The sequence below is a fragment of the Deefgea piscis genome, from assembly GCF_019665785.1.
Classification (GTDB): domain Bacteria; phylum Pseudomonadota; class Gammaproteobacteria; order Burkholderiales; family Chitinibacteraceae; genus Deefgea.
In genome coordinates this window covers 2757472-2815142 of record NZ_CP081149.1, presented here as the reverse complement: position 1 = coordinate 2815142, position 57671 = coordinate 2757472, and the positions used below count along the sequence as shown (strand labels likewise).

52 protein-coding genes, 8 tRNA genes and 1 pseudogene (2 of these 61 only partly in view) are annotated in these 57671 nt (G+C 47.7%); 38 read left to right on the top strand and 23 right to left on the bottom strand.

What is annotated here, in order from left to right:
* A protein-coding gene (locus K4H25_RS13135; protein ID WP_221020911.1) for a mechanosensitive ion channel family protein crosses the window boundary here: on the bottom strand, positions 1 to 120 show its start. The gene continues 747 nt to the left of window position 1, outside the view; the window shows 120 of its 867 coding nt (coding positions 1-120); the start codon lies at positions 118 to 120; its stop codon lies beyond the left edge, outside the window.
* Positions 121 to 484: 364 nt separating this feature from the next.
* Here K4H25_RS13135 and K4H25_RS16985 point away from each other — a divergent pair.
* A pseudogene (locus K4H25_RS16985) lies at positions 485 to 634 on the top strand (hypothetical protein); the annotation flags it as partial.
* A 46-nt stretch (positions 635 to 680) separates the two neighbouring features.
* Entirely contained in the window at positions 681 to 1217 is a 537-nt protein-coding gene (aqpZ, locus tag K4H25_RS13130) for an aquaporin Z (RefSeq protein WP_255587652.1), read from the top strand.
* A gap of 133 nt (positions 1218 to 1350) precedes the next feature.
* Here the strand turns inward: aqpZ and gspE are convergent, their stop codons facing one another.
* Genes gspE through K4H25_RS13115 form a run of 3 tightly spaced genes read right to left on the bottom strand, consistent with a single transcriptional unit; the run spans position 1351 to position 5911 of the window.
* Positions 1351 to 2817 carry a type II secretion system ATPase GspE gene (gspE, locus tag K4H25_RS13125; RefSeq protein ID WP_221020910.1) on the bottom strand — a complete coding sequence of 489 codons (1467 nt, stop codon included), beginning with the start codon at positions 2815 to 2817 and terminating at the stop codon, positions 1351 to 1353.
* On the bottom strand, positions 2817 to 5144 hold the full coding sequence (gspD, locus tag K4H25_RS13120) for a type II secretion system secretin GspD (protein ID WP_221020909.1): 2328 nt from the start codon (positions 5142 to 5144) through the stop codon (positions 2817 to 2819). The genes gspE and gspD overlap by 1 nt, the downstream gene beginning before the upstream one ends.
* Entirely contained in the window at positions 5141 to 5911 is a 771-nt protein-coding gene (locus tag K4H25_RS13115; protein ID WP_221020908.1) for a hypothetical protein, read from the bottom strand. Before K4H25_RS13115 ends, gspD begins: the two co-directional genes overlap by 4 nt.
* Positions 5912 to 6359: 448 nt before the next feature.
* On the opposite strand from K4H25_RS13115, the gene gspF reads away from it, so the two are divergent.
* The 8 genes from gspF to K4H25_RS13075 all read left to right on the top strand — a co-directional run bounded on the left by gspF (position 6360) and on the right by K4H25_RS13075 (position 12810).
* The gene (gene gspF / locus K4H25_RS13110; protein WP_221020907.1) at positions 6360 to 7562 is read left to right on the top strand and encodes a type II secretion system inner membrane protein GspF; all 1203 of its coding nucleotides are present in this window, start codon (positions 6360 to 6362) and stop codon (positions 7560 to 7562) included.
* Positions 7563 to 7691: 129 nt separating this feature from the next.
* Entirely contained in the window at positions 7692 to 8111 is a 420-nt protein-coding gene (gene gspG / locus K4H25_RS13105; RefSeq protein ID WP_182076688.1) for a type II secretion system major pseudopilin GspG, read from the top strand.
* A 173-nt stretch (positions 8112 to 8284) separates the two neighbouring features.
* Entirely contained in the window at positions 8285 to 8782 is a 498-nt protein-coding gene (locus K4H25_RS13100) for a GspH/FimT family pseudopilin (protein WP_221022948.1), read from the top strand.
* Positions 8782 to 9153, top strand: a complete 372-nt coding sequence (gene gspI, locus K4H25_RS13095; RefSeq protein ID WP_221020906.1) for a type II secretion system minor pseudopilin GspI — start codon at positions 8782 to 8784, stop codon at positions 9151 to 9153. The genes K4H25_RS13100 and gspI overlap by 1 nt, the downstream gene beginning before the upstream one ends.
* A 4-nt stretch (positions 9154 to 9157) precedes the next feature.
* Positions 9158 to 9718: a type II secretion system minor pseudopilin GspJ gene (gene gspJ / locus K4H25_RS13090; protein ID WP_221020905.1), complete on the top strand. Its 561-nt coding sequence runs from the start codon at positions 9158 to 9160 to the stop codon at positions 9716 to 9718.
* A complete protein-coding gene (gspK, locus tag K4H25_RS13085) occupies positions 9715 to 10623 on the top strand; it encodes a type II secretion system minor pseudopilin GspK (RefSeq protein WP_221020904.1) in 909 nt (302 codons plus the stop codon). The genes gspJ and gspK overlap by 4 nt, the downstream gene beginning before the upstream one ends.
* 149 nt (positions 10624 to 10772) lie before the next feature.
* Positions 10773 to 11405, top strand: coding sequence for a uracil phosphoribosyltransferase (gene upp, locus K4H25_RS13080; protein WP_221020903.1), 633 nt, complete (start codon positions 10773 to 10775; stop codon positions 11403 to 11405).
* A 163-nt stretch (positions 11406 to 11568) separates the two neighbouring features.
* The gene (locus K4H25_RS13075; protein ID WP_182076699.1) at positions 11569 to 12810 is read left to right on the top strand and encodes a uracil-xanthine permease family protein; all 1242 of its coding nucleotides are present in this window, start codon (positions 11569 to 11571) and stop codon (positions 12808 to 12810) included.
* Positions 12811 to 13213: 403 nt separating this feature from the next.
* On the opposite strand, the gene K4H25_RS13070 is transcribed toward K4H25_RS13075, so the two are convergent.
* Positions 13214 to 13543: a DHCW motif cupin fold protein gene (locus K4H25_RS13070; RefSeq protein WP_221020902.1), complete on the bottom strand. Its 330-nt coding sequence runs from the start codon at positions 13541 to 13543 to the stop codon at positions 13214 to 13216.
* Positions 13544 to 13663: 120 nt separating this feature from the next.
* On the opposite strand from K4H25_RS13070, the gene K4H25_RS13065 reads away from it, so the two are divergent.
* The 5 genes from K4H25_RS13065 (at position 13664) to K4H25_RS13045 (ending at position 21319) form a co-directional block, all read left to right on the top strand.
* Complete coding sequence (locus K4H25_RS13065; protein WP_255587650.1) at positions 13664 to 15370, top strand: glutamine--tRNA ligase/YqeY domain fusion protein; 1707 nt, start codon at positions 13664 to 13666, stop codon at positions 15368 to 15370.
* A gap of 92 nt (positions 15371 to 15462) precedes the next feature.
* Positions 15463 to 15855: a hypothetical protein gene (locus K4H25_RS13060; RefSeq protein ID WP_221020901.1), complete on the top strand. Its 393-nt coding sequence runs from the start codon at positions 15463 to 15465 to the stop codon at positions 15853 to 15855.
* Between the two features lie 102 nt (positions 15856 to 15957).
* Positions 15958 to 17685: an ABC transporter ATP-binding protein/permease gene (locus K4H25_RS13055; protein ID WP_221020900.1), complete on the top strand. Its 1728-nt coding sequence runs from the start codon at positions 15958 to 15960 to the stop codon at positions 17683 to 17685.
* A 78-nt stretch (positions 17686 to 17763) separates the two neighbouring features.
* Positions 17764 to 18816: a uroporphyrinogen decarboxylase gene (hemE, locus tag K4H25_RS13050; protein WP_221020899.1), complete on the top strand. Its 1053-nt coding sequence runs from the start codon at positions 17764 to 17766 to the stop codon at positions 18814 to 18816.
* Between the two features lie 340 nt (positions 18817 to 19156).
* Positions 19157 to 21319, top strand: coding sequence for a primosomal protein N' (locus K4H25_RS13045; protein WP_221020898.1), 2163 nt, complete (start codon positions 19157 to 19159; stop codon positions 21317 to 21319).
* Positions 21320 to 21480: 161 nt separating this feature from the next.
* Here K4H25_RS13045 and K4H25_RS13040 read toward each other — a convergent pair whose 3' ends face one another.
* A complete protein-coding gene (locus K4H25_RS13040; RefSeq protein WP_173531941.1) occupies positions 21481 to 21819 on the bottom strand; it encodes a P-II family nitrogen regulator in 339 nt (112 codons plus the stop codon).
* Between the two features lie 540 nt (positions 21820 to 22359).
* Here K4H25_RS13040 and K4H25_RS13035 point away from each other — a divergent pair.
* From K4H25_RS13035 to K4H25_RS12995, 9 genes are all read left to right on the top strand, one after another.
* A tRNA-Leu gene (locus tag K4H25_RS13035) sits at positions 22360 to 22444 on the top strand.
* Between the two features lie 361 nt (positions 22445 to 22805).
* On the top strand, positions 22806 to 24116 hold the full coding sequence (tig, locus tag K4H25_RS13030) for a trigger factor (RefSeq protein WP_221020897.1): 1311 nt from the start codon (positions 22806 to 22808) through the stop codon (positions 24114 to 24116).
* Positions 24117 to 24135: 19 nt separating this feature from the next.
* Positions 24136 to 24765 (top strand): ATP-dependent Clp endopeptidase proteolytic subunit ClpP, encoded by a 630-nt coding sequence (gene clpP, locus K4H25_RS13025; RefSeq protein WP_173531939.1) that lies wholly within the window; start codon positions 24136 to 24138, stop codon positions 24763 to 24765.
* An 81-nt stretch (positions 24766 to 24846) separates the two neighbouring features.
* A complete protein-coding gene (clpX, locus tag K4H25_RS13020) occupies positions 24847 to 26115 on the top strand; it encodes an ATP-dependent Clp protease ATP-binding subunit ClpX (protein WP_221020896.1) in 1269 nt (422 codons plus the stop codon).
* 134 nt (positions 26116 to 26249) lie between these two features.
* Positions 26250 to 28658: an endopeptidase La gene (gene lon / locus K4H25_RS13015; protein ID WP_221020895.1), complete on the top strand. Its 2409-nt coding sequence runs from the start codon at positions 26250 to 26252 to the stop codon at positions 28656 to 28658.
* A gap of 152 nt (positions 28659 to 28810) precedes the next feature.
* Positions 28811 to 29083 carry an HU family DNA-binding protein gene (locus K4H25_RS13010; RefSeq protein WP_173531936.1) on the top strand — a complete coding sequence of 91 codons (273 nt, stop codon included), beginning with the start codon at positions 28811 to 28813 and terminating at the stop codon, positions 29081 to 29083.
* A gap of 70 nt (positions 29084 to 29153) precedes the next feature.
* A tRNA-Asp gene (locus tag K4H25_RS13005) sits at positions 29154 to 29230 on the top strand.
* Positions 29231 to 29357: 127 nt separating this feature from the next.
* Positions 29358 to 31193: a peptidylprolyl isomerase gene (locus tag K4H25_RS13000; protein WP_221020894.1), complete on the top strand. Its 1836-nt coding sequence runs from the start codon at positions 29358 to 29360 to the stop codon at positions 31191 to 31193.
* A gap of 151 nt (positions 31194 to 31344) precedes the next feature.
* Positions 31345 to 31527: a hypothetical protein gene (locus K4H25_RS12995; RefSeq protein ID WP_221020893.1), complete on the top strand. Its 183-nt coding sequence runs from the start codon at positions 31345 to 31347 to the stop codon at positions 31525 to 31527.
* Here K4H25_RS12995 and K4H25_RS12990 read toward each other — a convergent pair.
* Positions 31514 to 32317 (bottom strand): enoyl-CoA hydratase-related protein, encoded by an 804-nt coding sequence (locus tag K4H25_RS12990; RefSeq protein WP_221020892.1) that lies wholly within the window; start codon positions 32315 to 32317, stop codon positions 31514 to 31516. The two genes, K4H25_RS12995 and K4H25_RS12990, sit on opposite strands and share 14 nt — an antisense overlap.
* Positions 32318 to 32426: 109 nt before the next feature.
* On the opposite strand from K4H25_RS12990, the gene K4H25_RS12985 reads away from it, so the two are divergent.
* The 7 genes from K4H25_RS12985 to K4H25_RS12955 all read left to right on the top strand — a co-directional run bounded on the left by K4H25_RS12985 (position 32427) and on the right by K4H25_RS12955 (position 38144).
* Positions 32427 to 32870, top strand: coding sequence for a DUF4870 domain-containing protein (locus K4H25_RS12985; protein ID WP_255587644.1), 444 nt, complete (start codon positions 32427 to 32429; stop codon positions 32868 to 32870).
* A complete protein-coding gene (locus K4H25_RS12980; protein WP_221020891.1) occupies positions 32871 to 33695 on the top strand; it encodes a dienelactone hydrolase family protein in 825 nt (274 codons plus the stop codon). It begins immediately after the preceding gene.
* A gap of 94 nt (positions 33696 to 33789) precedes the next feature.
* Positions 33790 to 34206, top strand: a complete 417-nt coding sequence (locus tag K4H25_RS12975; protein ID WP_221020890.1) for a MaoC family dehydratase — start codon at positions 33790 to 33792, stop codon at positions 34204 to 34206.
* Between the two features lie 58 nt (positions 34207 to 34264).
* Positions 34265 to 35155 carry a D-hexose-6-phosphate mutarotase gene (locus tag K4H25_RS12970; protein WP_221020889.1) on the top strand — a complete coding sequence of 297 codons (891 nt, stop codon included), beginning with the start codon at positions 34265 to 34267 and terminating at the stop codon, positions 35153 to 35155.
* A 61-nt stretch (positions 35156 to 35216) separates the two neighbouring features.
* Positions 35217 to 36743, top strand: a complete 1527-nt coding sequence (ubiD, locus tag K4H25_RS12965; RefSeq protein ID WP_221020888.1) for a 4-hydroxy-3-polyprenylbenzoate decarboxylase — start codon at positions 35217 to 35219, stop codon at positions 36741 to 36743.
* 123 nt (positions 36744 to 36866) lie between these two features.
* Positions 36867 to 37745, top strand: a complete 879-nt coding sequence (locus K4H25_RS12960) for a CheR family methyltransferase (protein WP_308443213.1) — start codon at positions 36867 to 36869, stop codon at positions 37743 to 37745.
* Positions 37746 to 38144, top strand: coding sequence for a VOC family protein (locus K4H25_RS12955; protein ID WP_221020887.1), 399 nt, complete (start codon positions 37746 to 37748; stop codon positions 38142 to 38144).
* Positions 38145 to 38218: 74 nt separating this feature from the next.
* Here K4H25_RS12955 and K4H25_RS12950 read toward each other — a convergent pair whose 3' ends face one another.
* The 3 genes from K4H25_RS12950 to bfr (K4H25_RS12940) all read right to left on the bottom strand — a co-directional run bounded on the left by K4H25_RS12950 (position 38219) and on the right by bfr (K4H25_RS12940) (position 40182).
* On the bottom strand, positions 38219 to 38968 hold the full coding sequence (locus K4H25_RS12950; RefSeq protein WP_221020886.1) for a YdcF family protein: 750 nt from the start codon (positions 38966 to 38968) through the stop codon (positions 38219 to 38221).
* A gap of 261 nt (positions 38969 to 39229) precedes the next feature.
* Positions 39230 to 39697, bottom strand: coding sequence for a bacterioferritin (bfr, locus tag K4H25_RS12945; protein ID WP_221020885.1), 468 nt, complete (start codon positions 39695 to 39697; stop codon positions 39230 to 39232).
* Between the two features lie 11 nt (positions 39698 to 39708).
* Positions 39709 to 40182, bottom strand: coding sequence for a bacterioferritin (gene bfr / locus K4H25_RS12940; protein ID WP_221020884.1), 474 nt, complete (start codon positions 40180 to 40182; stop codon positions 39709 to 39711).
* A 378-nt stretch (positions 40183 to 40560) separates the two neighbouring features.
* Here bfr (K4H25_RS12940) and hisN point away from each other — a divergent pair, with 378 nt between their 5' ends.
* The gene (gene hisN / locus K4H25_RS12935; protein ID WP_255587639.1) at positions 40561 to 41337 is read left to right on the top strand and encodes a histidinol-phosphatase; all 777 of its coding nucleotides are present in this window, start codon (positions 40561 to 40563) and stop codon (positions 41335 to 41337) included.
* A gap of 45 nt (positions 41338 to 41382) precedes the next feature.
* Here hisN and K4H25_RS12930 read toward each other — a convergent pair whose 3' ends face one another.
* Both K4H25_RS12930 and K4H25_RS12925 read right to left on the bottom strand, forming a co-directional pair.
* Entirely contained in the window at positions 41383 to 42720 is a 1338-nt protein-coding gene (locus K4H25_RS12930; protein WP_221020882.1) for a lytic polysaccharide monooxygenase, read from the bottom strand.
* A 122-nt stretch (positions 42721 to 42842) separates the two neighbouring features.
* Complete coding sequence (locus K4H25_RS12925) at positions 42843 to 43040, bottom strand: hypothetical protein (protein WP_221020881.1); 198 nt, start codon at positions 43038 to 43040, stop codon at positions 42843 to 42845.
* A gap of 35 nt (positions 43041 to 43075) precedes the next feature.
* Between K4H25_RS12925 and K4H25_RS12920 the strand changes: the two genes are divergently transcribed.
* From K4H25_RS12920 to K4H25_RS12910, 3 genes are all read left to right on the top strand, one after another.
* Positions 43076 to 45148 (top strand): carbon starvation CstA family protein, encoded by a 2073-nt coding sequence (locus K4H25_RS12920; protein WP_221020880.1) that lies wholly within the window; start codon positions 43076 to 43078, stop codon positions 45146 to 45148.
* Positions 45141 to 45350 carry a YbdD/YjiX family protein gene (locus tag K4H25_RS12915; protein WP_255587638.1) on the top strand — a complete coding sequence of 70 codons (210 nt, stop codon included), beginning with the start codon at positions 45141 to 45143 and terminating at the stop codon, positions 45348 to 45350. Before K4H25_RS12920 ends, K4H25_RS12915 begins: the two co-directional genes overlap by 8 nt.
* A 160-nt stretch (positions 45351 to 45510) precedes the next feature.
* On the top strand, positions 45511 to 46362 hold the full coding sequence (locus K4H25_RS12910) for a sulfurtransferase (protein WP_221020879.1): 852 nt from the start codon (positions 45511 to 45513) through the stop codon (positions 46360 to 46362).
* 10 nt (positions 46363 to 46372) lie between these two features.
* Here the strand turns inward: K4H25_RS12910 and K4H25_RS12905 are convergent, their stop codons facing one another.
* On the bottom strand, positions 46373 to 47686 hold the full coding sequence (locus K4H25_RS12905; protein WP_221020878.1) for an anaerobic C4-dicarboxylate transporter family protein: 1314 nt from the start codon (positions 47684 to 47686) through the stop codon (positions 46373 to 46375).
* Positions 47687 to 47977: 291 nt separating this feature from the next.
* On the opposite strand from K4H25_RS12905, the gene K4H25_RS12900 reads away from it, so the two are divergent.
* Positions 47978 to 48118, top strand: a complete 141-nt coding sequence (locus tag K4H25_RS12900; RefSeq protein WP_221020877.1) for a hypothetical protein — start codon at positions 47978 to 47980, stop codon at positions 48116 to 48118.
* A gap of 178 nt (positions 48119 to 48296) precedes the next feature.
* Here K4H25_RS12900 and hrpA read toward each other — a convergent pair whose 3' ends face one another.
* The 8 genes from hrpA to K4H25_RS12860 form a co-directional block, all read right to left on the bottom strand.
* Positions 48297 to 52244, bottom strand: coding sequence for an ATP-dependent RNA helicase HrpA (gene hrpA / locus K4H25_RS12895; RefSeq protein WP_221020876.1), 3948 nt, complete (start codon positions 52242 to 52244; stop codon positions 48297 to 48299).
* A 245-nt stretch (positions 52245 to 52489) separates the two neighbouring features.
* Positions 52490 to 53728: a PAS domain-containing protein gene (locus tag K4H25_RS12890; protein WP_221020875.1), complete on the bottom strand. Its 1239-nt coding sequence runs from the start codon at positions 53726 to 53728 to the stop codon at positions 52490 to 52492.
* A 121-nt stretch (positions 53729 to 53849) separates the two neighbouring features.
* Positions 53850 to 53926: transfer RNA gene (locus K4H25_RS12885), tRNA-Asp, on the bottom strand.
* A gap of 156 nt (positions 53927 to 54082) precedes the next feature.
* A tRNA-Val gene (locus K4H25_RS12880) sits at positions 54083 to 54158 on the bottom strand.
* 13 nt (positions 54159 to 54171) lie between these two features.
* Positions 54172 to 54248, bottom strand: a tRNA-Asp gene (locus K4H25_RS12875).
* Between the two features lie 128 nt (positions 54249 to 54376).
* Positions 54377 to 54452 (bottom strand) — tRNA-Val (locus tag K4H25_RS12870).
* Between the two features lie 13 nt (positions 54453 to 54465).
* Positions 54466 to 54542 (bottom strand) — tRNA-Asp (locus tag K4H25_RS12865).
* Positions 54543 to 54671: 129 nt separating this feature from the next.
* Positions 54672 to 54747: transfer RNA gene (locus tag K4H25_RS12860), tRNA-Val, on the bottom strand.
* Between the two features lie 383 nt (positions 54748 to 55130).
* Here K4H25_RS12860 and K4H25_RS12855 point away from each other — a divergent pair.
* Complete coding sequence (locus tag K4H25_RS12855; protein WP_221020874.1) at positions 55131 to 55448, top strand: PilZ domain-containing protein; 318 nt, start codon at positions 55131 to 55133, stop codon at positions 55446 to 55448.
* Between the two features lie 143 nt (positions 55449 to 55591).
* Positions 55592 to 56479: a polysaccharide deacetylase family protein gene (locus K4H25_RS12850; protein WP_221020873.1), complete on the top strand. Its 888-nt coding sequence runs from the start codon at positions 55592 to 55594 to the stop codon at positions 56477 to 56479.
* Between the two features lie 47 nt (positions 56480 to 56526).
* On the opposite strand, the gene K4H25_RS12845 is transcribed toward K4H25_RS12850, so the two are convergent.
* Positions 56527 to 57459 (bottom strand): exopolyphosphatase, encoded by a 933-nt coding sequence (locus tag K4H25_RS12845; protein WP_221020872.1) that lies wholly within the window; start codon positions 57457 to 57459, stop codon positions 56527 to 56529.
* A 29-nt stretch (positions 57460 to 57488) separates the two neighbouring features.
* Positions 57489 to 57671: the 3' portion of an SPFH domain-containing protein gene (locus K4H25_RS12840; protein WP_173531912.1), read on the bottom strand. Its footprint extends 777 nt past the window's final position; only the last 183 of its 960 coding nucleotides appear in the window; the start codon falls outside the window, past its right edge — the gene reads right to left on this strand; the stop codon is at positions 57489 to 57491.

Genomic DNA, 57671 nt, shown 5'->3' with positions numbered 1-57671 from the left:
AGCAAAAATAATCAATGCAAACAAAAAAAGCCGAAAACAAAAAATGATCGCATCATGAAACAGTAGATGAAATAAAGACTCTTCTTGGTTGATATTCAGTACGTTGAGATAGTGATTCATAGTCTGTTTACCTGCATCAGTCAGTGTTGATTGCCAATCAATCAGTAAGCGGTAATGCAACTTGCTGACTAATATTACCCATTATTTTGACAGAATAAGCATTACTAAAGACAGTGAGTGTAACATTACCGCTGGGCTGTTGATGTAACTTACAAACGGCATGAAATCGACTCGGGTCTGCGCAGCAAATGAGTAATAAACGTCATAAACTGCTTAAAAATAGAATATTTACCATAGGAGACGGTATTTTTTTGGTTTTGTGGTCATAAAAATGTTCTATCATGTGCGCCGTTTCATATTTTTGGTTCATAGTAAGCAAGTAAATAGTAAATCCAATTAATTTGTTACTTTCTTAGTCAGCAATATGAGCAAAAACAAAAAGGATATCACCATGTATACATTAAATCAGCGTTTAGCTGCTGAATTCATCGGCACATTTTGGCTTGTTTTGGGCGGTTGCGGCAGTGCGGTTTTGGCGGCGGCTTTTCCGGAATTAGGCATTGGTTTTGCCGGTGTGGCTTTGGCATTTGGCTTGACGGTGTTAACAATGGCTTTTGCTATTGGCCATATTTCATGGCTGCCATTTAAACCCAGCGGTGTCATTTGGTTTGGTCGTTGGCGGTCGTTTCCCCGCCAAAGATTTACTCCCCTACGTTGCTGCGCAAGTGATCGGCGGGATTTTGGGTGCGACGGTGTTGTACTTTATTGCGACGGGTAAGCCCGGTTTTGTTGCGGGCGGTTTTGCCAGCAATGGTTATGATTTATTGTCGCCAGGGCATTACGCAATCACTGCGGTATTTTTATGTGAAGTGGTGATGACGTTTATGTTTTTATTCATCATCTTGGGCGCAACCGATGCGCGCTCGCCAGCGGGTTTTGCACCGATTGCCATTGGCTTGGGCTTGACCTTGATTCACTTGATCTCTATTCCTGTGAGCAATACGTCGGTGAATCCGGCACGTAGTTTGGCGGTGGCTTTATTTGCTGATACCGCCGCATTGAGTCAAGTTTGGTTGTTCTGGGTCGCCCCATTGATTGGTGCCGCAATTGCGGGCGTAGTGTACAAAATGGTAGGCGGTGACGGTAAACAGAAGTAAAACTGAACTAGATTCATGTTAAGGGTATTGCCATTGGGGCTTTGTTTAAAAAGCTCTGATGGCAATACCCTTTTATTTTGGATAAAAATCAACTGCCCCTAAATGTTGCAATCATCATGTACCTGTTGCGGGGTTAATTGCTGCGGGTGATTCGGAGCATTTCTTCAAAGCTACTCACGCCTTCAAGCACTCGCGCTGAAGCGTCGCTGCGCAAACTAGTCATGCCGAGACTTTCGGCATAGTTGCGAATATCTTGCTCGTTGACCGAGTTATGAATTTGCGTTCGCATCGCTTCATCTACAACGAGTAATTCATGAATCCCGCTACGGCCACGATAGCCGGTTTGGGCGCAATGCGGGCAGCCTACGGCGCGATACAAAGTGATTTTTTCTTGGGTATTGACCCCGAGCTCAATTAATTCGTCATGGCTAGCCAGATACGGTGCTTTGCAGTCGGTGCATAAGGTGCGAACCAAGCGCTGCGCCAAGACACCGATGGTCGATGAGGCGAGTAAAAATGGCTCAATGCCCATATCCACCAAGCGGGTAATGGCGCTGGCGGCATCGTTGGTGTGCAAGGTGGCGAGCACTAAATGACCGGTAAGCGAGGCTTGAACGGCGATTTGTGCGGTTTCTAAATCGCGAATTTCACCAATCATAATAATGTCGGGGTCTTGCCGCAAAATTGCCCGCAGCGCACGGGCAAAACTCATCTCGATGCGGGTATTGACTTGGGTTTGGCCAATGCCGTCTAAGTCGTATTCAATCGGGTCTTCCACCGTCATGATATTGCTGTTTTTGGCATCCATACTGCCCAGCGCAGCGTACAGCGTGGTGGTTTTACCCGAACCGGTTGGGCCGGTCACCAGCACAATGCCATGTGGTGCGGCGAGTAATTGATTTAATGGTTTAAGCGTGGCATCGCGCATGCCGAGTTTCGCCAGCTCTAAGCGGCCGGCTGATTTATCCAGTAAACGCAGCACGGCGCGCTCGCCGTGACCGGTGGGCAGCGTTGATACGCGAATATCGACTGGACGACCGGCAATCCGCAGGTTGATGCGACCGTCTTGCGGTAAGCGTTTTTCAGCAATGTCCAGCGCCGCCATGACTTTAATCCGCGATACCAAGGCGGCATGCAGCGCGCGATTGGGCTCGACCACATCGCGCAATGTGCCATCAACTCGATAGCGCACGACTGAGCGCATTTCAAAAGGTTCGATATGAATGTCTGAGGCATTCTCGCGTAGCGCTTCGGTAAAAATCGCATTAATTAGGCGAATGACCGGCGAGGATTCTTCGGCCTCCATCAGGTCTGATACTTCGGGCATATCTTGAATCAAGCGGGCTAGATCGGCCGATTCTTCGATATCGTCCACCATATTGATGGCGCTGGTTTTGCCGTTGCCAAAGTGCTGCGTTAAGCGCGCATCAAAGCTGGCTGCCGGCAAAATATGCAATTGTGTCGGGCCACATTGGCGGCGAACTTCGCCAAGCGCCGCTGCGCTGGCGCCTTGTCGCAAATAAATCGGGGTGATGCCATCGTGAATTGGGCCGTCAAACAGGCCAAATTCACGCGCATACATATATGAAACAACGCTCATTAGGAATTGCCATTGGCTAAAGGTGGCGGGGTAAGGCGCAGAACTTGGCCGACTTTAATGTCGTTGTGATTATTTAGCTGATTCCACAGCGCTAAATCCCGCAAGCTTTGCCCATAACGCAATGAAATTTGATATAAATTATCGCCGTCTTTAACGGTATGCGACTGCGCTGTTGCGACTGTGTTCTGCGGTTCGGCCTTCGCTTTAGGCTCTGGGATGTTTACGGCGCTATTGTTCTCTTTCGCCGGTGCTGGTGTTGCTGCGGGTACTGCGTTGACGGATGGGCTGTTGTCTGGCGCGCGATCGGGTAACTGCACTTTAGGCATGTCTTGCAAGAAAACATGGCCATCGACTTTGAAGTCGCCCTGTTGCTTTTGTAAATATTGATAGCGATCACCAGTTAGGCGGTTGTTATCAGCGCTATCGCGAATCACCACAGGGCGTAAAAACACCATCAGGCTGACTTTTTGCCATTCGCGGCTATCATATTTAAACAAGTTGCCAATAAGGGGTATATCGCCCAAGCCTGGAACTTGATTGCCTTTGTTGCCAATACGGTCTTCAATTAAACCACCAAGTACTACAATTTGCCCGTCGTCGACCAAAACTTTAGTCTCAATCGTACGCATTTTGGTCGCCAAACCGGCACCGGCGGTATTCACCGAGTTATCAATGCTTGAGACTTCTTGATACACATTGAGCGTAATCACACCGCCTTCGGACACTTGGGGGCGAACGCGCAGTTTAATCCCGATGTCTTTGCGTTCCACCGTCACAAATGGATTGGTGTTATTGGTGCTCGATGATTGAGAGCCGGTAATAATCGGGATGTTTTGCCCGACGGTGATTTTGGCTTCTTCATTGTCCAGTGTCAGCAAATTGGGTGTTGATAACACATTGCCGTTGCCGCTGCTTTGTAAGGCCGAGGCCAATAGCCCTAAGCTGGCGCTGCCATTGCGTGGGTCACCATTAAAAATGCCCAAAGTCAGGCCGGCAGGAATCCCAGCTGGGGTTTTGTTAATGATATTGCCAATGATATTACCCAAGCCGCCGCTGCCGGGGTTGATATTGGTTACGCCACCCGCGCCAATTTTATCGTTGCCACCAGCCAATAGCCATTGAAAACCAAATTCAGATAGTTTGGATAAATTGACTTCGGCAATCATCGCTTCTACATAAATTTGCGAGCGGCGAACGTCGAGTTTTTCAATCACCGCGCGCAGATTATTATAAATATTTTGCGGCGCTGTAATGATTAAGGCATTGGTGGTGCTATCGGCTTGAATTCTGACTGTAGCGCCTGCAATTTGCACATTGGTCGCGGTATTGGTATTGACCGGATTAAAATTATTGCCACCGCTATTGGTTCCGCCATTGCTGCTATTGGTGTTGGCGCTGTTATTGGTGTTTTGATTGGCATTTGCATTCATGCCGGATGAATCTTCTTGCCCAGTCAAAATGCCTTTGAGTGTCGCGGCTAATTTACTGGCCTCGGCATTTTTTAAATACACCACATTAATGGTGCTATCGCTGGTGGCCGCTTCATCCAGATTGGTAATCAGTTGTCGCAATTGGCTGGTTTGTGCGGCATTGAGTGCACGTACCATTAAGCGATTGCCACGCGGGTCGGGCACCACAATCGAGCGCCGCACGCCATCATTACTCGGAATCGGCGCACCGCCGACTTGCACGCTCACTTCGGGCATGAGGCGAGCGATGTTTTGCGCCACATCCAGCGCCGAGGCGTTAGTGAGTTTGATGGTAAAAACGTCGGTATTTTTGGGCTGATCGATATTGTCGATAATGCGCGATAGGCGACGAATATTGTCGGCGTAGTCGGTGATGACCAAAGTATTGCTGGTGCCCGATTGATACGCACTAATCAGGCTGCTCGGTGAAGCCAGTGGCCGCAGCATGGTCGCCATTTGATTGGCGCCTTCATTATTGAGGGCAAAAATCTGGGTGATAATTTGTTCGCCATTGGCATTTTCACCACGAACCAGTGTTTTATTGCTCAGCGCTTTACTGTCGGCTTCGAGCTGAATTTTGATCGCGCCATTGGCTTGCACCGTGCTAAATCCGGCTTGCCGCAGCGCCGATTGCAAAATCGGGTAGACCAAATCTTTGGATACCGGTTGGGTAGAAACAATATTAATGGTGCCTTTAACGCGCGGATCAATAATAAAGTTTTTGCCGGTAATCAAGCTAATGGCTTTTACCGTGGTTTCAATATCGGAATTAATGAAATTGAGCATGACTTTTTCGTCAGCGTCGGCAGCCAATGCCAATTGGCTACATAAAAGTGCGCCAATAATTAATTTTTTCATGGATTCACGGTATAGCTAATAGTTTGAGATTGATCTTGCCGTTGAATTTGCAAAGATAGCTGAGTTTGTTGGCTAAATGCCCCGTAGAGCAAAGAGAGATCGTCGAGCTTATTAAGTGGGCGGCCATTAATGGCTTTAAGAATATCGCCATCGCGTAATTGCAGTACTTGCGCTAATTGTTGTTGGTTAGCTTGTTCAACAACAATGCCGCCAGCTGCGCTAGTGCCTAAGCCTTTACTCCAATTAGCCAAGTTGCCGCCTTGCAAAACCCCAGTAAGCTGGCCGCGCGTTAAGCTTACCGCGGCTTCGACTCGGCTTGGTGCAGCAGGTGCTGCGGTATGGTTTACCTGTGGCGCAACCGCGTTGGCTAAGGGCGTACTGGCTGCGGCGGGTAAGTAGACTTTTTTCTGTACGCCGTGCAGATCGAGCACGATGTGATCATGCTGTGCGGCAATCAATTGGCCGTATGCACCGACTTGATCTCCAACTTTAACCGCCACTGCGCTGGCTTCCAATCCATCAATAATCGCAATGCCTTGTGGGCCAGAGACCAAGGCGCGCAATGACAACTGCGATGCTTCGTTGGCAACACTATTTGAGGCAGCGGCAAATAGTTTCACCACGGCATCAGGGTTAAAAGACTGTATTTTGGGCGCAGCATAAGCCAAACGCAGTGCAGGGCTACTGGTGCGGAGGGCAATCCATTGCCAGATTAAGCCAGCAAACAACCAAATGCATACCGCAGCGAGCAGGTATTGGATTAGCAAGGGGAGTCGTTTTAAGGAAAAAGACATCAAGCGGATAAGACGGTAAAGGTATTGAATTTCATATTGTTTTGAGTCGTTTAATCCCGATTTATGGTGATTTGATACGCAGTTGTTTTTTATTCGCGCAATTTAATCATCACTTTGCCCGCTAAGAATAATCTCAAAGCAGTGGGTAAAGTGATTTGCTGCCAAAAATGTCAAATCGATGTGTTGTCATTTTTGCAAGGTAAACTACTGGCTTCAATCTGGTTTTTCTAAGCATTAATTGGCGATGATTAGGATTTTAACGATTGCTGTGAACAGAAAATTTAACATCCTCGGTCATTATTTCATAGAAAAATTTATTGAGTGCAGACATTGAATCACAACTAAATGACTGTAATATGGCAATTCTCTTTTAATTAGCAATTTTTGGCTAGGGCGATACTCGCCCCTGTATGTGACGCTCGTGACTGCATTTATTTATCAAGCGCTGCCGATTGCGGGTGGCAAAGAACGTCGTGGGCAAATTGATGCCGATTCGCCGCGTCATGCCCGCAGCCTATTGCGCGAGCAAGGCTTGTTGGCCACGCAATTGCAGCCAGCGCAAAATGTCGAGCAACAATCTGCCCGTTTAAGTCTATCGAGCCAGCAATTGTCCACGCTGACGCGGCAGTTTTCGGCGCTGCTTGATGCTGGCTTAACCATTGACGAGCTGTTGATTGTATTGGCCGAGCAAACCGAGCATCGCAAAACGCAGCAAGTGCTCGCAGGGTTGCGGCAAGACGTGATGGCCGGAATGCCATTGTCACAAGGCATGACGCAATTTCCGCGCGTTTTCCCAATGCTGTATCGCACGCTAGTTAAAGCCGGTGAAGAATCGGGCAAGCTCGCTGGCGTGATGCAGCGCTTGGCCGATTACCTAGAGGCGCGGGGCGATTTAAATAGCAAAATTGCGATTGCGTTTATTTATCCAGCGGTGGTGATGCTGGTATCGGCCTTGGTGATTTTGGGCATGCTCACCTGGGTGGTGCCGCAAATGGTGCAAGTGTTTGAGTCGGCCAAACAAACACTGCCGCTATTGACTCGGGCACTATTGTGGACGAGCGCTGCGATTCAAAGTATCGGCGGCTGGGTGTTGCTCGCCTTGATTTTGGCCAGTGTGGCGGCGTTTTATGCGCTTAAAAAGCCTGAATTGAAATTACGCTTTCACGTTTGGCGTTTAACATGGCCGCTCTTGGGGTATTTAGATCGCCTTGCCAATACCGCCCGCTTTGCCAGTACTTTGGCGATTTTGTCCGGTAGCGGCGTTCCTTTATTAAAGTCACTCGATGCCGCCGAAGGCGTAATGAGTAACCTCAAACTGCAAAGCGCGGTGGTCGAGGTCGCCGCCCAAGTGCGAGAGGGCGTCAGCTTGGCGCGAGCGATGAAAGCGGCAGCGGTGTTTCCGCCTTTATTGCTGCATTTGGTTGCCAGCGGCGAAGCGACGGGACGTTTGGCATTGATGCTCGATCGGGCGGCGATTGAGCAAACCAAAGAGCTCGACCGCAAAGTTACCGCCTTCACCAGTTTGCTCGGCCCAGTGATGGTGTTAGTGATGGGCGCCGTGGTGATGGTGATTGTAATGGCGATCTTGTTGCCGGTGTTTGAGATGAATCAGTTGGTGAAATAGTGCCTTGTGATATTCGACGAGGGTGGCAGCACATCAATACCAAATTTGCATATTGCTACATCATGTGAAGTATATGAATTTAGTCTTTGTTTTGATTGATTTTGGGACGTATACCCATAAGGAGAGGATGTGAAAAAGAGCCGTGGTTTTACTTTGATTGAGATTTTAGTGGTGGTTTCGATTTTGGCGATTTTGGGTGCGTTGATTGTGCCCAAAATTATGGATAGACCGAATGAAGCGCGCATAGTCGCAGCCAAGCAAGATGTATCGTCGATTATGGCGGCGCTTAAATTATATAAATTAGACAACGGTCGCCTGCCGACGACTGAGCAAGGCCTCAAAGCCTTGGTACAAAAACCAACTACAGACCCAGTTCCCATGAATTGGAAATCCGGTGGTTACCTCGAGAAAACGCCGAAAGATCCATGGGGCCAAGATTATGTGTATTTAAATCCCGGTGTTCACGGCGAAATTGACGTTTTGAGCTATGGCCCAGAAGGCCAAGCGGGAGCGGATAAGCCCGAGAATTTGATCGGCTCATGGCAATAATGATTTTTGCTACTGCGAACCGCAAATCCTGCGTTATTGCTGCGGGGAAAAATCCTCATTTACTTGATGTAAATTCCGGTTTTTCTTCTCGCAATGGCTGGTCTTTGCGATTCTCGCTACGCAAAATCGCTGCTACTGCGAACGCAACGATACCTTTAGGAAATTAATTCTCATTGATCGTTCAAAAAAACATTTCATCGGATCGACAGTCGGGTTTCACGCTGCTCGAAATCCTCGTGGTAACGGCGATTATTTTGATTGTCACCAGTGTGACGGTGTTTCATTTTAATCGGGGGGATGGCGCGCAAGCTGCGGCTGAGCGCTTGGTGCTGCAATTTGAAGCTGCGCGCGATGAGGCTTTGGCCAGCGGCCATGCTTTGGCTTGGACTAGCGATGGTGCGGCGTATCAGTTTTGGTTTAAAAATCAGCGCCAAGAGTGGGAAGTATTAAAAGATCGTGAAGGCTTACGTGCCTTGCCGTGGGCAGACGGTGTGCAGGTGCGTTGGCAAAAAATCAATCAGCAAAATCGCCCTTTGGGCGACAAAGTTATTTTCCCCGCCGATGGGGTGATTGAATCTTTTGAGCTTGAGCTACAGGGGCGAGATAGCCTATGGCAAATTACAGGCGATGTGATGGGGCGGTTTAAAGTTAAAACGGTAGAGGCTAATTAATGTCACGTCGATCTTGGGGGTTTACCTTGGTGGAAGTCTTGATCGCGCTGGCGGTGTTGGGCATTACTTTGGCGGCGGCGGCTAAATTGGTGATGGGCTCGACCGACACCTTAATCACCTATCGCACCCGCACATTGGCCAGCTGGGTGGCGAGTAATTTGGTTAATCAACATTTGGCGATGCGGGTGTTTCCAGAAACCGGCTCCACACAAGGGCAAGTGCAGCAAGGCGGGGAGGCGTTTATTTATCGAATGAATGTCAGCCCAACACCCAATTATAGTTTTCGCCGGGTTGAGCTTTTAGTCTCGGTGCCAAGCGACCCTGAGCATGCTTTGGCGCAACAGGTGTTTTATGCTGCGCGGGTGGATTAAGCCGATGGCACGTGGATTTACTTTGCTGGAGGTCTTGGTGGCACTGGCAGTGTTTGCGATCATGAGTTTGATCACGTATCGCGGCGTTAGTATGGTGATTGATACGCGCAGCGCGGTGGTCAGTGAAACGCAGTATTGGCGCGAGCTCACCTTGGCTTTTGAACGAATGGAAAGCGATTTAAGCCAAATCGCGCCGCGCCCTTGGCGCGATGCGGCGGGGCGACTCAATCCGCCGCTGCGTAGCGTAAGCCGTAGCGAGGCGCCGGTGGGTTTGGAATTTATTCGCTTTGATGGCGATCGAGCGCCATTACATGGCATTTATGAGTGCCAAGATCAAGCGCTGAATCTGAAACTATATCCACGCGCAGATTTGCAAGCTGGTGATGAGGCGGTGACGCATCAGCTGCTGACGCAATTAACGCGTTGCGAGATTGATTTTCTCGACGCTAAAAATCAGTGGCGTCTGCAATGGACTGAGGCCAGTAGCCGGCCGCGGGCGATCCGCATTCGGCTCGCCTTTACGCAGCGCGTAGGCGATTTTGAACGGATTTTTTTACTGCCATGAAGCGCAATATCAATCTAAATCGTCGACTATTTCGGCAAACTGGCGTTGCCATTATCGCAGCCTTGATGGTCGCCGCTTTAGTTGCATCCATCGCGGGCTTATTGATGGTGCGCCAGCAACGGGCGCTACAGCAATTAGAGATTCGTAAAGACACGGCCGAAGCGCGTGCGGCGACGTGGTCGGTGCTGCAATTGGTGCGTCTCACCTTGCGCGACGATGCTCGAGCTGGCCAGCCCGATCATTTACGTAAACCGTGGGCGGTGCCGATTCCGGAAATAAAAATAGAAAATGGCGCCATGAGTGGTCGTTTAATTGAGCTCAATGGCCGCTTTAATTTAGGTAATTTAATCGATCAAAACGGCCAACCCGTTGCTGCGGCTTGGGCGGCTTATCCGCGTTTATTGGCCAATTTAGGTTTGCCGAGTAATTTGGCGGACAACTTGCGCGAATATTTCGTGCTGCATGCGGTGCAGCAGGGCGAAAAGAAAATCTGGCTGCCGCTGATTGATGGCCATGAACTGGCGAATGTAGCGGGATATACGCCCGAGGTTATACGTCAGCTTGAGCCCAGTATTGTGACCTTGCCGGTGGCAACGGCACTCAATGTCAATTTTGCTTCGCCCGAAGTCTTGGCGGCATGGGTGCCTCAATTAACGGTATCGGCCGCTGAGCAAGCCCTATCAAAGCGTAGAAGCCAATACTTCAATAGCCCGGCCGATTTAATTGGGCATTTACCCAAGGAAGTTCAAGCGCAAGTACCCGCGCAATTGCTGACAGTAAAAAGCCAATATTTCTGGTCCGAGATGGGCGCGCGATTTGGTAAGGTCTTAATGCAGCACCGCGCATTATTGGATCGCTCAAAAAGTGACATGCCCGTAGTACTCTCAGTTCAAAGAATGTATTAAACGGTGAAAGTGCGCCAAATCACGCGAGTGAAGTGCTCAATGAGCTGGATCAAGATCGCTTGGTTTTATGCATGTAAGCACAATTACTACGATGGCACTTTTCGCTGAAAAGCCTACAATGGCGGCATTCCTATATCGAGAAGCGCATCATGCAGATTACTGTCGTTAATCACCCTTTGGTTCAACATAAATTGGCTTTAATGCGCGAAGCTGATGTTTCGACCAATAAATTTCGCTTGCTGACTGAAGAGTTGGCGCGCTTGCTGGCTTATGAAGCCACACGTGATTTGCCACTCGAAGACGTGACGATTAATGGCTGGTGCGGTGAAGTGGCCGTTAAAAAAATTAAAGGCAAAAAGCTCACCGTCGTGCCTATTTTGCGCGCTGGTTTGGGCATGCTCAATGGCGTGCTCGATTTAGTGCCTTCGGCCAAAATCAGCGTAGTGGGTTTGGCGCGCGACGAAGAAACTTTGCAGCCAGTACCGTATTTTGAAAAATTCGTTGGCGATTTAGAAGATCGTTTAGCTTTGATTATTGATCCAATGCTGGCAACAGGCGGCTCTTTGGTGGCTACGATCGATATGCTTAAACGTAATGGCTGCAAAGAAATTGTCGCCATCGTGATGGTTGCCGCACCTGAGGGCGTGAAGCTAGTGAATGAAAAACACCCTGATGTGCAGATTGTGACCGCCTCACTCGATTCGCATCTAAATGAGCAAGGCTATATCATTCCGGGCTTGGGCGACGCTGGCGACAAGATTTTCGGTACAATTTCTAAGTAAGTCGTACTTGGCTTGGCAAAAACAGGTTTAATGCTTTTTGCCTTGCTAGCGCCGAAACAGCCATCTGCAGGCCCGACTGCAGTATTTAATTCAGACATATCAATAAAATCAATGACGGCACGCGAACATGAATCATGTTGGCGTGACCGCTTGGGGAGAAATCATGTTTTCCGAAGTAAAACAATTTATATCTGGGGCACAAATTTTATTTGTTGCCTTTGGCGCGCTGGTGCTGGTGCCACTTTTGACCGGGCTGAATCCGGCGATGGCGCTACTCGGTGCCGGTGTCGGTACTTTGATGTTTCAGTTGATTACCCGTCGGCAAGTGCCGATTTTTTTAGGTTCGTCATTTGCATTTATCGGCCCAATTATTTTTGCCATGCAAACTTGGGGTCAGGCCGCTACGCAGTTCGGCTTATTCTTTGCTGGGTTTATGTATTTCATCATCGCCGGTTTAATTAAATGGCGCGGCATGGGCTTTATCCATAAATTACTGCCACCCGTGGTGATTGGTCCGGTGATTATGGTGATTGGTTTGTCGGTGGCTGTCGCGGCTTCTGGCATGGCGATGGGTCAAGGCGGCGGTAAGCAGATCGTGCCTTACGGTGTATCGCTATTTCTAGCTACCTTGTCTTTGGCGACGACGATTGCGGTATCGGTATTTGCTGGCGGCATGCTGCGTTTGGTGCCGATTTTATCGGGTGTCGTCGTGGGTTATGTTGCGGCAATCTTTTTAGGCGTGGTTGATTTATCGAGCATTGCCGCTGCGCCTTGGTTTGCGATGCCGCATTTTGTGAAGCCTGAAATCAATTGGGCTGCTGCTTTGTTTATGTTGCCAGTGGCGATTGCGCCAACGATTGAACATATCGGTGCAGTGATGGCGGTAGGTAAAGTAACCGGTACCGATTACACCGAGAAACCGGGTTTGCACCGTACTTTAGCCGGTGATGGCTTGGGTGTATGTTTTGCTGGTATGGTCGGTGGCCCACCCATTACGACGTATTCTGAAGTGACTGGCGCGCTGATGATTACGCGTAATTTTAATCCGGTGATCATGACGTACGCAGCGATTTTAGCGGTGATTTTGGCTTTCTTTGGCAAATTTAATGCGATTTTGGTATCGATTCCATTGCCAGTAATGGGCGGTATTATGGTGCTGTTATTCGGTACGATTGCTTCTATTGGTTTGAAAACCTTGATCGACAGTAAGCTCGATTTAATGGCGCCACGTAATTTAGTGATTGTGTCGGTGGTGCTCACTTGTGGTATCGGTGGTTTGATGGTGCAAGTGGGTAATTTCAACTTGGCTGGTGTGGGCTTGGTGAGTGTATTGGCGATTGCTTTAAATCTATTGCTGCCAGCCGATAAGCACCACGACGGAATTGTTGAAGGGCAAGATATTTAAGGGTATTGTTGTCTATGTATTATATTTAATAACTTAGATTGAAATACCCAAGATCAGCTGGCTGATATTTAGATTAGGTGTTGATGATTTTAAGTGCCTGCGGCACGGTGGTTTACAGTCGCAGTCCGCGACGGGGACCCTCTTTCTTTGACTCGCCAAAGAAAGAGGGGGAAAGAAAGGCGCCCCGAGCGCGCATCGGTCCCCGATGCCCTCGATCGTCGTGAGCCAAACGATATAGCTGTTTGTCTCTCTCCTCACTCGGTGCGCTTAAACGGGTTTTTAAGCCCCAGCTCGACGAGCACGGCACAGCATCAATACCGAATTTGAACATTACCTGCCGCTATTGCGCTAGTCGCGATAGCGGCTTTTTTGTGCCTGTCGTTTATGCAAAGTGGGGCGGTGTTTAATCGACAATAAACAGCGTGGCACCGAGTCGGGTTGAGGAACGATGGGCTTCGGCGTGATCTGCCACTTGATAACTATGGCCTGCGCTCAGTGTAAAACTGCGCCCGTCTTCAAGTTCGGTGTAAAGCTCGCCCGTTAAACACAATAAAATGTGGCCTTTACTACACCAATGATCGGCGAGATAGCCTGCGCTATATTCGACCATTCTGACTCGAATCGCATCAAATTGCTGGGTGCGCCAATACGCCATCCCTGTGATGCCGGGGTGTGCGGTTTTTTCGATATTGGCCCAGTCGGTGACGCCAAAAGGAATATTTGCGATTTGCATGGCAGATGCTCATTCCAATAATGGCCACTTTATACCACGCGCTGCGATAGAGAAGGCAGTGAGCGCGTTGATTTGGTAGAATCGCTACTTATAAAAGACAACTCCAGAGTTTGAGCCGCAATGAGTGAAAAAATGAGCCCTGCAGCGAGTGCAGAAACCGCACCTGTAAACAGTAATTTTATCCGCCAAATCATTGATGCCGATCTAGCCAGCGGCAAGCACACCGCGGTGCAGACGCGCTTTCCGCCTGAGCCGAACGGCTACTTGCATATCGGCCACGCTAAATCGATTTGCCTGAATTTTGGCATCGCTCAAGATTACAAAGGTCTGTGCAATTTGCGCATGGATGACACCAATCCAGAAAAAGAAAACGACGAATACGCCAAAGCCATTGAAGACGATGTGCGCTGGTTGGGTTTTGCATGGAATGGCGATGTGCGCCACTCCTCAGATTATTTTGAGCAGCTTTACGGCTACGCCGTTGAATTGATCAACGCTGGCAAAGCGTATGTGTGTGAGTTGAACGCCGAGCAAATGCGCGACTACCGTGGCGATTTTCAAAAGCCCGGCCGCAACAGCCCGTTCCGTGATCGCACGCCTGCAGAAAACTTAGATTTATTCACCCGCATGCGCGCGGGCGAATTTGCCGACGGTAGCAAAACGCTGCGCGTTAAAATCGATATGCAATCGCCAAACTTAAATATGCGCGATCCAGTGATCTATCGCATTAAACGCGCGACGCATATCAAAACCGGCGATAGCTGGTGCATTTATCCGATGTATGACTACACACACTGCATCTCTGATGCCTTAGAGGGCATTACCCATAGTTTGTGTACCTTGGAATTTGAAGATCACCGTCCGCTCTACGACTGGGTACTCGACAATATCAGCTTGGAATGCCATCCACAGCAGATCGAATTCTCGCGCCTTGAGTTGCTGTATTCGATCACATCGAAACGCAAACTCAATCAATTGGTGACCGGCAATTTTGTTTCGGGTTGGGACGATCCACGCATGACGACGATTAGCGGCATGCGTCGCCGTGGTTATAGCCCTGAAGGCATCCGTTTGTTTGCGCAGCGCATTGGCGTGAGCAAAGGCGAAAACATCATTGATTTCACCACGCTTGAAGGCGCGGTGCGCGAGCAGCTTGAAGGCAGTAGCCCACGCGTGATGGCGGTTTTAAATCCACTTAAAGTCACGTTGACTAATTTTGAAGCGGGCGTAACCGGTTCGCGTAGTGCGCCGTTCCATCCGCATCACGAAGAATTTGGCGAGCGTGAAATCCCGATTGCGCGTGAAATCTGGATTGAGCAAGACGACTTTGCTGAAGTCCCACCCAAAGGCTGGCAACGTCTGACCGTTGGCTCGGAAGTGCGATTGCGTTATTCCTACGTGATTAAGTGTGATGAAGTGGTGAAAGACGCGAGCGGCAAAGTGATTGAGCTGCGTTGCAGTTTGGATACCGAAACGCTAGGCAAAAACCCAGAAGGCCGCAAAGTGAAAGGCGTGATTCACTGGATTTCTGCTGAGCACGCCGTGCCAGCAACGGTGAATTTGTACGAGCGCCTGTTTACCGAAGCGCGCCCTGATGCGGTGCGTGGTGACGATGGCCAGTATGTTGATTTCACCCAATTTATCAATCCTGAGTCGCTGACTTCTATCACTGCGTATGTCGAAAGCTGCGTAGTGAATGCGGCACCAGAAACCCGTTATCAGTTCGAGCGTTTGGGTTATTTCATTACCGATCGTCATCTGCATCAAGCGGGTGGCACGCCAGTGTTTAACCGCACGGTGACGTTGAAAGACAGCTGGGCGAAGTAATCATCCTGTTGGTCGGGTGAATTGGCCTGTTTGCGATGCCGGGTTAGGCCTTGGTCTAACCCGATTTACTCTCTAATACTTTGGGAATTCAGATGAAATCAATGCTTGTCTTGCTGCTGGCCGCTTTGAGTGGCACCGCAATGGCTGAAACAGCCTCTCCTGTGATTTACACCGGTAAAGTCGGTAATGCACCGGTGCAAGTGGCTTTTGATTATTTGAAAGATCGGGTGGCCAATGAGTATGGGATTGGCGAATATCGCGAACTGCTGATTCAGCAAAAATCAGCCAGTGCCGAAGACACCAAAAAAGTCAGCTTGGCCTTGCAAATGCAAGGGCTGCTTGATGACTCAGTGAAAGCGCAGCGCTATCAATTTGCGCTTCACTTTAATGATGAATTGAATGTGTGGTTGATCGACAGCGTAAAGCAAGATTGGCAATGTCGACGTGCAGCAAATAAAGGCTGGACGCAAAAACCCTGCCAATAAATCACGCTGTTGGCCGCGTTGTTGTAGCGGGGTAATTCGACAAACTGGGGGGTAACCCCCGTTTTTATTGCTATCGTTTTTGACCTAGTTGAGCTCAATTCAATGAATACAAACGCCGCGCAAGCGCCAAAAGTGAATCATTTGTTTCGCAATTTTTGGCAATTGGCCAAACCTTATTGGGTGTCAGAAGAAAAATATCGAGCTTGGGGCTTATTGGCGCTGATTATTGCGCTATCGCTCGGCATGGTGTTTATGAGTGTGCAGTTTAATAGCTGGTACAAAGAATTTTACGACACGATGCAAAACCTCGATAAAAAGGGTTTTGAGCAGGCTTTATATAAATTTGGCTATCTGGCGTTTATCTATATCGTGATTGCGGTGTACACGATGTGGTTTCAGCAAATGCTGGAGATCCGTTGGCGACGCTGGGCAACGGAGCATTTTACGGCGCGCTGGTTGGCGGATAATAATTTTTACCGGATTCAATTGACCGATCAAGGCACAGATAATCCTGATCAGCGTATCGCCGAAGACGTGGGGCAGTTTATTGCGATTTCGCTGTCTTTGTCTTTGGGTTTATTGCGTGCATTGGTCACGCTGGTGTCATTTATTGGTATTTTGTGGACGCTATCGGGGCCGATTAGCTTTATGCTGGCGGGCACAGAAATCACCATTCATGGCTATATGGTCTGGGTGGCGATTATTTATGCCGTCATTGGTTCGTTGATTACCGTGCTATTGGGCCGGCCTTTGGTGAGTTTGAATTTCTTGCAACAGCGCTTTGAAGCCGATTTTCGTTTTGGCTTGATTCGCGTGCGCGAAAACGCCGAGTCGATTGCTTTATATCATGGCGATCAAGAAGAGCAGCAGCGCTTATCGCAGCGATTTAATGCGGTAGTGGGCAATTTTTGGGCGCTGATGCGCCGAAATAAAAAACTTACTTGGTTTACGTCGTTTTGGGGACAATTGGCGATTATCTTTCCGCTGATTGTTGCTGCACCACGTTTTTTTGCCAAAGAAATTTCTTTTGGCGGCCTAATGCAGATTAATTCGGCTTTTGGTCAGGTGTATGGTGCTTTAGATTTTGTTATCGGCAGCTTTAGCACCTTGGCCAATTGGAAAGCTATTATTGATCGTTTGTCGACATTTGAAACCAGTTTACAAGCGGCACAAGCCTTGCCCCGTTTGGCGGTGACAGCCAAAGAGGGTGGTATTGAGTGGCGGCAGATTTGCGTCAGTAAACCCAATGGTCAATTGTTGATTGATAATTTGAATTTGCAATTGCGTGCGGGTGACTCGGTGTTGATTCGAGGACCTTCGGGTGCCGGTAAGTCGAGTTTATTGCGAACCTTAGCCGGGTTATGGCCTTATGCTTCGGGTGAGTTGGCGATGCCAACAACAACGCAAGCGTTGTTTTTGTCGCAAAAACCGTATATGCCATTGGGCACTTTGCGCGCCGCTTTGTTCTACCCGCAAGTCGCACGGAACGAAGACGCAACGCTGGCCGATTTGCTTGAATTAGCAGGGCTTAGTCATCTATTGCCGCGACTTGATGAAGTGGATTCATGGTCGCACGTGCTGAGCTTGGGTGAGCAGCAACGCGTGGCTTTACTGCGTGTTTTATTGCTGGAACCGGACTTTTTATTAATGGATGAGTCCAGTTCAGCACTCGATGCGGCTGGCGAAGCCAAGCTCTATGCCGCCGTTGCCGAGTGCATGAAAAAAGGCGTGATGGTGAGCGTAGGGCATCGCTCGGGTCTGATTGAATACCACCGCCAAGTGCTCGATTGTCATGGACAGGGGCAGTGGTCGCTGGCGATTTTGTCTTAGATATTATTGTAGGGTCGGCTTTAGCCGACCTTGTTTTGTCGGCTAAAGCCGACCCTACGTATATGTTGGATTTTTTTAATGTTAAAAAATGATACTTTCTTGCGCGCTTTAATGCGTGAACCTGTTGAATACACGCCAGTGTGGATGATGCGCCAAGCGGGGCGTTATTTGCCGGAATACTGCGCGACGCGCAAAAACGCTGGTTCATTTTTGCAATTGTGCAAAAACACTGAGCTGGCGACCGAAGTCACCTTGCAACCGTTAGAGCGTTTCCCGCTTGATGCGGCGATTTTGTTCTCGGATATTTTGACCGTGCCGGATGCGATGGGTTTGGGTTTGTATTTTGCCGAAGGCGAAGGCCCGAAATTTGAACGTACTGTGCGTACTGAAGAAGACGTTGCCAAACTCTTCGTACCAGATGTCGGCACCGAGTTGAAGTATGTTACTGACGCGGTGAGCTCAATTCGCAAGGCGCTAGATAACCGCGTACCGTTGATAGGTTTTTCGGGCAGCCCGTACACCTTGGCGTGTTATATGGTGCAAGGCGGCAGCTCTAGCGATTATCGTGAAATCAAAACCATGATGTATGCGCGTCCAGACCTGTTGCATCGTATCTTAGAGGTTAATACCCTTACAGTAATTGATTATCTGAATGCGCAAATCGAAGCCGGTGCGCAAGCGGTACAGATTTTTGATAGCTGGGGTGGCTCTTTGCCATACGGCAAATATCAAGAGTTCTCTTTGCAATACATGGCGCGCATTGTGGCTGGTTTGAAGCGTGAAAACGATGGCCGTCGTGTGCCGGTGATTGTGTTTACTAAAGGCGGTGGTCAGTGGCTAGAAGACATTGCCGCGATTGGTTGCGATGCGATTGGTTTGGATTGGACCACTGATATTGGCGAAGCGCGTCGTCGGGTGGGTGACAAAGTAGCGCTGCAAGGTAATTTTGACCCCGTGGCCTTGTTTGCGCCGCCGGCAGCGATTGAAGCAGAAGTTGAGCGCATCTTGACTAGTTACGGCGGCGGTACCGGTCATGTATTTAATTTGGGACACGGAATTTCGCAATTTACCAATCCAGATCATGCTGCGGCTTTGGTTGCGGCGGTGCATCGCTTGTCGCGTAAGGATTAACTTAGGGCGGGTGTTGGTAAGTTGTAATTGCGATGAAAATCAATACTTTGCAGTGGGTTTGTGTAGTCATTTCTTGTGAAGTTACATCAAGTTATGCACATTTGTTAAATTGGTGATTTTTAACTTGTCAATCCCCTGTTAAAAATTTGATGTAAATCGTTGACAAAGTCAAGTTGTTGATTTTATTGGATTTATTTTTGTGTCCAATTTTTGTGCAACCTAAGCATAGGTACAGCTTTATTGGGGTTTTTAGGCTTTTTTGCAACTTGCCCACAAAATTATCCACAGAAACTGTGCATAACCTGCTGGCGAAAGCTTTTGCGTGATAAAGAGAGAGAAAGTGGCTGCTTTTGCCTTGGTTGCACTTGACGTACCGCTTAAAAGGTTGTTCGCTTATGCGGTGGCGGGGTTTACGCCTGCTGTCGGCTCGCGGGTGCTGGTGCCGTTTGGTCCTCGCCGCATTTCGGGCGTGGTGCTTGAATTACGCGACGATGCGGCAGACTTTAAAGGGACGCCTAAGGCGATTTTGGCGGTTTTGGATGATTTGCCGCCATTACCTGCCGAAACCTTGCAGTTGTGTCAGTTTGTTGCGAGTTATTACCACTATCCGATTGGCGCAGTAATCGCCGCTGCGCTGCCTAAAGTATTTCGTAGTCCAACCGTGTTTCGCGAGCCTGCGCCAAGTTTGGTGTATTTTGCCGAGGAACCGGCGCATTTACTGAGTTGCATTTCTTTGCGAGCGCCAGCGCAGCGCCGTGTCGCAGCGTGTTTGTCTGTACCGCATACCCCAGCGGCACTGCGTCGTTTGCATGACAGCGCTTGGCGCTGGGTTAAAGCATGGCATGAACAGGGCTGGCTGCAGTCAGCACTTGAGGCCAAAGTTGTCGCTAAGGCCAGCGAAGATTTGGCGCTCAATGCTGAACAAAGTCAGGTCGTTGCTGAGCTGACGGCGGCGCGTGGTTTTGTGCCGTTTTTGCTGTATGGCATTACCGGTAGTGGCAAGACCGAAGTGTATTTGCAAACCATTGCGCAAGTGTTGGCGCGAGGTCTGCAAGTTTTAGTGTTGATTCCCGAGATTAATCTGACGCCGCAATTAGAAGGGCGCTTTCGTGCGCGCTTTCCGGGTGTGCCGATGGCGGCGCTGCATAGTGGCTTGAACGATACCGAGCGTGCGGTCAATTGGCTGTCGGCACTGCGTGGTGAAGCCAAAATTGTCTTGGGTACGCGTTTGGCGGTGTTTACGCCTTTGCCGCAGCTGGGCATGATTATCGTCGATGAAGAGCATGATCCTTCATTCAAACAACAAGAAGGCCTGCGTTATTCGGCGCGCGATGTCGCCGTGTACCGTGCACGGCAGGCCAAGGTGCCGATTGCGCTCGGTTCTGCCACGCCGAGTATTGAAAGTTGGGCCAATGCCAAAGCGAAGCGCTATCGCATGCTCACTTTGTCTGAGCGCGCAGTGCCCGGCGCCGTCTTACCAAAAATCACTTTGCTACCGGTTAAAAATGTTGGGCTCGTCGATGGCTTGCATGTGATGGCACTGGCTGCGATGCATGCCGCGCTCGATCGTGGTGAGCAAGTGTTGATTTTTTTAAATCGCCGTGGATTTTCCCCTGTATTGCAGTGTGGTGAATGTGGCTGGATGGCCTGCTGTACGCATTGTTCGGCGCGTTTGGTATTGCATTTAAAAGAACGCCGTTTGCGCTGCCATCATTGCGGTTATGAGCAGGCGATTACGCCGGCTTGCCCAGACTGTGGCAATCATGATTTGAAACCAGTTGGGCAGGGCACGCAGCGGATGGAGGAGTCTTTGCCGCTGCATTTTCCGGGCAAAAAAATCTTACGAATCGATCGCGATTCAACCAGTAAAAAAGGCGAATTGGATGCAGCGCTAGCGCAAGTGCATTCTGGCGAGGTTGATATTGTGATTGGCACCCAAATGCTGGCTAAAGGGCATGATTTTGATTTGCTCACGACGGTGGTCGTACTTAATGCCGATACGGGTTTATATAGCGTTGATTTTCGCGCCGAAGAGCGTTTATTTGCATTATTGACGCAAGTGGCCGGGCGAGCAGGACGGCGTGAGCTGCCTGGCGAGGTATTTATCCAAACCGCTTTTTCTGATCATCCGTTTTATCATCAATTATTGGCGCGCGATTTTGCGCCATTTGCCGAGCGTACTTTGCATGAGCGGCAAATGATGTTGTTGCCGCCAGCCAATGCTTGGGCCTTGTTTCGTGCCGATGCACCCGAATTAGAGCAAGCCTTGTCGGCATTGGCGCAAATTCGGGCGTGTATTGCTCCTGAGCCACATTTATTGCTCAATCAGCCGGTGGCGGCGACGATGCTCAAAAAGGCGGGCGTAGAGCGGGCGCAATTATTGATTGCCGCGCAATCCAAGGCGCAACTGCAAGCGGTGCTCGATGAGGCTTTGCCGACGATTACTGCGTTGAAGCTAGCTAAAGTGCGTTGGAGTTTAGATGTTGACCCAATTGAGGTTTAGGGTATATCTGCCTAGCATTTGTTTTATTTAGCTTGTGTTTGTATACCCTTACGCCACGAATGAAGGGACGGCCTTGCTAAATTAAACCTGAGTGGATTTTAAGTAGCGTGATTAGACGTAAAAATGCCAGCATCAGCTGGCATTTTGTATTGTTGATCTTGTTATACGGCTTGATCGTTGGTTTCGCCGGTGCGAATACGAACTACGTACTCAACTGGGCTGACGAAGATTTTGCCATCACCAATCTTGCCGGTGTGGGCGGCTTTAATAATGCCTTCGATGGCGGTTTCCACTTGGTCGTCCGATAAAACCACTTCGATTTTAACTTTTGGCAAAAAGTCGACCACATATTCGGCGCCACGGTAGAGCTCGGTATGCCCTTTTTGGCGGCCAAAACCTTTAACTTCAGTGACGGTGAGGCCGGAAATGCCCAGTTCAGATAAAGCTTCGCGAACTTCATCCAGTTTAAATGGTTTGATAATCGCTTCGATCTTTTTCATGCGGCATTCCGTTTAAAGTGTCAATGGTGATGCCCGAGTATAACTAGGTCGGCTAAATCACGCCAAGTGCTGTGGTTTATTTGACACTGGAATGCAAATAAACCGGCCTTTTTGCAGTATTAAGCCTTAGGCATGATTTTTATTTGTGGGGTGATAAAGGTTAGGGGCTGTTGACGTTTGGTTTGCCAACCGCGTTTGCGCGGAGTTTGGCCTGAGGCAAGGCACGAAGCGCGCAGCGTAGTCATTCTACGCCAGCGCTTTGTAACGCAGCATCAGGTCAAAAGCCGCCAAACCCTGCGGTCTGGGCGTTTTTCGCGGCGACTCTGTGTTGTAGCAAGCTCACATAGAATGACTATGTATCGCTTACTACGCCTTGATTCGCCGCGAAAAGCACTCCAGCGCGGTGGGAAACCAAACGTCAATAGACCCTAGCTGCTTGAAAATAAAAGCAATATTTTTTAATTGCAGTATTTTTTAATAAAAAAGTACAAAAAGACTAGACCACTCGGGGCTTGTTCTGTAAGATGCGGGTCTTGTTGGGGGGGGTTGGCGGAATTGGTAGACGCACTGGATTTAGGTTCCAGCGCCGCAAGGTGTAAGAGTTCGAGTCTCTTATCCCCCACCAGAACAACGATGCAATGCATCAAAACTGAAAAGCCACTTAGCGTATGCAAGTGGCTTTTTTGCGTTTGAAAAAAATAAACCACCATCTTGAAATTACGCTTTTTAATCCGATTTGTTCTGTATTGCTCTGTTTTTCGCTATCTTGATACCGATCAGCGCGTGCGGTGGTCGATGGTCATGCTGTAAAGACTTTGCTATAATGTTGAGCTTTACTGAGTAAAGCTGTCAGAATGGCGCTTTATGGGCATGATTAGGGCAATACGGTGGCCAAATCGGCTTTGATCCGTTTGTTTTATATTTTATTGATTAATAATTTCTTCTGGATGAAATTCATCTGGAAATACGTTTGAGGAATACTGGTAATGCAAGCACAACTGGAAACCCTGAGCGCTCTTGAGCGTCGTCTGTCCATTTCGGTGCCACGCGAAGAAATCGCACAGCAAGTGAATGCCCGCCTCAAGCGCGTTGCAAAAACTGCAAAAATTGACGGTTTCCGTCCTGGTAAAGCACCGATGAATATCGTGGCACAAAGCCATGGTTTCCGTGTGCAAGAAGAAGTTTTAGGTGAAACGGTTGAGCGCGCTTTTGGCGAAGCTGTCGTTGAGCAAAAATTACAAGTTGCTGGCTACCCACGTTTTGAAGCCAAGCAAGATTCAAGTGCCGAAGGCGATTTTGAATTTTTAGCAACGTTTGAAGTTTACCCAGAAGTTAAAGTGGGTGACTTGAGCGGCATCGAAGTTCAAAAACCAACGTTAGTCGTTGGCGATGAAGAAGTTAACAAAACCATCGATATCTTACGTAGCCAACGCACTCGTTTTGAACGTGTTGAGCGTGCTGCAGAGACCGGTGATCGCGTGATCATCGACTTTAAAGGTTCGATCGATGGCGTGGCTTTCGCAGGTGGTTCATCAGACAACTACGCTTTCTTGATCGGCAAAGGCCAAATGTTGCCAGAGTTTGAAGCTGGCGTGATTGGCATGAAAGAAGGAGAAAGCAAAGACGTTAGCGTTGCTTTCCCAGCCGATTACCATGGTAAAGATGTTGCCGGTAAAACTGCCGTATTTGCAATTACTGTGAAAAACGTAGCTGCTGCAAACTTGCCAGCGGTTGATGCAGACTTTGCAAAAAGCTTGGGTATCGAAGACGGCGACGTAGAAAAAATGCGTGCAGAAGTGAAAGGTAATTTGGAACGCGAAGTGCGTTTCCGCCTTAAATCACGCATCAAAGAAAGCGCAATGACTGCGGTGATTGAAGCGACGCCAATGGATTTACCACGTAACTTGATCGCGCTTGAAATTGGCCGTTTGGTTGAAGGTGCGAAGGGCGATTTGCAAAACCGCGGCATCGATCCTGCGACAGTACCGTTTTCACCTGCGATGTTTGAAGCACAAGCTAAACGCCGCGTTCATCTTGGTTTGGCTTTGTCTGAATTGGTTGAAATCGAAAAACTGTCAACTCAGCCAGAACAAGTTAAAGCCATTATTGAAGATTTGGCACAAAACTACGAAGATCCAAGCGAAGTGGTTGCTTGGTACTACGAAAGCGCTGATCGTTTATCTGGCCCAACCAATATGGCTTTGGAAGACAATGTGGTTGAGTTTGTATTGTCAAAAGCTAAAGTAACTGAACAAGCGATTGGCTTTGATGAATTGATGGGCCAACAAGGTCAATAATTTAAACTGAGAGGTTGGAATGTCCAGAATGGAATTTGATCCGCAAAATATCGGTCTAGTGCCTATGGTCGTTGAGCAAAGCGGCCGCGGTGAACGTGCGTATGATATTTATTCACGCTTGCTGAAAGAACGGGTCATTTTCCTGGTCGGTCCAGTGAATGATCAAATGGCCAATCTTGTGGTCGCTCAGTTATTGTTTTTAGAGTCGGAAAATCCAGATAAGGATATTTCGCTCTATATCAATTCTCCTGGCGGTTCGGTAACTGCTGGGATGGCGATTTACGATACGATGCAATTTATTAAGCCCGATGTCTCTACTTTATGTGTAGGTATGGCGGCTTCAATGGGTGCATTCTTATTGTCTGGCGGAGCGAAAGGCAAGCGTTTTTCTTTGCCAAATTCGCGGATTATGATTCATCAACCTTTGATTGGCGGTTTACAAGGCCAAGCTTCGGATATTGAAATTCATGCGCGAGAGTTAATTAAGACCAAACGTACTTTGAACGAATTGTTGGCCAAACATAGCGGGCAAGATATTGAAACGGTTGAGCGTGATACAGATCGTGACAATTTCATGAATGCAGATGAAGCTAAAGCATATGGTTTAGTAGATGAAGTCTTGGTTTCTCGGGCGACTTTGGCAGGTTAACCTCAAGCCGATCTCTAAGTAGCCGCCAGCGAGTCTGGCGGCTTTTCTTTCCTCGGCGAGTTATATTCGGAATGGCTGTTCATGTCTGATAAAGAAAAATTATTGTATTGTTCCTTCTGCGGCAAAAGTCAGCATGAAGTAAAAAAATTGATTGCAGGTCCGCAAGTCTTTATTTGTAATGAATGTATTGATTTGTGTAATGACGTCATTCAAGAAGAAGTGACTGATTTAACCGCTGATTCAATCACGACGGGTGAGGGTAAGCGTTTACCTAAACCAACAGAAATTCGCGATGAGCTCAATCAGTATGTTGTGGGCCAAGAGCGAGCCAAAAAGATTTTATCGGTTGCGGTTTACAATCATTACAAACGTTTGTCGACCAAGGGTCGCGCGGGTAATGATGTTGAGTTGGCTAAATCTAATATTCTGCTCATTGGTCCAACTGGCTCGGGTAAAACCTTGCTGGCACAAACCATGGCTAAATTGCTTGACGTACCGTTTGTGATTGCCGATGCAACGACGCTGACTGAGGCTGGCTATGTGGGTGAAGACGTCGAGCACATTATCGCCAAGCTATTAGCGCAGTGCGATAACGACGTCGAGAAAGCGCAGCGCGGCATTGTTTACCTCGATGAGGTTGATAAAATTGCACGTAAATCTGAAAATCCATCAATCACTCGCGATGTATCGGGTGAGGGTGTTCAGCAGGCGTTGTTGAAATTAATTGAAGGCACGGTGGCTTCGGTGCCACCAAGTGGCGGTCGTAAGCATCCAAATCAAGATTTACCTAAAGTCGATACCACCAATATTTTATTTATTTGTGGTGGCGCGTTTGAAGGTTTGGATAAAATTATCCGTAACCGCTCAGTCAAAGGTGGTATTGGTTTTGGTGCGGAAGTAAAAAGCAAAGACGAGCGTAAAAACATCGGTGAATTGCTGCATGAAGTTGAGCCAGATGATTTAATTCGTTTTGGTTTGATTCCAGAGTTCGTTGGCCGCTTGCCGGTTGTTGCAACGCTGGCTGAACTCGATGAGGCTGCATTGGTGACCATTCTGACTGAGCCCAAAAATGCCTTAATCAAGCAATATCAAAAATTGTTTGAAATGGAAAATGTTGAGCTAGAGATTGGTACTGACGCGTTAGCGGCGATTGCACACAAGGCGATGGAGCGCAAAACTGGCGCACGTGGTTTGCGTTCGATCGTTGAGCAAACATTGCTTGATACGATGTTTGAGCTGCCTGTGATGGAAGGTATTGCAAAGGTTGTTGTTAGCAAAGAAGTGATTACTTCCGCAGCAAAACCTGAGTTTATTGCTGCTACGCCGCAAATTGATACAGCTAGCAAATAAGTAGTTTTTTTCTCGCCCGCTGCGGTTTCCTTGTTTTGGAGCTGAATGCGGGCGTTATTGTTTATGGCTCTGCAATTGAATTTAAGCGCAGTGACCACATATTGTGAACATACTCTCGATCAGGTCATCCCAATATGTCTGAGCATCAATTACTACCGGTTGAATCTACTTCGTTCCCAATGCTGCCATTGCGTGACGTCGTGGTATTCCCACATATGGTTATTCCGTTGTTTGTGGGCCGTCCTAAGTCGATCAAAGCACTCGAAGCGGCAATGGAAGGCAACAAGCATGTTTTATTAGTGGCACAAAAAAATGCTGCTAAAGACGAACCGTCGATGGCCGATTTGTACCCGATTGGTACTGTTGCAACTGTTTTGCAGTTATTAAAATTGCCCGATGGCACGGTTAAGGTTTTAGTCGAAGGTCTGCAACGCGCAGTCGTCGAGTCTTTAGAAGATCAAGATGGCTTTTATCAAGCGATAGCAACTCCACAGCGCTTGGCCGATGAAAGCAATCATGAAGCAGAAGGTATGCGCCGTGCGTTGCTGACGCAATTTGATCAATACGTCAAATTGAATAAAAAAATTCCACCGGAAATTTTAACTTCATTGGCGGGCATCGAAACGGCCGGGCGTTTAGCTGACACCGTTGCGGCGCATCTACCGTTGAAATTAGAGCAAAAGCAAGCCGTACTTGAAATGGACGACGTGGCAACACGTATGGATCATTTGCTCAAGCAACTTGAGTCTGAGCTTGATATTTTGCAGGTAGAAAAGCGTATCCGTGGCCGTGTGAAACGGCAAATGGAAAAAAGCCAGCGTGAATATTATTTAAACGAACAAGTTAAAGCGATTCAAAAAGAGCTCGGTGAGCTAGATGAAAGTGCTGACTTAGACGAGTTAGAAAAGAAAATAAAAAATGCGGGTATGAGTAAAGAAGCGAAGGATAAAACCGAAGCTGAACTCAAAAAACTGCGCATGATGTCGCCGATGTCGGCAGAAGCCACTGTGGTGCGTAATTACGTCGACACTATGCTTGCTTTGCCTTGGAAAAAGAAAACCAAAATTAGTAAAGATTTGGCCGCAGCAGAAACGGTTTTAGATGCCGATCACTATGGTTTGGATAAGGTTAAAGAGCGAATCGTTGAGTATTTGGCGGTACAAACGCGCGTCGAAAAATTAAAAGCGCCGATTTTGTGCTTAGTTGGCCCTCCTGGCGTGGGTAAAACCAGCCTGGGCGAAAGTATTGCACGGGCTACTAATCGCAAGTTTGTCCGTATGGCTTTAGGTGGCGTTCGGGATGAAGCTGAGATTCGTGGTCATCGCCGTACTTATATCGGCTCAATGCCAGGTAAAATTTTACAAAGCATGAGTAAAGTGGGCGTTAAAAACCCGCTATTTTTACTCGATGAAGTGGATAAAATTGGCAGCGATATGCGGGGTGATCCGTCCTCTGCATTGCTAGAAGTATTAGATCCAGAACAAAATCACTCATTTAGCGATCATTATCTTGAAGTTGATTATGATTTATCGGACGTGATGTTTGTGGCGACCGCAAATTCGCTCAATATTCCAGCGCCATTATTGGATCGGATGGAAATTATTCGTTTGTCGGGTTACACCGAGGACGAGAAAGTCAATATTGCGTTGAAGTATCTCGTGCCTAAGCAAATGAAAAACAATGGCGTTGCAGACGGCGAGTTATTGATTGCAGATACCGCAGTGCGTGACATTATTCGTTATTACACACGTGAAGCGGGCGTGCGTAGTTTGGATCGTGAAATCGCAAAAATTTGCCGCAAAGTGGTTAAAGCATTGCTAATGAAGCCAAGCGATAAGAAAATCACGGTAGCAAGTAAAAATCTAGATAAATATCTCGGTGTGCATCGTTTTGAATATGGCGTTGCTGAATTAAAAAATCAGATTGGCCAAGTAACCGGTTTGGCGTGGACTGAAGTGGGCGGTGAGTTGCTGACCATTGAAGCGGTCAAATTACCGGGTAAAGGTAAAATGATTCAAACAGGGCAACTGGGCGATGTGATGCAAGAATCAATACAGGCAGCATTGTCTGTGGTGCGCAGCCGTGCAGTGAGCTTGGGGATTGATCCTGAGTTTTACCAAAAAAATGATATGCATATTCACTTGCCTGAAGGTGCAACACCAAAAGATGGACCTTCGGCTGGTATTGGCTTGGCAACCGCATTGACATCAGTGTTGACGGGGATACCTGTTCGTTGTGATGTCGCGATGACGGGCGAAATTACTTTACGTGGTGAAGTTCTTCCGATTGGCGGTTTGAAAGAGAAATTACTCGCAGCGCATCGTGGCGGGATTAAACAAGTCTTGATTCCCGAGGGAAATGTCAAAGATTTGGCTGAAATTCCCGACAATGTGAAGCGAGGGCTTGCTATTCATTCCGTCAAATGGTTTGATGACGTATTGGCGCATGCTTTAGAGCGTATGCCTGAGGCTGCGGCTGTTATTGCTGTGGAAGTTCCTGTGATTGAAGGAACTGAAGCCCCGCAACCAAGCATTAAACATTAAGCGTTTGAGTTTGGGTTTTTGCCACGGGTTGTTGACGTTAAAACTACCCAACAAAGTATCAAGCGTAGTTGACACGTATTTTTACTGCTTGATATAACCGTTGTAGCAAACGAAATCACAGTTAAATTTAATTAAATTGAAAGGGGATGTAAGTGAATAAATCTGAACTCATCGATGCAATCGCTGAATCTGCTGGCTTATCAAAAGCCGCTGCTGGTAAAGCGCTGGATGCAACTATTGAAGCTATTTCTGGTGCACTCAAAGGTGGCGACGAAGTAACTTTAGTTGGCTTTGGTTCGTTTTATGTGTCTGAGCGTGAAGAGCGCACAGGCCGCAATCCACGTACTGGCGAAAGCATCACGATTGCAGCAGCAAAGCAGCCTAAATTCCGTGCTGGTAAGTCACTGAAAGACGCTGTTCAATAAGCTGTTTTTGCTGCATGGTATTTGAAATAACTGCAATGAGCATGGCTCGTTGTCTGTGATTTTTTGATATGGAGTGGTAGTTCAGTTGGTTAGAATACCGGCCTGTCACGCCGGGGGTCGCGGGTTCGAGTCCCGTCCACTCCGCCAAATGAATCAAAGGGCAAACGCAAGTTTGTCCTTTTTTTTATTTTGCGATGCAAATCCCACTCGCTTACAGACAGTGCCGCTGCAATATGGCATGATAACGCGCATGAATAGCAGGAGTTAGCTGGGTATGTTTGATATTGTAAATAAGAATAAAACCGCAGTGACCGTGGTACTAGGTTTGGTCTCTTTGGGGTTGGTAGTGGGTTTGGGCCTTTCTGGTTACACCGCAATGGATGATGAAAGCACGCCTTATTTAGCTAAAGTAGGCGGCTATACGATTACTGATCGACATCTTGAAGAGGCTATTGGTAATCAGGCCATTCCAGATAATATGAAACCGATGGTGCTTGAGCAGTTAGTTCGCCAGCGTTTACTACAAGATCGGGCTGTCGCGCTTAAATTAGCAGCGCCAGATCAATTGGTTCGTAATGCCATTATGCAAATTCCTGCATTTCAAGTTGATGGGAAGTTTAATGATCAACGTTATCAGGAAATATTAGCTTCCCAACAAATGAGTCCGGCTATTTTTGAAGAAAAAATGCGCCAAGACATTGTTATGCGTCAGCTGATGGATGGTTTTGTGCAAACTGGGTTTGTTTCAAACGCGGCAATGCAGCAGCTCAATCAATTGATGGCTGAAAAGCGTGAAGTGGCTACTGCAACGATTTCTGCAGAGCAATATTTGCCACAAGTGACGGTTTCGGATGCTGAAGTAAAAAAATATTTTGATGCTCACCAAGCGGATTACAAAAAACCAGAAATGGTCAAAGTTGAGTATTTATTGTTGTCACAAAGTGATTTAGCGGCAGCGCAAAGCGTGAGCGACGCTGAGGTGGAAAAATACTTTGCAGAGCATCGACAAGAGCTGGCCAAGGAAGAGCGCCGAGCTAGCCATATTTTGATTGCAGTTGATAAGAGCGCGAAAGCGGCCGATAAAACGGCAGCACGTAAACAAGCTGAAGAAATTTTAGCGCAAGTGAAAGCCAATCCGGCTCGTTTTGCTGAACTGGCAAAGCAAAAATCACAAGATCCAGGCTCAGCCGTTAATGGTGGCGATCTTGGCTTTTTTGCCAAAGGGATGATGGTTAAACCATTTGATGAAGTTGCTTTTAAATTAAATAAAGGCGAAATCAGTAATTTGGTTGAAACGGATTTTGGTTTTCACATTATTCAACTCAATGATGTGAAGTCAACATCGCTGGCCGATGTAAAACCGAGTGTGGTTGAGAAGTTAAAACAACAAAAAACACAAAGTCAATTTCCTGCTCAAATTGAGAAATTCACCGAGTTGGTCTACCAGCAATCAAATAGCTTAAAACCGACTGCTGATGCATTGAAATTAGCGGTGAAGCAAAGTGATTGGTTGACGCGTACAAATGCGGCAGACCCTTTGCTGGGCAATCCGAAAATGATTGAGGCGATTTATTCAGATGATGTATTGAAAGCGAAACATAATTCTGAAGCTTTAGAGTTAGCGCCTGGTCAATGGGTATCGGCACGAGTTTTAGAATATAAACCTGCAAGTACTCAAACATTGCTTGAAGTTACGCCAATGATTACGGCAAAACTTAAGCAAGAAAAAGCGCTGGCCTTGGCGCAAGCTGACGGTGCTAAGAAATTAGCGGCTTTGCAAGCAGGACAGGTTGAAAATCTAGCGTGGGGGCAGGCTCAAGCCTTTACTCGGGTGGCCGTAGAGGGTGTCTCTGACGCTAATTTGAAAGCGATCTTTAAAGCCAACACTAGCAAACTACCCGCGTATGTGGGCGGGGCTGTTCCTGGCCGTGGCTATGTGATTTATAAAGTGATTAAAGCGATTGATGCACCGGCACTCTCTGCAGAAGATCAGTTCCGTATGCAAGAGAATTTAGCCAAAATGTATGGCCAAGTTGAAATGGCTGCCTTTATTGATGCGATTCGTAAAGATGTAAAAGTGAAGTATCAAACAAAGCCTAAAGCAGAATAAAACGAGTGATTGATCTAAAAACGGCAGCGTGAAGCTGCCGTTTTTTTTTGAATAAAAATTGCATTTTTAAGTAATCAAGTCGATATATTAAACAGTAAGGCGAGTTGTTTTTCGTTCCTCAATGCGTAATACCCTGATGGAGGAGCACACCATGACGACTATTTTGGATATGGCTACTGGCCGAGCACTCAGCGCTAGCAGTGAGGTACGATCTAAATCCATATTAGATGAGCAAATTAATGCGCAGCAATTGGCTTTGCGTTTGCTTTCTGTTGCAGAATCAGAAGAAAAGCAGCCGATTCCTCGGCCGCGACCATGGCTTACTGTGAATTAATTTGAGTCTGCCAATAAGGGGCTCTTTGCTCTAAATACGCATTGAGTCCTTCTTGTGCTTCTTCGTGAGTCCGAATGTGGGCAATTCGGTGTGCGGTGTCTGAGATCATGGCATCATCAATCGCACGATGGTTGACTGAAGTAATTAATCGTTTGGTTGCCGATAGTGCGTGCGGGCTATTTTTCCCAATTTCACTTAACCAGTGCTCAATGTGTGCATCCATATGTTCATTATCTTGATGCTGCTCATTCATTAATCCAATTTGCTGGGCAACGACGCTATTGAATTTTTCGGCGGTCAAAAAATACCGGCGCGCAGCGTTACTGCCAATCCGGTTAATGATATAAGGCCCAACAATGGCAGGAATGAGACCTAACCTTGTTTCTGGGATCATAAACCATGCATTTTCGGTACAAATTGCTAAGTCACAGCATGAAATAATGCCCAAACCAATACCTAAGGCTGGACCATGAACTCGGGCTATTGTTGGCACCGGAAGTCGATCTAGTGTGCGCAATAAGGTTGCTAATTGAATGGCGTCTTCAAAATTAAGATCGGCATCCGCTGATGCACCTCGCTTCATCCAATTTAAATCGGCACCACTGCAAAAACAATGACCAGTGGCTTGAAGAATAACTGCTCTGATTTGGCTGTCTTGTTGCAAAGCAATTAAGTGGGCTGTCAGTTCGCTAATCATAACTTCATCAATTGCATTTCGGGTGGCGGGGCGGTTTAGGGTCACTGTTGCAATACCGCGTTGATCGATATTGCAATAGATTGTTTGATCCATTATGTAGCCCTCGACGTTGTTTTTTGCTTCCTAAATAGGAAGTTCCTAGGTTGTTTAGTGTAGAAATTCGTCTGGCGCTAGGAGATTTTTATTTCAATTGCAGAACCCGATGAGCGTCGAGTTTGGCACAAGCATTGAGCGTATTGACTTTGTTCATTGTGCTCGCTGTGGTAAAGTCGCAGACCTCGTTTGGTCTTCAAAGCTCTTACTGATGCAGCCTTCTTTTTTGCCGCAAACTGCAATTTCTCAGCACAGTAAAAATGTGTCGCTCTTAGTTTATCTCTTCACTTTGTTTTTCAGCGTTATTCCAGGCTTAGTGGTATATGTATTTTTGCGTGATGACGCTTTTGTATTGAGCACAGGTAAAGAAGCGCTCAATTGGTCGATTACAATGCTGCTTTGTAGCTTTGTATTGAGCCTCATTCCGTTTGTTGGCTGGCTGCTTGCGGGGTTGCTGTATTGTATCCATGTTGTTTGTTGTATTTTGGGAGCCATTAATGCAAGAAAAGGGTGGCTCTATCGATTTCCTTTTGCACTACGTTTGATTGCTTAAATGAAAATTGTTCTGAGTTTTTTCTTATTACTTGTTTCCGTCTCTACTGCTGCAGAAGAAGTGGTCATTAATTCTGGCAAGGTGAGTCTTGCTGGTTTTTTTCTTGCTCCGCCCAAACCAATGGGACCGGCGATCTTGCTTTTACATGGTTGCAATCCTTTGGATCAAAACCAAGCGGCGAATCATGAGCGGTTGATGAAAATGGCATCGTTATTGCAAGAAATGAATTTTGGTATTTTGATGCTCGACGAAGATGGCCCAAAAGGAAAGCGCCAAGGCTGTTTTTCCAGCCGCAATAAACGAAAAAACACTGGTTTAAGAGCCAATGATGCACAGATTGCCATTGCTTGGCTTAAAGCGAGAAATGAAGTCGATGCTAGCCGAATTGCAGTGATTGGCTGGTCTGATGGTGCAAGCACGGTGCTGGCATTAATGAATCGACGTGAGCCTGGAGTAAAATCAGCCGTGGCATTTTATCCAAACTGCCAAATGTTTTTAGGTCGCTCACCTTATCGCGTGGCGGCGCCGACCTTATTGCTGGTTGGGGAAGAAGGGAAAAAAAGCACCGCCGAATTTTGTCGGCGCTTAGGTGAAAAATCAGGGCAAGACCTATTTCATCAAGTGAGCTATCCCGATGCAGAGCATGACTTTGCTGATGCTGAAGTATTCAAAAACAAAGCTCAAATGAATAAATTAGGGGATAAACGCGCCAATCCTAATTCCGTTGCGGCACAAGATGCTTGGCGACGCTCATTTAAATGGATTTCGCGCTGGTTTGATCCTGAACGCAGTATTCAAGGTATTCCGCCGAGCACTTTGCCTTAATTTTGCGCTGAATTAATAAAAGGATTGCTCATCGCTTGTACGATGGTTAATGTAGCTGATTGAAATTTTAACCAATCTGCATAAGGGGTTTGCAATGACTCGATTTTTGAATCAAATCGCTGTTGGTGATTCAGATGAATTTCGTAAAACGCTGACTGAAACCGATGTTGTGTTATTTGCAGGCCTCAGTGGTGACAATAATCCGATGCATATTGATGAAGAGTTTGCCAGTCAAACTCAGTTTGCAGGGCGAATTGCCCATGGGATGTTAACCGCTAGTTTGATTTCAACCGTGATTGGTACCAAATTGCCCGGCCCGGGTTGTATCTATATGGGGCAAAATTTGCGCTTTGTGAAGCCTGTACGGATCGGGGACACTGTGACTGCTCGGGTCACAGTACTTGAAGTACTACTCGACAAGCAAAGAGTAAAATTATTGACGGAATGCTGGGTTAAAGGCGAGGTCGTGCTGACTGGAGATGCCTTGGTCTGGGTCCCAGAGCAAAAGTAATGCCGCCTGAGTGCGGCTGTCAATTAAAATAAGCCGCATGGCGATGGAGTTTTTGAAAATGAAGCAAATCGAAGCAATGTTAGCGCAAGTCAAAGGTGTACGCCTGACAACGTCTAGTGCTTATTATCAAACCGAGGGCGAGGGCTTAGCCCTCTTGGTGGTTGAAAATGCCTTGGGCTCGGCCGTGTTGGCGCTGCAAGGTGCGCACTTGATTTCATACATTCCTGCGCAAGGCCAAGATTTGCTTTGGTTATCACCGAATGCCATTTTTAAGCCCGCTAAAGCAATCCGGGGCGGAATTCCTTTGTGTATGCCATGGTTTGGTGGCCACCCTGATGGTTTACCTTCGCATGGTTTTGCCCGTGCAATGGATTGGCAATTGCGTTCTGCACAAAATTTAGCTGACGGTAGTACTGAGCTGGTTTTATGCTTGCAAGACAATGCGCAGACCTTGGCGATTTGGCCACATGCATTTGTGTTTGCATTGACCGTCCGAGTAGGGCGTTGTTTGGATTTAAGTTTAAAAATCGAAAATCGCAGCGATACATCTCTACCGTATACCTACGCGTTCCATAGCTATTTTGCGGTTGAAGACTATACCCAGGTTGCTGTGCAAGGCTTGGCAGGCTGCGAATATATTGATACCGTCGGTGAGCATGTCCGCTTATTGCAAACTGGCGATATGACTTTTACTGGCACCACCGACCGAGTGTATTTAAATGTGCCTGCCGAGCAAAAAATTGTGACTGCTCAGCGTAGCATCCAAATTATTAGCGATACGCACAGTGCCGTTGTTTGGAATCCGGGCGCACATGCGGCCAATATTGGCGATATTGGCGCGGGTGTGAATCAAACTTTTGTCTGTGTTGAACGCGGCAATGTATTTGATAACGCCATTGTGCTCGCTGCGGGTGAAGCACATACCGCGACCATGCGCTTATCTGTTTAAATTAACGCATTAACGACGACTACGCCCGGTCATCACCGGGCATTTTTTTGGGTGGCTAGTTATGAAGTACCATGATTTGCGTGATTTTATGGCGCAGCTGGAAGTGCAAGGCGAATTAAAGCGGATTCAAATTCCGGTTTCGCCAAAATTAGAAATGACCGAGCTGTGTGATCGTATTTTGCGCGCCCAAGGCCCTGCGGTGTTGTTTGAGAATGTGCCCGGTCATACCATGCCGGTGCTAGCGAATCTCTTTGGTACGCCACGCCGCGTGGCGCTAGGGATGGGCGCGCAAGAAGTCTCAGCGCTTAGAGAGATTGGTCAAACTTTGGCTTATCTAAAAGAGCCTGAGCCACCAAAAGGTTTTAAAGACGCGTGGGATAAACTGCCGCTCTTAAAGCAAGTACTCAATATGGCGCCCAAAGAAGTGCGCAAAGGGCTATGCCAAGAAAACGTTGTTGCCGGAACGGATGTCGATCTAACGCAATTACCGATTCAACATTGCTGGCCGGGTGATATTGCGCCGTTGATTACCTGGGGCTTGGTGGTCACTCGTGGGCCGAATAAAAAGCGGCAAAATTTAGGTATTTATCGGCAGCAGTTAATTGCAAAAAACCAATTAATTATGCGCTGGCTCGCTCACCGTGGTGGCGCATTGGATTTTCGTGAGCATGCCAAGCAAAATCCTGGCGTGGACTATCCCGTCGCTGTGGTGCTGGGGTGTGATCCAGCCACTATTCTTGGCGCGGTGACGCCGGTACCTGACTCACTCAGTGAATATCAATTTGCCGGACTGTTGCGGGGTAGCAAAACCGAATTGGTGAAATGCATCGGCTCTGATTTACAAGTACCAGCTAGCGCAGAAATTATCTTAGAGGGCGTGCTTAAAGCGTGCGAAACGGGCTTTACTGGTTTTTCTGAACATGGCACACCGCTCAAAGAAGTGAATGGCTTTTTGCATGCCCTAGAAGGCCCGTATGGCGATCACACGGGTTATTACAATGAGCAAGATTGGTTTCCAGTGTTTGAAGTTGAGCGTATCACCAGCCGGCCGGATCCGATTTATCACAGCACTTACACCGGTAAACCGCCAGATGAACCCGCCATCTTGGGTGTGGCTCTCAATGAGGTGTTTGTACCGATTTTGCAAAAACAATTTCCAGAAATTGTTGATTTTTATTTGCCCCCCGAAGGCTGTAGCTATCGGATGGCGATTGTCTCGATCAAAAAACAATATCCAGGCCATGCCAAGCGCATTATGTTTGGTGTTTGGTCTTATTTGCGACAGTTTATGTATACTAAATACATCATTATTGTTGATGATGATGTCGATTGCCGCGATTGGAAAGAAGTCATTTGGGCCATTACCACCCGAATGGATCCAGTCCGCGATACCACGTTGGTTGAGCATACCCCAATCGATTATCTGGACTTTGCCAGTCCAATTTCGGGTTTAGGCGGCAAAATGGGCTTGGATGCCACCAATAAAATGCCTGGTGAAACCCATCGGGAATGGGGGCGGGTGATTGAACGTGACGCTGGCGCTGTAGCCAGAATTAATGCGATTTGGAATGATTTAGGCTTGAAATAAAATTTGTTGTATCGCTAAACGTCAGTTAGCGCTGGGTTGAGCTGCTTAGTGGGTGTAATTGCGGTCAGGGGCTAGACATCAATTGTGCGACTGAGCAGTAATACCCATATAATCAGACCTAATGTGAACCGCCTCGAATACGCCGTTGTTATTTCTGGAAATGCCTATATGCTGTCTAATCATCGTGAATTTCAATTTACCGACGCGGACTTTGAAAAAGTGCGTGCCTTGATTTACAACTATGCCGGTATTGCGCTGGCCAGCTCAAAACAAGATATGGTTTATGGGCGATTGGCAAAACGCTTGCGCGCATTAAATTTAAAATCGTTTAATGATTATTTGCATGTTTTAGAGCGCGGCGATCAAAAAGAATTTGAATTATTTACCAATTCATTAACGACGAATCTCACCTCCTTTTTTCGGGAGGCCCATCATTTTGATATTCTTAATCAGCAATTAAAAACATTGCGCACCGTGGGTGTCATTAATATCTGGTGCTCAGCCTCAAGCACTGGGGAAGAACCGTATTCAATTGCCATCACCGCCTGCGAAGCATTTGATAGTTTGCGCCCACCTGTGAAAGTATTGGCCACCGACTTAGACACCAATGTGCTCGATATTGCACGCTTGGGGATTTATCCCGCTGATGAAGTGCAAAAATTAGGCCCACAACGGGTGAGTCGATTTTTTAATCAGCAAGCCGATGGGCGTTATCAATTAAAGCAAGAGCTGCGCGATATGATTGTATTTCGTAAGCTTAATTTAATTGAAGCCAATTGGATGATTCGTGGACAATTTGATGCCATATTTTGTCGCAACGTGATGATTTATTTTGATAAACCAACACAGCTCAAAATATTGCAGCGATTTGCACCGTTAATGAAAACGGCGGGTTTACTCTATGTTGGGCATTCAGAAAATTTATACCATGCTGTCGAGTATTTTAAATTGCAGGGTAAAACCGTGTATGAATTAGCCCAAGCCAGTCATCAGCCTCGATAAATGCAAGCTCGAATTAGTTTTATTACCTTGGCGGTGGAAGATTTAAATCGATCATTGATATTTTACCGTGATGCGTTGGGGTTAACGCCGCGTAAAGTCACTGAGCAAGTGGTTTTTTTTGATTTTTCAACGCTACAATTGGCGCTGTATTGTGCTGATGCTTTGGCGAGCGACTTGGGTACAACATTAGCGCCTGCAGGGTTAGGGCGCAGTGCCTTGGCGCATAATGTCGCCACCGCGAGCGAGGTAGATCAACTGCTGCAGCAAGCCTTGCAAGGTGGTGCAGTCTTACTCAAGGCGGCGCACTGGGCGAAATGGGGCGCCTATTGCGCCTTTTTTGCCGATCCGGATGGCCATATTTGGGAAATCGTCTGGCACCCAGATTTTGCTTTTTCATAGAAACACATCGTCAATAGACCCTAGGTATTGCGCTGTAATGCATTTGGATTGTCTGCTTGGTGACAATACCTATCTTATATGTTCCTGAGTTGATACCACGTCTGCCCGAGTAATTCACGCAGTGCATTGCTGCTGGTGGCTAAATTTTTGGCGCGCGGTACAAAGCTTAAGATGCTGAATGTTTCATGGTGGTGATAATCAGTTGGCTGAGGAAAAACCGTAAAGCCGGCTTTTTCAAAGCTGCGAATTGCGCGAGGTAAATGATCGGCTGAACTGACTAACAGAATGTTTTTGTGTTGTGGCAGCAATAATTTAGCGCTCTGGCTGGCATTGTCGGCACTATCATTTGAGCCCGATTCAAGCCAAGCGACGTTGACATTAAAATCATTTTGTAAGCTGTGTTGCATAAATTTGGCTTCGCTCTCACCGCCCAATGGCGAGCCACCGCTGACCAAAATGGGTAATTGATGTAGTCGGTGAAGCTGTGCGGCATAACGGACGCGCGACAAAGTCACGTTATTTATGGTTTCACCTTCTGGCCTATCTAGCGCACCAAAACGTTTGCCTCCGCCCAGCACGACGATGGCTGTAGCGCGGGTGTCAGCATCAAGCGATGGTTTTAATTCTACGCGACTCGCCAGTGCATTACTCATTAGCGGCGTGCTCAATAAATACAAGGCCAACAACGTGGACCAAGATAGCCATAAACTGAATTTTGGCGCGCGATGGCGTAATGAAAAAGCCAGCGCCAATAATAAAATCAAGCTACCCGGTGGTAGTAAAAAACTGCTGATGATGCTTTTAAGTAAGACACTCAATGCCATTGCAGACTCAAAATAAAAGGGGTTTATTGGCAAAATACCCATCGCCATGGTGTTCTACCATTTAAACCCATGGTTTAAGGTGTTTTTTGTTGCGCTGTCGTTATCACGGCATCGCAATATCAATGAATTAGATATGTAATTATGAGGTATTACGCTGTAGCCGTTTAAATTTATTCGCTATAGCTAAATACCTAAGGCATAAAAAAGACTCGATCTAGTCGAGATAGATCGAGTCTTTTTTATTGCTTGCGGTAGGGTGAATTACATCTGCGATTGCAGGTAGTTTTCCAAACTGATTTGGCGAATCAACAATAATTGTTGCTCTAACCAATGCGCGTGGTCTTGCTCGGTATCGTCGAGCAAAGTCACTAAAATTTCGCGAGTGACATAGTCGTGCTCTTTTTCGCAAATCGCGATCGATTTTTTCAGTGCTGCTGCCACGTCATATTCGGTCTCTAAATCAAGCTGCAGCATTTGCGCGACATTTTGTCCAATGCGTAATGGCGTGCGCTCCGCCATATTCGGCGTGCCGTCTAAAAATAAAATGCGCTTAATGAGTAGTGTGGCATGGCCAATTTCATCTTGGCGTTCATGATCGATGCGGGTAAATAATTTGTCATAACCCCAGTTGTGATACATCTGGCTATGGATAAAATACTGATCAATTGAGCTCAGCTCAGCAGCGAGTAAGCCATTGAGCGCTTGTAAAACGGCTGGATGACCTTGCATGGTGTATTTCCTTATTCGCCAAAAGCTTGTGATTGCAGATAATTGGCTAAACCCATGTCTTTGATCAGGGTTTGTTGGGTTTCTAGCCAGTCGACGTACTCTTCTTCCTCTTCTAAAAGATGCGCCAGCAGATCGCGACTGACATAGTCTTGCGCTTGTTCACACGCCTTAATCGTATCGCGTAGCGTACCGAGCATGCCGCTATAGAGTTTTAAATCACAGGCTAACATTTCGGCAACATCTTCACCGATCAGTAGCTTGCCTAGTTCTTGCAGATTGGGCAAACCTTCTAAGAACAAAATACGTTCAATGAGTTTGTCGGCTTGTTTCATGGCATCAATTGATTGATGGTAAACCTTGCTATTGAGGTGTTGATAGCCCCAGTTTTTATAAATTCGGGCGTGCAAAAAGGTTTGATTAATGGCTATTAATTCATTGCCCAGCACACTATTGAGCATTTTGAGTATTTTTTTATCGCCTTGCATTGTTCGCTCCAGAGGCTAGAAGGGGGCTTGCCTGAGTGATTCGTGTCGTTTCATCATGACGGCAGCCCCAAAAAGTATTTATTCGTGTCTTGCTTGAGCTGATGACGCGCGTGCTGCGTTCAATTGCAACGACTGCGGGATGCTCAGTCATTACGGCACAGTCAAGTGGGCAGCTCGCTTGCTGCACTTGTAAAAGTGTACTCTTTTAGTCGGGAATTTCAATGCTTTGTGATTTGCGCTGATTGGTGGAAGATCAGCACCAATCTTGGATGCATTTAGCCGCTAGCATGAGAATTAAATCCAATTTACTGCTATGGGCATACTGCCTGTCATCAATTCCCCGTAAAATCATCTTATTTTTTACCAATGGAGATGGCCGTGATTCCCAGCCCACAACAAATAGCTTTTGCTCAAAAACTAGCCGATGCTAGTGCCGCCGTGATTGCGCGTTATTACCGTACCGGCTTGGCCATTGACGATAAGCTCGACGACAGCCCAGTTACGCAAGCTGATCGTGAGGCAGAACAAGTCATGCGCGCTTTAATTCAGGCTGAACGGCCCGACGAGGGGATTATTGGCGAAGAATTTGGCGCTGAGCGAGAGAACGCCGATTGGGTATGGGTACTCGATCCGATTGATGGCACTAAGGCCTTTATCACTGGGCGACCGTTATTTGTGACTTTGATTGGTTTGCTCTACCGAGGTCAACCCGTGCTAGGGCTGATTAATCAACCGATTGCTAAAGAGCGCTGGCTCGGTGTGATTGGCCAAGGTTGCACTCTCAATGGTGAAACGATCACCGTGAGCCAAATTAATGATTTAGCGCGAGCACGGGTAGGCACCACAGGTCCGCAATATTTTTCTGCACGCAGCTGGTCTTTATTTAATCCATTTCAAGCACAGGGCCGCTTTACTGTGTATGGCGGCGATGGCTATCAATATGCCTTGGTCGCTACGGGTGGCTTGGATGTGGTTATTGAAGAAGGCTTAAAACTGCACGATTTTGCCGCGGTTGCACCGGTGGTGATTGCTGCTGGCGGCATGATGACCGATTGGCAAGGGCAAACTTTAGTCAAAAACTCGGTCGGGCAGGTGATTGCAAGTAATGGGCCTGTGTTACATCAATTGGCTTTAGCGGCGATGCAGAACGCTTAAAAAAAATAGCCCGTTTAAAACGGGCTATTTGCTACTTAGAAACGATTATTTACAGATGCCGAGGTCTTTCCAGACGCCCCATTGGCCAGAAGCCGTAGGCACTTCACCCGCAGTCCACCATTTATTGCTATACAGGCGGCCGTTATAGCTCACTTTGGTATTAGGCGCGGCATAGGTGGTTGCAGTATTCCAAGCCGGAGCGCAAGTCGCAGCAGGGCTAGTCGTTGGTGTCACTGGCGTTGCCGTCGGTGTTGCAGTTGGCGTTGGGCTAGTGCTTGGCTTGGCCGTTGGCGTTGCAGTGGGTGTTGGGCTGGTGCTTGGTATCGCCGTTGGTGTAGCAGTTGGCGTTGGGCTAGCGCTTGGCTTGGCGGTCGGCGTCGCTGTTGGTACCGGCGTTGGTGTTGTGCCGCCAGGCGATGCAATATCAATTTGATAGCTCACTGCTAAGCCGCTGCGATTGTAAACGCGGTTATCTTGTGTGCTTTTTACTGGGTTAATGGTGTTATTGCTTTGCAATACGCCAATGCTGACATATTTGGAAACGCTATTGACTTGTTGCGCCAAGGTATAAGGCCAGTTCGCCGCGAGATTGGTTTGTAAACCAGTGAACGAATCAAAGCCCAAGGTAGTGCTAGTGCTCTCTAGATCGCGCCCATCTTGATCAAATAAGCGGAAAGTGACCTTGGTGTTGGCGCTTAAGTCTTGTGCCGAACGAATTTGCCCTAGCTCTTTAAAGGTCGATACGCCACCGGTGAAGTTGACATCAGAGCAAGAATAAAATGCTTCTGCGCTGTCGCTACGTTGCCAAACCAAATAGATAATATGCTGACCTTTTTTGGCTGGGAGTTTGCATTGCAATTTATAACGTTTATTGCTGTCGACAGGCACATTACCCAAGGTGCAAAACTTTTCTAAGTCAGCCCATTTCAATGCGGTATTTGGATTCCAGCCATCACGAGTGACAAACAACTGCCAATCGCGTGTTTGATGCGGTGCTGTACCGTTGAAAATAAACTCAAAATTACCGTTAGCATCAGGCGCTATTGGCGTTGTCGCCCAGTCGGTGCGCGCTAAATTTAAACCAGCATAGTCACTACGACCACCCCCGCACAACTGGCCATCTGGCACAAAGGCTTGGTGATTGCCATTAGGCAATTGGCTGGTGCCCGGCCAATCATAAAGCATTTGCTTGCCTGAGGTGGCAGCAGCGGCTTCGCAAGCGGCTGATTTGAGTGTTTCAGGGCCTTCATTAAAACAGCTTAATCCGCGGCTCACCGGAACTTCCATTGAGCCGTGAGCTGAAACCATTTGCGGCATGAGTAGTGCGCCGCTTGAAACTAAAAAGCTGCTGGCCAGTAAGCCAGAAAGTTGTTTTTTATTCATTTGTCTTCTCCAGTATCCATTTTTTTATTCTTAGTCTTTGCTATTTAAGCTTTTGATAATATTGAATAACTCAACTAAGCGGCGCTAATTTAGCATTAGCTTGTTGGCATCACAACTGTTTCTTACAAGGTGTTGCATTGCGTTTTATGCCTAGCTTGCGCTGGATTGAATGGCTGTAAATCACGCCGCAGCCATGATTTAAATATGGTGAATTGAGTAGGAGGAGCAACTGCATAATCAGCCTCTAAAGCAACAGTTAAATTACTTTTATTGACTCGAACGGTAAGTTGGTGCGAGAAATCACGTAATGACGCAGACATAAGCGTTTTTATTTGAGTCTCAGGAGAATTGAAAAATGCAGAGCATCAAGGAAAAAGCCATCTGGCTTTTTATTGCTTTAATGGGCGCGGCCGCATTTGGCACGATTGCGCTCAATCGAGGTGAATCCATTAACGCGGTGTGGCTGATTGTGGCTGCAATGTCGTGTTATGCGATTGCTTATCGCTTTTATAGCCGCTTTATTGCACAGAAAGTATTAGAGCTCAACGATCAACGCCTCACTCCGGCAGAAAAGCACAGTGATGGCTTAGATTATGTACCGACCAATAAATGGGTGTTGTTTGGTCACCATTTTGCAGCGATTGCGGGGGCGGGGCCTTTAGTGGGGCCGGTGCTTGCGGCGCAAATGGGCTATTTGCCCGGCACTTTATGGCTGCTGGCTGGCGTGATGCTGGCTGGTGCGGTGCAGGATATGATTATTTTATTTATCTCGACACGGCGCGATGGTAAGTCCTTGGGGGAAATGATTAAGGCCGAATTAGGCTCGGTGGCTGGGGTGATTGCGATGATTGGCATTTTGCTGATTATGGTGATTTTGCTCGCGGTCTTGGCCTTGGTGGTGGTGAAGGCGCTGGTGGGTAGTCCTTGGGGCACGTTTACCATTGCGGCGACGATCCCAATTGCCTTTTTTATGGGCATTTATATGCGCTATATCCGGCCCGGACAAATCGCTGAAATCTCGATTATTGGCTTTGTTTTATTGATGCTGGCGATTATTTACGGCGGCGATGTGGCCCAAAACCCAACGATGGCGGCGATGTTTACGCTCAAAGGCGAAACCTTGGCCTGGTCGCTGATTATTTATGGCTTTGTCGCTTCGGTATTGCCGGTTTGGCTATTGCTCGCGCCACGGGATTATTTGTCGACTTTTTTAAAAATCGGCACCATTGTCGGTTTGGCTATTGGGATTATCTATGTGGCACCGACGCTAAAAATGCCAAGTGTGACGCAGTTTATTGATGGTTCTGGTCCGGTGTTTGCCGGCAATATTTTCCCGTTTTTGTTTATCACCATTGCCTGTGGTGCGGTATCGGGATTTCATGCGCTGGTGGCGTCAGGCACCACGCCAAAAATGATCGAACGCGAAAGCCATATTCGTCCGATTGGTTATGGCGCGATGCTGATGGAATCCTTTGTGGCGGTGATGGCTTTGATTGCCGCTTGCGTGCTTGAGCCGGGGATTTATTTTGCAATGAATGCGCCTGCGGCGCTGATTGGCAAAACCGCAGCGGAAGCGGCCACGGTGATTTCGAGTTGGGGTTATATCATTACCCCCGAAATGCTAACGCAAATGGCCAAAGATGTCGGTGAAACGACGATCTTGAGCCGTGCCGGTGGCGCGCCAACACTCGCCGTGGGTATGGCGCATATTTTAAGCCAAGTTTTTGGCGGCCCTACGGCGATGGCCTTTTGGTATCACTTTGCCATTTTGTTTGAAGCGCTGTTTATTTTAACCACCATCGATGCCGGTACCCGCGTTTGCCGATTTATGATTCAGGATTTACTCGGCACGTTTGTTCCGGCATTAGGCAATACGCAAAGCTGGCCAGCAAACTTGATTGCCACCACGCTGGCAGTATCGGGCTGGGGCTACTTTTTGTACCAAGGGGTTATTGATCCGCTCGGCGGGATTAATACCTTGTGGCCTTTATTTGGGATTGCCAATCAAATGCTGGCAGGGATTGCGCTGATTTTGGCGACCACAGTCTTGGTAAAAATGAAAAAGCAGCGTTATATCTGGGTGACTTTGCTGCCTACGCTGTGGATTTTGGTGATTACGATGACGGCAGGCTGGCATAAATTATTCAATGCCAGTCCGAAAATCGGCTTTTTGGCGCATGCCGATAAATTCAAAGGGGCACTGGCACAAGGTGAATTACTCGCTCCAGCCAAAACAGCAGTGCAAATGCAGCAAATTATCGTCAATGATTATGTCAATGCCAGTCTGTGCGCCATTTTTATGGCGATTGTCATTACCATGCTGTTGGCGGCGCTGCGGGTGATTCATCAAGCGTGGCAGGCCGAGCACTCAACTGTACAAGAGGCTGAGCTGCAATTGCGTGGCGATGAGGCACCGGCCAATGCCTAAGGCGCCGTTGTTGATGTTAGCGCAGCGCATTCAGCAGACTTTTCGCTTGATGGTTGGAGTGCAAGATTATGCGCACTATTTGGCGCATATGGCAGCCAAGCATCCGGAATTAACGCCAATGGATAAAAAAGCTTTTTATCGTGCGGCCATCGACGCGCGTTATCCGGGCAAAAGCGGCAAGCTGAGTAAATGCCCTTGTTAAATTGATGTTCACCGCAAAACCGCCTGAAGTTAAGGCGGTTTTTTTTATTCCTAGATTCGTTGTCTGGTAGCGACAGATGAGTGCGAAGCTACGGTATTGAATCAAGCTTAGGGGTATGATCAAGCCAGCCTTAGATTTTCTATATGACAAGGAAATACCCATGCATGCAGTGATTAGCGTTCAGCAGTTACAACAGCAGTTCAATGACCCGAAACTGGTGATTATTGATTGCCGGCATGATTTAAGTGATCCACAAGCAGGACGTAATGCCTATCTGGCGTCGCATATTAAGGGGGCCTATTTTTTGCATTTGGATGAAGACCTTGCTGGCGTATTGACTGGCCATAATGGTCGCCATCCATTACCTGACCCTGCGGTATTGGCCAAAAAACTCGGTGCTTTAGGGATTGATGCACAGAGTCATGTCGTTGCCTACGATGCCAGCGGCGGCCCATTTGCTGCACGCTTATGGTTTTTGCTGCGTTGGCTCGGGTTTGAACGTTGCCAAGTACTCGATGGTGGTTGGGCCGCTTGGCTGCAAGCCGAAGGCGCGCTCGCGTCAGGGCCTGCAACAATGCCAGCTCAAAAAGAATTCCTCGTTCAGCTGCAGCCAGATTACATTGTGAATGTCGATGCGGTGTTGGCTAATTTAAGCGTGCCGCAATTTACCGTGATTGATGCGCGTAGTGCCGAGCGTTTTGCCGGGCGCGGCGAAACACTCGATGCTATCGGTGGACATATTCCGGGGGCTAAAAATCGCTTTTTTATGCTGAATTTGGATCAAGGCTACTTTAAATCGAGCGAACAATTACACAATGAATGGCGCGATTTAATGGGCGATATCCCAAGCACAGAATGGGTGCAGCAGTGCGGTAGTGGTGTTACTGCTTGCCATAATTTATTGGCAATGGAATTGGCAGGATTCAAAGGCGGGCGCTTATATGCCGGATCTTGGAGTGAGTGGTGTAGTGATGCCAGTCGCCCAATGGTGTTATCGAGCGAACTGGCATAAGGATTAATTTTTAAAACAAAAACTTAATCAAAATAAAACCGCTACCGACTGACGTAATTGAGCAAACTAAACCGGGCAGCATAAAGCTGTGATTGAGGAGGTATTTGCCGATTTTCGTCGTTCCGGTGCGGTCAAAATTGATCGCAGCGATGACGGTGGGGTAGTTGGGGATAAAGAAATAACCATTCACACTTGGGAACATCGCAATCAAGGCTGGCGTTGGTAACCCTAAAGCAATCCCGAGTGGCAGCATGGCGCGAATCGTTGCCGCTTGCGAGTACAGTAAAATCGACATCCCAAAGAGCGCCACGGCAAATAGCCAAGGCTGCGCAGTCACAATGTCTTTAATTGAGCCAGAGAAGAATGCCAAATTGCCTTGAATAAAGGTATCCCCCATCCAAGCCACACCAAAAATCCCGATCACCGCGGCAGAACCTGCGCGAAACACTGAGCCTTTAATGACTTCTTCTGGGTTCACTTTACTGCAGATCAAAATCAATGCGGCAGCAGAGAGCATGACCATCTCGATGGCTTGTGACATATTGAGTTTGATTGTTTCTCCATCAACCACCCACGATGGACGCAGCTCAGGGAATGAGCCCAGCAAAACCACGCTGACGACGGCAATAAAAAACAGCCACACTGAACGGCGAGCCCCCTTCGGCAATGCGCTTTGTTCGCGGTCTTTTTCTTGCGCAAAATCACCGCGCTCAAGGCGTTCGCGATACACCGGATCCAAATGCAACTCGCACCCTTGGCGGCTGGCCATTAAAGCACCGGCCATCGTGCCGATTAAGGTGGCCGGAATCGCGATTTGCAAAATATCGCCCAAATGAATCCCCGCTGGCGACAATAAGGCCAATAGCGCCACAGTTGCCGCAGAGATTGGGCTGGCAGTAATCGCCGCTTGTGATGCAATCACTGCAATCGACAAAGGTCGTTCAGGGCGAACGCCCGATTCATGCGCGACTTCGGCAATCACCGGCAAAACGGCATACGCCACATGGCCAGTACCGGCAAATAAAGTGAAGCAGTAGGTGACTAAAGGCGCAAAAAAAGTAATTCGCTTAGGATTACGGCGCAGAATTTTCTCGGCAATACGCACCAGAAAATCCATACCACCCGCAGCTTGTAAACAGCCCGCTGTGGTGATGACCGCGATAATCATCAGCATGACATCAATAGGGGCTGAGGTGGGTTGTAAACCAAAGCCAAATACCAAAATCGCCAAGCCTAGGCCGCCCATGACGCCAAGGCCAATTCCGGATATTCGCGCACCGAGTAAGATCGCCGATAAGACGACTAATAATTCAAGAGCAATCAAAACGTTATCCTCAATCAGAAGGGGGGCAATGCTGCCATAAAAGCCTGCGGTTGGCTTTGTTCGGTTCGACTATTTGGAGGGTAAGGGTAATATTTACGCTGACATTAGGCACTTTGCTTTAGCTTAGGAGGGATCACACTGGTTTGCTAACGCCAGCTTACTGTATTAATGAAATTATTACGTTTGAACTGTCTTTTTTATGTCATTTTTAGAAGCTGAGCTGACTTTTTTATAAAAAAACACGCGTCGCTCACTTAATATAAAAACGTGAATCCCACGTAGGAGGCGATCATGTCTGACGAAACCTGGTTTATGTTAGTGCTTTTTGCCGCAACTTTTTTTCCAATTGCCGCTTGGCTACTGCCGTGGAAAAAAAGTGCCTTTCCAAATCAATCTGTGGCGCCAGAATGCGAGCCAAGTCAGCGCGAATGAATTGTTTTGATTTTTTTTGATTGAATTTAATGCTCTAGTGCGACATCTGGTCGTCAAACGGCACCGTCAATAACTCAATAATTAAACAGGGTATTGCCAGCAAGGTGCTTTCAATAAAAGCCAAGCTGGTAATACCCTGATTTTCTAACATACGCTCTAGATTAAAATGGGCTTCAATTTAGCGCTTAGTCAGTTCTTCCCAGACTTTGTTTAAGCGCTTGAGCGAAACTGGATACGGTGTTTTTAATTCTTGCGCAAAAAGGCCAATGCGCAATTCTTCAATCATCCATCTAAATGGCAGTAATTTGGCCGTATCACGTCCTTCTTTTTGCCACTTGCCGATTTCAGCGATATATCTCGCCATTAACTCATTGACCTCGGCACCACGTTGACCGTCTCGCGATGGATTTTGCGCACGTTTTTCTAAGCGTATTTTCATCGCTTTGATATACAGCGGCAAACGTGGCATTTGCTCCCACGGGGTTGCGCTTAAAAATCCCGGATAAATCAGCGTGGCCAATTGGGTTTTAAGCTCATTTTGAATATTGCCACCTTTGGCTAATAAGCCGCTGAGGGCGACAAAGTCAGGAGCAATCTCATTTAGAATCCGCAATACGCCATCTCGCACCGAGGGTAGGCGCACGCGAGCGCGGCTTTTTTGCTCGTTAAATTCTTTCATTTTGCGTGGCGCTTCATCGTCACCGAGAAAAGCGCGATTGCAAATACAAGCAATGACGTCGGTCATCAGCTCGTCGCTATTGCCAAGGCTGCGAAAATGAATCGCCAGTTGATTAAAGTTCGGTAAGCTTTTTGGCAGTTGTTTGAGGTGATCTTTGAGCTCAAATTGCAATAGCCGAATCACGCCGGCGCGGTGGGCTTCATTGGCGGCATGTTCAGTATCAAATAAGCGGATGGCCACGCAGTCTTTGCGACTACCGTCGGCGGCGACTTCTTCGTCGGGCACGAGGCCAGGATAGCCAGTCATGGTCTTACCGTGACGCTTAAAGCTCAGTTTATTTGGCAGGTCACCAAAATCCCATTTGGTGATGCCCGATTTTTCAATGCCGGTGGTTTCATCGGCCGTATCGCGGAAGGTGAGTTGGGCGGCTTCGCCCAATTGGGCGCGAATCGCGATCAAGTCACGGCCTTGGGCGAGTTCTTGCCCCGCATCGTCGATCACCCGGAAGTTCATCCGCAAATGCAGCGGTAAATCATTGGGATTGAGCTCGTCAGCGCTCACGGGTTGCCCCACACCACGTGTAATGCATTGCGCCAGTTGCGGTAATAACGGCTCTTCACGGCTGGCTGTTTCCAGTGCCGTGAGCATTTTGGTGGCAAATTCAGGCACCGGTACACAAAGGCGGCGGATTGATTTGGGGAGTGACTTAATCAATAGCGTGATTTTTTCGCGAATCAGCCCCGGTACCAGCCATTCAAAAGTGGCGTGATTGACGCGATTCAGTAAATGCAAGGGCAGGGTAATGGTCACACCATCAAGAATATGGCCGGGTTCAAAGCGATACCCCAGAGGCAGTTTGACATCATGTAGTCGGAAGAACTCAGGATATTGCTCCTCAGTCACCGCCGCTGCGCTGTGCTGCATTAAATCGTCTTTTTGCAGATACAGCAGTTGCGGATTGAGTTTTTCTGCACCTTTACGCCAAGCTTCAAAGCCTGCGCCATTGACTATGTCTTGTGGAATGCGGCTGTCAAAAAAAGCAAATAAGGCATTTTCATCGACTAAGACGTCTTGGCGGCGCGCTTTGTGCTCGAGCTCTTCAACGTCGAGCAGCATGGCAAAGTTATGCTCAAAAAACTTGGCTTTTGAGTTGTAATTAAAGCGCACTAAGGCTTCGCGAATAAACATCTCGCGCGCTTCAACGGGATTGATGCTCCCGTAGTGTACTTGCCGGCGCGCAACAATCGGTAAGCCATACAGCGTGATACGTAGGGATGCATTTACCTGCGCGCTGTCTTTGCTCCAGTGCGGATCAAAATATTGTTTTTTGATCAGATGCGGCGCGAGTTTTTCTACCCATTCCGGTTCAATCACTGCAACGCAGCGTGCGTACAGCTTGCTGGTTTCCACCAATTCCGCGGCAACAATCCATTTGGGACGGGCTTTTTTTAGGCTAGAGCCGGGAAACACATTAAATTTAAGGCCACGAGCACCAAGGTATTCGTCGTTTTCCGGTTGTTTAAAGCCCAAGTTGCCAAGCAAACCAGTAATTAAAGCTTTATGAATTTGCTCAAATGTCGCAGGCTTTTCGTTCAGGCGAAACGGTGCGCTGCGGCTGCGCGAATCGGCAGCTTCATCGCTAATCACCATATCGGACAACTGTTTGTGTAGCTCGCGCCATTCACGTAAGCGCAGGTAGGACAAGAACGAGCGGTGACAATCTTGTACTAATTGGCGGTTGGTGGTTTTGTCGGCCAGTAGTTTTTCAAAGAAATCCCACAAACGCAGATAGGATAAAAAGTCGGATTTTTCTTCATTAAACTTGGCATGCGCTTGATCGGCTGCAGCGCGCGCATCATACGGACGCTCGCGTGGATCTTGCAGCGACAGGCCCGAGGTAATAATCAGCATTTCTTTGAGACAACCCTCATCACGCCCTGCCAGCAGCATGCGGCCAACGCGTGGGTCTACCGGTAGGCGGGACAATTGTCGGCCAATATCAGTGAGGGTATCACTCTCGGTAACAGCGCCTAGTTCGCGTAGCTGTTGATACCCATCAGAGATGAGTTTGCTCGACGGCGCTTCTAAAAATGGAAACTGATCGACATTGCCCAGTTTAAGCGCGGCCATGCGCAAAATAACGCCAGCTAAACTGGAGCGGGTAATTTCTGGGTCGGTAAATTCCGAACGCAGCAAAAAATCTTGTTCAGAATACAAGCGCACGCAAATACCGCTGGCGACGCGCCCGCATCGACCAGCGCGCTGGCGAGCTGACGCTTGTGAGATTTTTTCGATCAGTAATTGTTCGACTTTGGCGCGTGGGCTATAGCGGTTAATTCGCGCTTGGCCACTGTCGATTACATAGCGGATGCCGGGTACTGTGAGGGACGTCTCGGCCACATTGGTCGCCAGCACGATACGTCGGCCAGTGCTGCTGGGGCGAAAGATCCGCTGCTGGTCTTCATTGGAGAGTCGGGCAAATAGCGGCAAAATTTCAGCATCACGCAGCTTGGCTTTGCGTAATTCTTCGGCTGTTTCGCGGATTTCGCGCTCGCCGGGTAAAAACACCAGCACATCGCCGCTACCGTCTTTACGCCACAAATCATCCACCGCTTGAGCGATGGCTTCTTCCATTTCGATTTCTTGGTCGTCTTCATCGGTGCTGCCCAGTGCTTTGTAGCGCACTTCGACCGGGAAGGTGCGACCTGAGACTTCGAGTACCGGCGCATTGTTAAAATGCTGGCTAAAGCGATCCGAGTCAATGGTCGCCGAGGTGACGATGACTTTGAGGTCTGGGCGGCGCGGGAGTAATTGTTTGAGGTAGCCGAGCAGGAAATCAATATTTAAGCTGCGTTCGTGCGCCTCATCGATGATGATAGTGTCGTATTGATTGAGGTAGCGATCAGACAACGTTTCGGCAAGCAAAATCCCATCGGTCATCAATTTGATGTACGACGATGGTGAACTTTTATCAGTAAAGCGCACTTTATAGCCGACGATGCTGCCGGTTTCGCTATGCAGCTCTTGCGCGATACGGCTGGCCACCGAGCGCGCTGCAAGGCGACGTGGTTGAGTGTGACCAATCAGTCCACGGACACCACGGCCCAGTTCAAGGCAAATTTTCGGTAATTGGGTGGTTTTACCCGAGCCGGTTTCGCCGCAAATAATCACTACTTGATGCTTGGCAATCGCTGCTTTAATTTCATCGCGCCGCTGATTGACGGGCAGACTGTCGTCGTATTCAGGTTTGGGTAGGCTTTCTCGGCGAAGCTGGGCCTTGGCGAGAGATCTCTCGATTCCGGCTGTCAGCTCGGCCAGTTGCGGCGCGAAATCTTGCTGCTTTTTCTGCCGATCACCACATTGCTGGAGTTGGCGAGAAAGCGTGGGGTAGTCATTGGATAGACAGTCAGCGATGTGTGCGCGTAGGGCGCGAAAATCCAGATTCATTGCAGCGAGGCTTAAAAGGCACTAAAGCAGCAATTTTAGCATGTTGCTCGCTGATTCTAGGGTCTGTTGACGTTTAGTTTGCCAACCGCGTTTGCGCGGATTTTGGCCTGAGGCAAGGCACGAAGCGCGTAGCGTAGTCATTCTACGCCAGCGCTTTGTAACGCAGCATCAGGCCAAAAGCCGCCAAACCCAAAGCGCTCCAGCGCGGCGGGAAACCAAACGTCAACAGACCCTAGCTAGAAGGCTTAATGCAGCGTAATTAAGTGGGTATTTTGATTGCCACGATCCACTTTATACAGCTCGCAATGAATGGCTTCGCCTTGCGGGGTTTTTAGGTGCGTGAGATTGGCGTATTTATTTTCACCCATCGCCAGTTGGCTAATGCACTCACCAATGATTTGATCTGCACTTAGGCCAAGACGGGTGCAGGCGGCAACATTGGCAAATTGAATGATTTCGTTTTCAACCAATAAGAAAGGCTGAGGCAATACGTCGGCCATAGCGCGCACCAGATGGCTGGTGCCGACTTGAGCTTGTTCGGATTCTTTCAGATGCGTGATGTCGATGGCAATGGTCAAAATATAAATTTGCCCTTCACGCTCCAGCGGAATTTTGGTGAGGTCAAACCAATGCGTGCGCCCATTATGTAGTGTGCAGTGATCTTCTAGTCGCACAGTATTGCCATATTGCAATACATCCTCGTCGCCAGCAGTTAGGATGGAGGTATCTTCGTCTAGGCCCATATGCGATTGGACTAGCAGCTCATGCCCGAGTAAGGATTGCGTTGCTTGATTGACCAATAAAAACCGGCGGTGCTTGTCTCGAACAAAAATTAGACTAGGATTGGCATCTAAAATTTGTTGAGTAAAGCGTTGTTGTTGAAAAAGCGCAGCTTCAATCGCTTTGGTGGTGGAGATGTCACGAATAATCACCACGCAACTGCGCGAAGTGAGCGGGGCTAAGCGCGCTTCAAAAGTGATTTCGGTATTGTCTAACTGATACTCAAAACGTTGTGCGGTTTGGGTGTTTTGAATCTTAATTAAACATTCTAAAAATTGGCGTGAAACACGCGCAGGAAACAAGATGGCCAGCTTGCTTTGCGCTACGCCGTCGGGGTGATTGTCGTTAAGCGCTTGGTTTTGTGCGGTGACACGACGACTGGCATAGTCGATGGTCCAAATTAAGTCAGGTAAAGCGGCGAGTGTATCTGTGGCTTGAGCTGGAGGAACAATCGTGCTGTGTTGACTAATTGCTGGGGCTTTTTCTGGCTTGGGTTTTGAAATAATTAGTGCGGTGATCAGTGTGGCTAAAATTAACACCAAATTAATGCCAATCAACACTTGGCTTGATGTGGTCTGGCTTTGCGCCGCAAAAGTCATTATCAAAATAAACAGACTCATGCTGATGGCGATATAAATGAGCAAGCGTACGGGCCCAATTTGACTGCGTGCTTTGAGTTTTGACGTAGACGGATTTGGGGTCATAAGCAATGAGCACATGCCATTTGAATGGATAGAATGGCTGCAATCTTAACGTGATTGCTATGTCTTGAATATGAAATTTTAAGTAAATACGAGGAGAAACAACAGGATGCTGGATGGGATTTGGCGGAGTGGACGGGACTCGAACCCGCGACCCCCGGCGTGACAGGCCGGTATTCTAACCAACTGAACTACCACTCCGCAGTGGTACTAACTAAACTTGTCTTTGCCGAGTGTTTCAAGTTGCTAATCTACGCCGCCTTGAACTACCACTCCGCAGTGGTAAAGATAAACTGATCTGCATAATAAATTGTTTAACAGGCTAGTCGACACTGTTGAAAACAACTTAATAGAAACTGGTGGGTCGTGACGGGGTCGAACCGCCGACATCCTGCTTGTAAGGCAGGCGCTCTACCAACTGAGCTAACGACCCATTTTGAAACTAGTGGCGGAGTGGACGGGACTCGAACCCGCGACCCCCGGCGTGACAGGCCGGTATTCTAACCAACTGAACTACCACTCCGCAGTGGTATTAATATACTACGCTGCATCAAAACAATTCAATGACCTAATCTACGCCGCTTGAACTGACTATCCGCAGTGGTATTGCACTACAAAAGTTTTTAGCTATTTAAAGCAAAAACTAAAAACTGGTGGGTCGTGACGGGGTCGAACCGCCGACATCCTGCTTGTAAGGCAGGCGCTCTACCAACTGAGCTAACGACCCATTTTGAAACTAGTGGCGGAGTGGACGGGACTCGAACCCGCGACCCCCGGCGTGACAGGCCGGTATTCTAACCAACTGAACTACCACTCCGCAGTGGTATTAATATGCTACGCTGCATCAACACAATTCAAAGAGCTAATCTACGCCGCTTGAACTGACTATCCGCAGTGGTATTGCACTACAAAAGTTTTTAGCTATTAAAAGCAAAAACTAAAAAACTGGTGGGTCGTGACGGGGTCGAACCGCCGACATCCTGCTTGTAAGGCAGGCGCTCTACCAACTGAGCTAACGACCCCTCGTTCGAGAGAGGCCGAATTAAATCATTTTCAGATTCGGTCGTCAACCACTTTTGTAATTAAAAATCGTTGGCTAAGTGCGATTTTATGGTTGTTTTGTTAGAAAGTGTTTATGAATCAGTTGATTAAATCGTGTTAAAAAAATTTAAAAAAGTATCAAAAAAATGGTTTTAATCTAGAAAAATGGTATTGGCATTGGACGAAGGTTCGTTTGGGTTTTCGCGGTGTTGGGGGTTTGTGGTGATTTATTGGCGGTTTGCTTGGCTTGGAGAAGGGTGTCGACTTTTTGCCGTGGTCTGATATTCGGTGCTTTGCATTTAATGAAGTGGGCTTTAAGCTGCAATAGTGACTTTAGCTGCCGTTTGACGATAAGAGCGTAAATATGAAAATTGGCCTGCGTGAGCAAGATCAGCGCGTTGCTTTACGAATGCAAGTGTGCTGCAAAGTTAAAATTCGTCCTTTGGGTTTGGGCTTGCCTTTTTATGGCGATTGTATTGATTTGAGTGTAACTGGAATGACAATACAAACAATGTACGTGCCACGCCCAGATGAGGAGTTTGATATTTTCATTATGCCGGTGCAGGCGTTTGATTTACGCAATGAGCCATTTTCTGCTCGAGTTCGTGTTAAACGTAGTCATCGCGTTGCCGCATTGCAGTTATATGAATTGGGTTTGGAGATTATTCAGGTCTACCAATAAGCTTTATTCAACTTGACCCTTACTGCTGCATTTGATTTACATGGCGATTCAATTGCAGCAGTTTGACCCCTTCTCGTAGTACACTACCAGCCTGTCAAGCGTGCTGCTTACGCTTTGTTGCCCTTGTTTTTCTCGAATCTCAAATGAAACTAATTGCTTTAAAGATTGATGTCGATAATTTATCGGCCATGGAACGAGGCTTGCCTCGATTGCAGCAAATTTTAACTGAGCATGCGTGTGGTGCGACTTTTTTTTGGTCTTTAGGGGTAGAAAAGAACGGTCGTTTTTTACTCCCAGGCAGTCGCTTAAGGCGAGTCTCCGGTTCAAGTATGCTGGCGTTGAAGCACCGCTTTGGTGTTAAGGCCTTATGTCGGGGGGCTTTATGGCCAGCCCCATCACTCACGAAAACTGCAGCGTTGGCACGGCAAGACTTGGATTCGTTTGAGCATGCTTTGCGACCACTACGCAATGATGTTTGGCAAAACGAGATTAGATCACTGCCTGCAGAGATGACTGCTGAGCATTTAAAACAGGCCTATGCGCAGTTTACTCAAAGCATGAAAGGTGAGCCTGTCGCGTTTTCAGCCAAGGGCTGGCAGGCCAATAAGGCCGTGTATCGCTTTGAACAGATGATGGGCTGGCGCTTTGCTAGCGATACCCGTGGAAGCCATCCATTTTGGCCGGTGGTCAATGCTGAAACATCGCGCTGCTTACAACTTCCAGTTACTTTGCCGATGCTAGAAGAATTGCCAAGCCATGAGCGGGTTGAGTCGATTTTGTCACAAACGCAAAACGAAAGCCCTTGGGGACATGTATATAACGCTGCGGCTGATTTTGATGGCATTCAGGCTGCGGATGATTTTATGCGTTTGCTCAAAGGTTGGATTGAGCAAGGATATCAGGTGGTGGCGTTGGGCGATTTATACCAACAGCTTGATCAAGCATTGATTCCTTATCATGAAGTGGATTATCAGCCCTGTATTGGTCGCTATGGTGTGTTGGCGACGCAGGGCGCGAGATATCCAAAATAAATAATGCCGCAGGGCGGCATTATTTGGTTTAGAAAGTCGAGTTGAGCTTAGCCATCAGCGGTGATTTTTAATGCTAATTCACGCAATGCTTCATCGACTTTATTGTTTTCGATTTGGCAGGTGCCGGCATTTTCATGACCGCCGCCGCCGTATTCAAGCATCAGCTCGCCAATATTGGTTTGTGAAGAACGATTGATAATTGACTTGCCGGTGGCAAAAACGGTGTTTTGTTTTTGCAGGCCCCACATCACATGAATTGAAACATTGCATTGTGGGTAAAGTGCATAGATCATAAAACGATTGGTGGCGTAAATGGTTTCTTCTTCACGCAAATCAAGCACCACTAAATTGTCATAAATTCGGCTACAGCGCTGAATTTGCTCTTTGGCGAGTGGGGCGTGCTCCATATATAGCTCAACGCGTTCGACGACGTCTGGCAATGTAAGAATGTCTGAAATACCATGATGACGGCAGTATTTGATCAAATCCATCATTAATTGGTAGTTAGATATCCGAAAGCTTCGAAAGCGCCCCAGTCCAGTTCGCGCATCCATTAGATAATTGAGTAGCACCCAATTCTTTGGATTTAAAATCTCATCACGGCTAAATTCAGCTGAGTCGGCTTTATCCACCGCTTGCATCATTTCGTCACTGATGTCAGTAAATCGATTCTTGCCACCGTAGTAATCAAACACGACTCGCGCTGCTGATGGAGCTTTGGCATCAATAATATGATTGTTAAGTTGGCCATCGTTGCGAAGTGTTTCTGAAAAATGGTGATCAAAAGCTAAATGAGCTGCAGCAACATAGGGCAAATTGGTGGTGATGTCCCGATTGGTGATCGGGACTTTGCCATCTTGCATGTCTTTAGGATGAACAAACAAAATATCGTCAATCATCTCAAGTTCATTGAGTAGTACAGCACAAACCAGACCATCAAAGTCACTGCGGGTTACTAAACGAAATTTTTCATCAGCCATGAGTAAGCTCCTGCGTTGGTGCATTTACTTTAGTTTGTTTTTTCTTTGTTTGCAGCTTTCACAACACTCATCGCAGTAGCAACCATGCCTGCAACATCAGCAGCATTGCTAGGCAGGAGCATCGTATTGCTGGTTTTGGCGATATTGCCAAATGCAGATACATATTGTTCGGCCACTTTTAAGTTAATGGCTTCTAGTCCGCCGGGGGATTC

Excerpts from the sequence above, each read along its gene's own strand:
- gspE (WP_221020910.1), bottom strand. The coding sequence starts at position 2,817 with ATGAGCGTTGTTTCATATATGTATGCGCGTGAATTTGGCCTGTTTGAC.
- gspD (WP_221020909.1), bottom strand. The coding sequence starts at position 5,144 with ATGAAAAAATTAATTATTGGCGCACTTTTATGTAGCCAATTGGCATTG.
- gspI (WP_221020906.1), top strand. The coding sequence starts at position 8,782 with ATGTCACGTCGATCTTGGGGGTTTACCTTGGTGGAAGTCTTGATCGCG.
- gspJ (WP_221020905.1), top strand. The coding sequence starts at position 9,158 with ATGGCACGTGGATTTACTTTGCTGGAGGTCTTGGTGGCACTGGCAGTG.
- gspK (WP_221020904.1), top strand. The coding sequence starts at position 9,715 with ATGAAGCGCAATATCAATCTAAATCGTCGACTATTTCGGCAAACTGGC.
- upp (WP_221020903.1), top strand. The coding sequence starts at position 10,773 with ATGCAGATTACTGTCGTTAATCACCCTTTGGTTCAACATAAATTGGCT.
- K4H25_RS13075 (WP_182076699.1), top strand. The coding sequence starts at position 11,569 with ATGTTTTCCGAAGTAAAACAATTTATATCTGGGGCACAAATTTTATTT.
- K4H25_RS13070 (WP_221020902.1), bottom strand. The coding sequence starts at position 13,543 with ATGCAAATCGCAAATATTCCTTTTGGCGTCACCGACTGGGCCAATATC.
- K4H25_RS13065 (WP_255587650.1), top strand. The coding sequence starts at position 13,664 with ATGAGTGAAAAAATGAGCCCTGCAGCGAGTGCAGAAACCGCACCTGTA.
- K4H25_RS13060 (WP_221020901.1), top strand. The coding sequence starts at position 15,463 with ATGAAATCAATGCTTGTCTTGCTGCTGGCCGCTTTGAGTGGCACCGCA.
- K4H25_RS13055 (WP_221020900.1), top strand. The coding sequence starts at position 15,958 with ATGAATACAAACGCCGCGCAAGCGCCAAAAGTGAATCATTTGTTTCGC.
- hemE (WP_221020899.1), top strand. The coding sequence starts at position 17,764 with ATGTTAAAAAATGATACTTTCTTGCGCGCTTTAATGCGTGAACCTGTT.
- K4H25_RS13040 (WP_173531941.1), bottom strand. The coding sequence starts at position 21,819 with ATGAAAAAGATCGAAGCGATTATCAAACCATTTAAACTGGATGAAGTT.
- tig (WP_221020897.1), top strand. The coding sequence starts at position 22,806 with ATGCAAGCACAACTGGAAACCCTGAGCGCTCTTGAGCGTCGTCTGTCC.
- clpP (WP_173531939.1), top strand. The coding sequence starts at position 24,136 with ATGTCCAGAATGGAATTTGATCCGCAAAATATCGGTCTAGTGCCTATG.
- clpX (WP_221020896.1), top strand. The coding sequence starts at position 24,847 with ATGTCTGATAAAGAAAAATTATTGTATTGTTCCTTCTGCGGCAAAAGT.
- lon (WP_221020895.1), top strand. The coding sequence starts at position 26,250 with ATGTCTGAGCATCAATTACTACCGGTTGAATCTACTTCGTTCCCAATG.
- K4H25_RS13000 (WP_221020894.1), top strand. The coding sequence starts at position 29,358 with ATGTTTGATATTGTAAATAAGAATAAAACCGCAGTGACCGTGGTACTA.
- K4H25_RS12995 (WP_221020893.1), top strand. The coding sequence starts at position 31,345 with ATGACGACTATTTTGGATATGGCTACTGGCCGAGCACTCAGCGCTAGC.
- K4H25_RS12990 (WP_221020892.1), bottom strand. The coding sequence starts at position 32,317 with ATGGATCAAACAATCTATTGCAATATCGATCAACGCGGTATTGCAACA.
- K4H25_RS12985 (WP_255587644.1), top strand. The coding sequence starts at position 32,427 with ATGAGCGTCGAGTTTGGCACAAGCATTGAGCGTATTGACTTTGTTCAT.
- K4H25_RS12980 (WP_221020891.1), top strand. The coding sequence starts at position 32,871 with ATGAAAATTGTTCTGAGTTTTTTCTTATTACTTGTTTCCGTCTCTACT.
- K4H25_RS12975 (WP_221020890.1), top strand. The coding sequence starts at position 33,790 with ATGACTCGATTTTTGAATCAAATCGCTGTTGGTGATTCAGATGAATTT.
- K4H25_RS12970 (WP_221020889.1), top strand. The coding sequence starts at position 34,265 with ATGAAGCAAATCGAAGCAATGTTAGCGCAAGTCAAAGGTGTACGCCTG.
- ubiD (WP_221020888.1), top strand. The coding sequence starts at position 35,217 with ATGAAGTACCATGATTTGCGTGATTTTATGGCGCAGCTGGAAGTGCAA.
- K4H25_RS12955 (WP_221020887.1), top strand. The coding sequence starts at position 37,746 with ATGCAAGCTCGAATTAGTTTTATTACCTTGGCGGTGGAAGATTTAAAT.
- K4H25_RS12950 (WP_221020886.1), bottom strand. The coding sequence starts at position 38,968 with ATGGCATTGAGTGTCTTACTTAAAAGCATCATCAGCAGTTTTTTACTA.
- bfr (WP_221020885.1), bottom strand. The coding sequence starts at position 39,697 with ATGCAAGGTCATCCAGCCGTTTTACAAGCGCTCAATGGCTTACTCGCT.
- bfr (WP_221020884.1), bottom strand. The coding sequence starts at position 40,182 with ATGCAAGGCGATAAAAAAATACTCAAAATGCTCAATAGTGTGCTGGGC.
- K4H25_RS12930 (WP_221020882.1), bottom strand. The coding sequence starts at position 42,720 with ATGAATAAAAAACAACTTTCTGGCTTACTGGCCAGCAGCTTTTTAGTT.
- K4H25_RS12925 (WP_221020881.1), bottom strand. The coding sequence starts at position 43,040 with ATGTCTGCGTCATTACGTGATTTCTCGCACCAACTTACCGTTCGAGTC.
- K4H25_RS12920 (WP_221020880.1), top strand. The coding sequence starts at position 43,076 with ATGCAGAGCATCAAGGAAAAAGCCATCTGGCTTTTTATTGCTTTAATG.
- K4H25_RS12915 (WP_255587638.1), top strand. The coding sequence starts at position 45,141 with ATGCCTAAGGCGCCGTTGTTGATGTTAGCGCAGCGCATTCAGCAGACT.
- K4H25_RS12910 (WP_221020879.1), top strand. The coding sequence starts at position 45,511 with ATGCATGCAGTGATTAGCGTTCAGCAGTTACAACAGCAGTTCAATGAC.
- K4H25_RS12900 (WP_221020877.1), top strand. The coding sequence starts at position 47,978 with ATGTCTGACGAAACCTGGTTTATGTTAGTGCTTTTTGCCGCAACTTTT.
- hrpA (WP_221020876.1), bottom strand. The coding sequence starts at position 52,244 with ATGAATCTGGATTTTCGCGCCCTACGCGCACACATCGCTGACTGTCTA.
- K4H25_RS12890 (WP_221020875.1), bottom strand. The coding sequence starts at position 53,728 with ATGACCCCAAATCCGTCTACGTCAAAACTCAAAGCACGCAGTCAAATT.
- K4H25_RS12855 (WP_221020874.1), top strand. The coding sequence starts at position 55,131 with ATGAAAATTGGCCTGCGTGAGCAAGATCAGCGCGTTGCTTTACGAATG.
- K4H25_RS12850 (WP_221020873.1), top strand. The coding sequence starts at position 55,592 with ATGAAACTAATTGCTTTAAAGATTGATGTCGATAATTTATCGGCCATG.
- K4H25_RS12845 (WP_221020872.1), bottom strand. The coding sequence starts at position 57,459 with ATGGCTGATGAAAAATTTCGTTTAGTAACCCGCAGTGACTTTGATGGT.